The sequence below is a fragment of the Calidifontimicrobium sp. SYSU G02091 genome, assembly GCF_022631395.1.
Classification (GTDB): Bacteria; Pseudomonadota; Gammaproteobacteria; order Burkholderiales; family Burkholderiaceae_C; genus Calidifontimicrobium; species Calidifontimicrobium sediminis.
Map to the genome: position 1 here is coordinate 1 of NZ_JALBGB010000005.1, position 54811 is coordinate 54811.

Below are 54811 nucleotides of genomic sequence, written 5' to 3' on the forward strand. Positions count from 1 at the left end.
ATCGACCGCAAACCCTACGACCCCAGCGCACACGGCGGACTTCAAATGTTGCTCAAAACAGCGGGGGGTTGACACAGGGTGTCTCATGCCGGTTGCTCCTGCGGACGGATCTCCGCGGCCAGGGTCTGCGCGGCGCGGTCGGCCGCGTCTTCGAACGGGTTGAGCACGCGGTCGATGCCGGCGCGCGCCAGCGCCAGCGCGTGCGCGTTGTCGCGCACCGCGCCGGCGATGTGGCCGCGGTAGCCGGCCGACTTCAGCGCGTGCAGCAGCGCGCGGTTGCTCTCCCACTGCGGGAACGTCGTGACGACCCAGCGCGCCTCGGCCAGCGGCAGCGACTCGAGGAAGTCGGGGTCCTCGCCGTCGCCGAAGCGCACCGGCAGGCGGTGCCGCCGCAGCTCGCGCACCGCCTCGGGGTCGAAGTCGACGCCGATCGCCTCGACGCCGGCGTCGCGCAGCTGCGCGAGCAGTCGGCTGCCGTAGCGCCCGAGGCCGAACACGATGGCCTCGACGGGCCGCTCGGGCCGCGGCTGGCGCTCCACCGCGAGTTCGCGGAACGGCCGCCGGCGCTCGAAGGGGCCCAGCCACGGCGCGAGCTTCTCGTACAGCGGCTGCGAGTACAGGATCATGTAGGTCGACACCGTGATCGTCACCAGCCCGACGAGCGTCGTCAGCCCGAGCGCCTCGACGCCGACGTGGCCGAGCGTGATGCCCATCGCGACGAAGACGATCGAGAACTCGCTGATCTGCGCCACCGTCAGCCCGGCGAGGAAGCCGGTGCGCTTGCGGTAGCCCATGTAGCCCATGATGGCCATCACGATCAGCGGGTTGCCGATCAGCACGAACAGCGACAGCACGACGGCCGGCCCGACCTCGGCGCCGAGCGTCGAGAGCTCGAGCTTGGCGCCGAGGTCGATGAAGAAGAACAGCAGCAGGAAGTCGCGCACGCCCGTCAGGCGCGCATTCATCGCCTCGCGGTACGGCGTCGAGGCGAGCGAGAACCCGGCGAGGAAGGCGCCGGCCTCCTTGCTGAAGCCGGCCCACTCGCCGAGCGCGGCCAGCGCGATGCCCCACGCGACGGCGAACACGAGCAGCAGCTCCTGCGAGCGCGCCATCGCCGAGACGACGACGGGCAGCACGTGGCGCATCAGCACGAACATCAGCGCCGCGGCCGCGGCCAAGCGCCAGCCGAGCGAGAGCAGCACGTCGAGCCACGCGGCCGGGTCGCCCTCGGTGCCGCCGGCACCGCGCAGGGCGCTCATCGTCATCATCGCGATCACGACGGCCAGGTCCTGCACGATCAGGAAGCCCACCGCGATGCGCCCGTGCAGGCTGTCGAGCTCGCGCTTGTCGCTCAGCAGCTTGACGATGATGATCGTGCTCGAGAACGTCAGCGCCACCGCGACGTACAACGCCTCCATCACGCCCTTGCCGAGCGCGAGGATCAGCACGAAGCCGAACGCGATCGTGAAGCCGAGCTGCCCGAGCCCGGTGGCCAGCGCGACCGGCCCGATGTGGCGGATGTGGTGCAGGTCGAGCTTGAGGCCGACGACGAACAGCAGCACCGCCACACCAACCTGCGCCAGCAGGTCGATCTGGTCGTGCGCGCCGACCAGCCCGAACACCGACGGCCCGACGAGGATGCCGACGACGATGTAGGCGATCAGCACCGGCTGCTTCAGGCGCACGAACACCGCGCCGGCGAGCGCGCAGATCATCAGCAGCAGGGCGAACTCGCCGAACGGTCCCTCCATGAACCGCATGGTATCGGCGGCCCGCCAGGCCGCGGCCAAGCCCCGTCACTTCGCTGCGGGATCGCCGGGGTGGTGCAGCATCTCCATCAGCGTCAGCCCGGTGAGCTGCTTGACGCCGTGCGCGAGGTAGTAGACGACGCCCAGCGTCATCGCCATCGACGGCAGCGCGATCATCGGGTAGCTCATCAGCGTCAGGCGCCCGAGTTCCTCGTTGAACGCCTCGGTGCCCGCGGGGCTGGTGACGATCCAGCGCGCGAGCAGGTAGTTCATCGCCGCCGAGAAGAAGAACGTGCCGGCCAGCAGCAGCGTGCCGTTGCGCAGCCGCGCCTCGAACGCATCGACGTTGCCACGCGCGGCCAGCTGCGCGTCGACCTTGTCGACGTCGAGCACCTGGGGGTTGTAGACCAGCATCCGGATCAGCGGCCAGCGCGTGCGCGCCGACAGCAGCACCGCCAGCCCGATCAGCCCCGGCACCGCGGCCTCCTTGACGGCGAGCCACTGCGGGTCGAGCTTGAGCAGCCCGATGCCGCCGGTCAGCAGCGTGCTGATCACGCCGAGCACCGCGATGAAGCTCAGCTTGTGCTGGCGCACGAGCCCGTACAGCCCCCAGCCGAGCGGGAACGCCAGCGCGACGAGCAGCGCCGTCGTCGTGCCGAGGTGCTGGTCGCCGCTGAACTTCATCAGGATCACGGCGGGCACGACGATCGCGACGACGACCTCGAGCAGCGGGTTGCCGTTGTCGCGCCGGCGCGGCGTGCCGGGCGACGACGGCGTGGAAGCGGGGGTGGGCGGCGAGGTCATGCCCGCGAGCTTAGCGCGCCGGGTGCGACGCCCGGCCGGCCCTGATGGCCACAATGCCGCGGTTTGGCCACCCCGATGCGCGACTTCGCCGACCTCTACGCCGAACTCGACGCGAGCACGTCGACCGCCGGCAAGCTCGCGGCGCTGCAGCGCCACTTCGAGTGCGCCGCGCCCGCCGACGCGGCGTGGGCGGCGTACTTCCTCGCCGGCGGCAAGCCGCGGCAGACGGTGCCCACCGCGCTGCTGCGCGCCACCGCGGTGCGCGAGGCCGGCATCGCCGACTGGCTGTTCGAGGAGTGCTACCAGGCAGTCGGCGACCTCGCCGAGACGATCGCGCTCGTGCTGCCGCCGCCGGTGGCCGAGAGCTCGCTCGGGCTCGCGCAATGGGTCGAGCAGCGGCTGCTGCCGCTGCGCGGCCAGCCTGCCGAGGCGCAGGCCGAGGCGCTCGCGCGGTGGTGGCGCGAGCTCGACACGCGCCAGCGCTTCCTGCTCGTCAAGCTGATCGGCGGCGGATTCCGCGTCGGCGTCAGCCGGCTGCTGGTGCAGCGCGCGCTGGCGGCGGTGGCCGGCATCGACGTCAAGCTCGTCGCGCAACGCATGATGGGCTACACCGATGCGCGCGCCACGCCGACCGCCGAACGCTACCTCGCGCTGATCGCGCGCGGCGACACGGCGCCCGCCGAGCCCGGCCAGCCGTACCCGTTCTTCCTCGCGCATGCGCTCGACCCCGGCGTGGCCGGCGACGCCGCCGCGCTGGCCGACGCGCTCGGGCCGCGCGGCGACTGGCTCGCCGAGTGGAAGTACGACGGCATCCGCGCGCAGCTCGTGCGCCGCGCCGGCGGCGTGTGGATCTGGTCGCGCGGCGAGGAGCTGGTGACCGAGCGCTTCCCCGAGGTCGTCGCGCTGGCGCAGGCGCTGCCCGACGGCACCGTGCTCGACGGCGAGATCCTCGCGTGGCGCGACGGCGCGCCGGCGCCGTTCGCGCTGCTGCAGCAGCGCATCGGGCGCAAGACGCTGACGAAGACGGTGCTCGCGCAGGCGCCGGTGCACTTCGTCGCCTACGACCTGCTCGAGGCCGACGGCATCGATTGCCGCGGCGAGCCGCAGCACGTGCGCCGCGCGCGGCTCGAGGCGACCTGCGCCGCGGCCGGCGTGAGCGTCTCGCCGCTGCTCGACGCCGACGGCTGGCCGACGCTGGCCGCGCTGCGGGCGCGCTCGCGCGAGCACGGCGTCGAGGGGCTGATGCTCAAGCGCCGCGACAGCGGCTACGGCAGCGGGCGCACGAAGGCCGAGGGGCTGTGGTGGAAGTGGAAGGTCGAGCCGATGACGGCCGACGCGGTGCTCGTCTACGCGCAGCGCGGCCACGGGCGGCGCGCCGGCGTCTACACCGACTACACGTTCGCGGTGTGGAGCCGCGCACCGGCCGACGCCGCCGAGGCGCAGGCGGTGGTCGACGCGATCGCGCAGCGCCGGGCGCCGGCCGACGGTGCGCTGCAGCTGGTGCCGTGCGCGAAGGCGTATTCGGGCTTGAGCGACGCCGAGTTCGCCGAGGTCGACCGCGTCATCCGCGCGACGACGATCGACAAGTTCGGCCCGGTGCGCAGCGTCGTGCCGAGCCTCGTGTTCGAGCTCGGCTTCGAGGGCATCCAGCGCAGCCCCCGCCACAGGAGCGGCATCGCGCTGAGGTTCCCGCGCATGCTGCGCATCCGTCGCGACAAGCCGCTGCACGAGGCCGACACGCTGCAGGCGCTTGAGGCGCTGCTGGCGGGCAGCCTCGGGTCGCGTTGACGGTCGTCAAAGCCGCACGCCCCGTGGCGATCGCCAGCGGCGCAGCCCGCGACGGGCGCCGACGCGGCGCCTTCGCGTACGATGGCCGCGCACGTTGACGAGGAGTTCCCCATGCTGGCCATCATCGGCGGCACCGGCCTGTACGACCTGCCGGGCATGACGATCGACGAGAACCTCGACGCGCCGACGCCGTTCGGCGAGCCGTCGGGGGTCGTGCAGCGCGGGCGGCTGCACGGCGTGCCGCTGCTGTTCCTCGCGCGCCACGGCAAGGGCCACAGGCTGCTGCCGCACGAGGTCAACTACCGCGCCAACGTGTTCGCGCTCAAGCGCGCCGGTGCGACGCAGATCCTCGGCTTCTCGGCGGTGGGCAGCCTCGCACAGCACATCGAGCCGGGGCACTTCGCGATGCCCGAGCAGTACTTCGACTGGACGCGCGGCACGCGCGAGCGCAGCTTCTTCGGCGGCGGCGTCGCCGCGCACGTGTCGACAGCGCACCCGGTCAGCGCGCGGCTCGTCGACGCGGTGGCGGCGGCCGCGCAGCGGCTGGGCTTGCCGCTGCACCGCGGCGTGACCTACGCCTGCGTCGAGGGCCCGCGCCTGGGCACGAAGGCCGAGAGCCTGTTCCTGCGCCAGGCCGGCTGCCACCTCGTCGGCATGACCAACGTGCCCGAGGTGTTCCTCGCGCGCGAGGCGCAGTTGGGCTACGCGACGGTGGGCATCGTGACCGACTACGACTGCTGGCTCGACGACCCGAACCAGCACGCGTCGGTGGCGGCGATCATGGAGCGCTACGGTCGCGCGCTCGACGCCGCCAAGCGCCTGCTCGACGCGTTCGTCACCGCCGGCATCCCCGAGCCCGAGCCCGAGATCCGCAGCGCGCTCGCGTCGTCGCTGCTGACCCCCGACCACGCGCTCACTGACGCGCAGCGCGCGTGGCTCGACGTGCTGCGTCGCTGACGTCTGCCGCGTTCAGTCGGCGCGCTGCGGTGCCGCGGCCGCGCCGGCCAGCAGCACGACCAGCGCGCCGTGGCCGCCGTCGGCGGCGCGCGCCTGCACGAAGGCCAGCACGGCGTCCTTCTGCACCAGCCACGCGCGCACCTTGCCCTTGAGCACCGGCGCCTTGCCGGGTGAGCCGTGACCCTTGCCGTGCACGACGCGCACGCAGCGCAGCCCGCGCTGTGTCGCGTCGCGCAGGAAGGCGGCGAGCGCCTCGCGTGCCTCGTCGCGGCGCAGGCCGTGCAGGTCGATCTGCGCCTGGATCGCCCAGCGCCCGCGGCGCAGCTTGGCCAGCACGTCGGGCGCGATGTGCGGCCGGCGAAAGCTCAGCTCGCCGTCGGTGTCGAGCAGGCGCTCGACGTCGACCTCGTCGGACCACGCCTCGCGCAGCGCGGCCCGCTCGTCGCGCTCGCGCTGTCGCGGCAGCGGCGCCGGCCGCGGGCGGTCGATCTTCGCCAGACCGCGGTCACGCAGCGGTTGCACCGGGCCGACGCTGCGCGCGAACAGCGAGCGCTCGCGCTCGACCTGCGCCGCCGCCTCGCGCTCGCGCGCCGCACGGGCCTGCGCTTCGCGCTGCTGCTCGGCGAGCGCGGTCTTCAGCGCGGCGAGGTCCTGCAGGCGGCGAACGGTCATGGCGCCGGGATTGTCCCCGGCCGCGGCGCGCCGTGCCGGCGCGGCTAGATCAGGCCGCGCTCGGCGAACGAGACGACGTCGGCCGCGCCGACGACGAAGTGGTCGAGCACGCGCACGTCGACCAGCGCGAGCGCGCCCTTGAGCGACTGCGTCAGGAACTCGTCGGCGCGCGACGGTTCGGCCACACCCGACGGGTGGTTGTGCGCGAGCACGACGGCACCGGCATTGAGCGCGAGCGCGCGCTTGACGACTTCGCGCGGGTAGACGCTGGTCTGCGACAGCGTGCCGCGAAACAGCTCCTCCATCGCGAGCAGCCGGTGCTGGTGGTCGAGGAACAGCACCGCGAACACCTCGTGCGGCAGGTGCGCGAGCTGCAGCCGCAGGTAGTCCTTGACGCGCTGCGGCGCGTCGAACACCGGGCGCTGCGCGAGCTCGGCCACCAGCGCGCGGCGCGCCAGCTCGAGCACGGCCGACAGCTCGGCGCGCTTGGCCGGTCCCAGCCCCTTGACGCGCGCCAGCTCGCGGCCGTCCGCGCGCAGCAGCCCGCCGACGCCGCCGAAGGTGGCGAGCAGCTGCTGCGCCATCTGCAGCACACCGGTGCCGGCGGTGCCGGTGCGCAGCAGCAGCGCGAGCAGCTCGGCGTCGGCCAGCGCCGGTGCGCCGCGCGCGAGCAGCTTCTCGCGCGGGCGTGCGTCGGCGGGCAAGTCCTTGATCGACAAGGGGTGCGCTCCGGGCGGGCGGTGAGGTGGCTCCTAGAATCCACTCTATGCAGCCCGCCGCCGCGACCGCCCACACCATTCGGAGGGACTCGTTCCTGACGCTGCACTACCGGCTGCGCGGGCCCGACGGCGCCGACGTCGTCAGCACCTTCGGCGGCGCGCCGGCCACGCTGTCGCTGGGCAGCGGGCAGCTCGCGCCGGCGATGGAGCAGCGCCTGCTCGGCCTGCCCGAAGGCGCGCGCGCCGCGTTCGACCTCGCGCCCGGCGAGGCCTTCGGCGAGCGTAACCCGGCGCTGCTGCAGCGCGTCAAGCTCGCGCTGCTGCACGAGCTCGGCGACCCGGACGCGACCTACGCGGTCGGCGACGTCGTGCAGTTCCCGACGCCCGACGGCAGCGGCCACTACGCCGGTGTCGTGCGCGAGGTCGGCCCCGCCGACGAAGGCTGGCTGCTGTTCGACTTCAACCACCCGCTCGCCGGCCAGCCGGTGCGGTTCGAGGTGCACGTGATCGGGGTGCTGTGATGGGCCCGTCCCGCGTCGAGGAAGTGCTGCTCGCCGAGCCGCGCGGCTTCTGCGCCGGCGTCGACCGCGCGATCGAGATCGTCGAGCGCGCGCTCGCGAAGTACGGCGCGCCGATCTACGTGCGCCACGAGATCGTGCACAACACCTACGTCGTCAACGACCTCAAGGCCAAGGGAGCGATCTTCGTCGAGGACCTGGGTGACGTGCCGCCGGGCGCGACGCTGGTGTTCTCGGCGCACGGCGTCAGCAAGGCCGTGCGCACCGAGGCCGCCGCGCGCGGCTTCAACGTGTTCGACGCGACCTGCCCGCTCGTGACCAAGGTGCACGTCGAGCTCGCGAAGCTGGCCAAGGAGGGCTACGAATTCGTGATGATCGGCCACAAGGGGCACCCCGAGGTGGAGGGCACGATGGGCCAGCTCGCCGAGGGCATCTACCTCGTCGAGGACGTCGACGACGTCGCGCGCGTGCAGCCGCGCGGCGACAAGCTCGCCGTGGTGACGCAGACGACGCTGTCGGTCGACGACGCGGCCGACATCCTCGCCGCCGTCAAGCGGCGCTTCCCGCACGTGCGCGAGCCCAAGCAGCAGGACATCTGCTACGCGACACAGAACCGGCAGGACGCGGTCAAGCTGCTCGCGCCGCAGGTCGACGTCGTGGTCGTCGTCGGCAGCCGCACGAGCAGCAACAGCAACCGGTTGCGCGAGGTCGCCGAGCGCCGTGGCACGCCGGCGTACATGGTCGACTCCGCCGACGACTTGCAGGCCGCGTGGTTCGCTGGGCGTCCCCGCGTCGGCTTGACCGCTGGCGCGTCGGCGCCCGAGGTCCTGGTGCAGCAGGTCATCGCGCGGCTGCGCGAGTTCGGTGCGGTCAGCGTGCGCACGATGGACGGCGTGCGCGAGACGGTGCGCTTCCCGCTGCCGATGGGGCTGGGCGACAAGAGCATGGCGCAGGTGCCCTCGACGCCGTCGTCCTCGCGCTGAGCGGCGCTGCACGCCCGGCGGCGACGGCGCCTGCGGGCGCCGTCGCCGTTCATGGAAAATCCCTCGCCCACGAAGGACCGCCATGCTCGACATCAACCTGCTGCGCCGCGACCTGCCGTCCGTCGTCGCGCGCCTCGAGACGCGCAAGCGCCCGCAACCGTTCCTCGACGTCGAGCGCTTTACCGCGCTCGAGGCCGAGCGCAAGCGCCTGCAGACGCACACCGAGGAACTGCAGGCCAGGCGCAATGCGCTGTCCAAGCAGATCGGCCAGCGCAAGGCCAAGGGCGAGGACACCGCGGCGCTGATGGCCGAGGTCGGCGGGCTCGGTGACGAGCTGAAGGCCTGCGCCGAGCGGCTCGACGCGCTGCAGGGCGAACTGCACGCGCTGCTGATGCAGCTGCCGAACCTGCCGCAGCCGGGCGTGCCGGTGGGCGCCGACGAGACCGGCAACGTCGAGGTGCGGCGCTGGGGCACGCCGCGCACGTTCGACTTCCCGGTGCGCGACCACGTCGACGTCGGGGCGCCGCTGGGGCTGGACTTCGACACCGCGGCCAGGCTCAGCGGGGCGCGCTTTTCGCTGCTGCGCGGGCCGGTGGCGCGGCTGCACCGCGCGCTCGCGCAGTTCATGCTCGACGTGCAGACCGGCGAGCACGGCTACACCGAGTGCTACACGCCGTACATCGTCAACCGCGAGGTGCTCGAGGGCACGGGGCAGCTGCCGAAATTCCGCGACGACATGTTCTGGGTGCTCAGGGGCGGCAGCGACGACCAGCCCGAGCAGTACCTGATCAGCACCAGCGAGATCAGCCTGACCAACACGGTGCGCGAGCAGATCCTCGACGCCGCGCAGCTGCCGATCAGGCTCACCGCGCACAGCCCGTGCTTCCGCAGCGAGGCCGGCAGCGCCGGGCGCGACACGCGCGGGATGATCCGCCAGCACCAGTTCGACAAGGTCGAGATGGTGCAGATCACGAAGCCCGAGGACAGCGACGCCGCGCTCGAGCAGATGGTCGGCCACGCCGAGGCGATCCTGCAAAAGCTCGGGCTGCCGTACCGCGTCGTGCTGCTGTGCACCGGCGACATGGGCTTCGCGAGCGCGAAGACCTACGACCTCGAGGTGTGGCTGCCGGCGCAGCACACGTACCGCGAGATCAGCTCGTGCAGCAACTGCGAGGCGTTCCAGGCGCGGCGCATGCAGGCGCGCTTCCGCAACGCGCAGGGCAAGCCCGAGCTCGTGCACACGCTCAACGGCTCCGGGCTGGCGGTCGGGCGTGCGCTGGTCGCTGTGCTCGAGAACTACCAGCAGGCCGACGGCAGCGTCGTCGTGCCCGAGGCGCTGCGCCCCTACATGGGCGGGCTCGACGTGCTGCGTCCGCGAGCGGCGTGACGGCCGACGTCGCGGCACTGGCCGACGCCGTGCTGGCCGCGCACGACGGCGCGCGCCCGATGCCGCTGCCGAGCGTGCAGTGCCCTGATCTGACGCTGCACGATGCCTATGCCGTGGCCGATGCCCTGCGCCGGCGCCGCAGCGCGCGCGGCGAGCGCGTGGTCGGCTGGAAGATCGGCTTCACGAACCGCACGATCTGGGACCGCTACGGCGTGCACGCGCCGATCTGGGGCCCGGTGTGGGACACGACGCTGACACTGCTCGACGGCACCGCCGCAACGCTGTCGCTCGCCGGTCTCGTGCAGCCGAGGCTCGAGCCCGAGATCGTGTTCGGCTTCGCGCGCAGCCCCGAGCCGGGGATGGACGAGGCGGCGCTCGTCGGCTGCCTCGAGTGGGTCGCGCATGGTGTCGAGGTCGTGCACACGCACTGCGAGGGCTGGCGCTTCACCGCCGCCGACACGGTGGCCGACGGCGCACTGCACGGGCGGCTGCTCGTCGGCCCGCGCGTGCCGGTCGTGGCGTGGCCGCGGCTGGGCGAGGACCTCGCAGCGACGACGATGACGCTGGCCTGCGACGGCCGCGTCGTCGACCGCGGCGTCGGCGCGAACGTGCTGGGCGGCCCGCTGGCGGCACTGCGGCTGTGGCTGGCCGCGATGGCGCGCGACACGCCGGGCTGGCGCGTCGAGCCCGGCCACGTCGTGACCACCGGCACGCTGACCGACGCGTGGCCGCCCGCGCCCGGCCAGCGCTGGACGACGCAGCCCGGCGACGCGCGCCTGGCCGGCCTCGACCTCGCGATCGCGCCGTAGCGCTCGGCTAGAATGCGCGGCCTTCCCGCCGACCCCGGGATGCCGAATGCAGGAAAGGTGGCAGAGTGGTCGAATGCGCCGGACTCGAAATCCGGTATACGGGTTTCCCGTATCGAGGGTTCGAATCCCTCCCTTTCCGCCAGATCGCCGCGGTGTTCGCGGCAAACGAAAAGGCCCGCGTCGTGCGGGCCTTGGCGTGCGTGACTTGAGCGCGGCTCAGCGCAGGCCGGCGCAGTTCGCGTAGAAGGTCGTCGTCGCCGGCCAGTCCGAGAAGATGCCGAGGATGCCGACCTCGCGCGCCAGCACGTCGAGCACCTGCATCATGTCGCCTTCGCGCTGGATCGCGCTGTCGAAGGTCTGGTAGTAGAAGCCGTTGTTGCCATCGGCGAGGATGCCCGAGCGCTCGATCGTCCACGTGATGATGTCCAGCCCGGCCATCTTCGCGTTGCGCGCATAGGTCGACGGCACGATGCGCCCCGTTGCGTCGGTCGTCAGCAGCGCGAAGATCGGCGGCGCGACGATGCGGATGCCCTGGGCGCGGTAGCGCTGCAGGTCCTGCAGCGTCGGCAGGTCGGCGGGTGTGCTTGCGTCGTCGAGGTAGACGGCCTGGCGGCCATACGCCGGCTCGTGATTCACCCAGTACAGCACGTCGGGCTGGTGGAACGACTGCGGCCACACGTGGCGCGGCGGCACGCCGGCGGCCTTGTACTCGTCGATCAGCTTCTGCGCGTAGGCCTCCTGCGTGAAGCCGTCGAAGGGCATCGGCACGACCGGGTACTTCAGCTCGGGCGTCATCTTGACGCCCACGCGCTTGAACAGCTCGATGCTCTCCTTGTGCGACAGCAGCGTGCCGCTGGTCGGCCCCGCGTAGAGGTCGGTGCGCCAGTTCGCAGTGCCGCCGAGGTACTCCTGCGGCGTGCGCGCGCGCGGGTTGAAGGCGTCCATCTTGCCGCGCAGCGTCTTGAACTCGGCCAGCGTGATGTCGCTCGTGCGGCACTCGGCGCTGGCCGGCGTCACGAGGTTGCCGGCGGCGTCGAACGTCGCCGGCGTGAACGGCTTGGTGCACTTGGCCGCCAGCGGCGTCACGAGGATGTTGGTCGTCGTGTGCAGGTCGTTCTGCGCATGACGGCACACCAGCTCCTTGTCCTTCGTGAACGTGACGTCGCACTCGACGATGCCGGCGCCCATGCGTGCGGCGGCGACGTAGGACTCGAGCGTGTGCTCGGGGAACTGCATCGCCGCGCCGCGGTGGCCGATCGAGAAGTCGCGCGGCGTGAACGCGCCGCGCTTGGCGCAGCGCTTCAGCTCGCGCTTGAGCGGGCCGTCGCGCATGTCGTCGACGAGGAAGAACGGCCGCGGGCCGAGCTGCACCGGCGGCGACGACCTGTCGTCGCCGCCGCGCGCGTGCGCGCTCGGGGCAGTCAGCAGCGCGGCGGCGGTCGCCGCCGCGGCGAGGCAGGCAATGAACGGATGCATCGGAAGGTCCTCCTGGGTGGCGCGGCGCGGGTGCACCGCTCGCGCAAAGGTAGGCACGCGGCGTGTCGGTGGCTTGACGCGCGTGTGACCGATGGACGATGCGAGCGCCGGCGCTCAGGCCTCGACGAGGTGGCGCTGGCCGGCGCCGGGCAGCGTGCGCAGCACGCGGCCCGTGTATGCGTCGTAGACCTTGCTCTTGACCGTGCTGACGAACCGCCACTCGGCGCGGCACTCCTCGGCCGTGGCGGTCACGAGCATGAAGCCGCCGTCCTTCGTGTTCGCGTAGACGAGCGGGCCGATGATCTGCTGCAGCCCGGCGGCCACCGCGAGCGGGTTCTCGGCCGGGAAATACGCCTCGAGCCCGGGCGAGCTGACCGCGGGGGTCGCGAACTCGACGCCGATCGGATGGCCGGCCGCGTCGAGCAGGTTGCTGGCCCACGCGTTGTGCGTGTCGCCGGCCAGCACGACGAGGTTCTTGTCGTTCGCGCGCGCCAGACCGAGCACCGCCTCGCGCGCGGCTGCGTAACCGTCCCACGCGTCGAGGTTGTAGGGGATCGCCGGCTGCGCCAGGATCGCGAGCTCCTGCGGGGTGAGCGTCTGCGGCGCGGTCTGTGCCTTGGCGAGCAGCGCCGCGTATGCGCCGAAGCCGATCTGCCCGAGCACGAGCGGCGCCGGCACGTCCATGCGGCCCATCAGCACCTGCTGACCGAGCACCGTCCAGCGTGCGCGCGTCGCCGCCAGCCGCCGCGCCAGCCACTCGGTCTGCTGCGCGCCGAGCAGCTGCCGGGCCGGGTCGCTCAGATCGGCGGCGAAGCGCGCGGCATCGAACCCCGTGGCGCCGAGGTAGCTCGCGTACGACAGCGGGCGGTCGCGGCCGACCAGGCGCGTGTCGAGCATGTGCAGGTCGACGAGCCGGCCGAACGTGAACGAGCGGTACAGGCGGTCGGGGCGTGTCGGGTCGGGCAGGCGCGTCGGCATCCACTCGTGGTACGCGCGCAGTGCGGCGGCCTTGCGCGCCGCGAACGGCCCCTCGCGGGTCGGGTCGTGGTTCTCGGCGCCTTCGCGCCACGTGTCGTTGGCGATCTCGTGGTCGTCCCACACCGCGATGAAGGGCACCCGGGCGTGCAGCGCCTGCAGGTCGGGGTCGCTGCGATACTGCGCGTAGCGGCGCCGGTAGTCGGACAGCGTCAGCAGCTCGACCGCGGGCTGCGACAGGCGGCCCAGCGCCGCCGCGTCCTGCGAGGCGTAGCCGTCGCGCCCGTACTCGTAGATGTAGTCGCCCAGATGGACGGCGGTGTCGAGGTCGTCGATCTTCGCGGCCTCGGCGTAGGCGTGGAAGTAGCCCGCAGGGTAGTTCGAGCACGAGAACACGGCCAGCCGCACCTGCGTCGCGTGCCACGCCGGCAGCGTGCGCGTGCGGCCGACGGCCTGGCGGCCCAGCGCGCTGAAGCGGTAGTGCAGCGTGCGCCCGGCCGGCAGGCGGTCGACGTCGACCTTGACCGTCCAATCGGCGTCGGCGTGGGCGAACGCGACGCCCTGGCGCACGACCTGGCGGAAACCGGGGTCGAGCGCGACGTCCCAGCGCACCGGATGCAGCGGCGCGCGGCGTGGGGCGATGCGCGTCCACAGCACGACACGGTCGGCGAGCGGGTCGCCGCTGGCCACGCCGTGCGTGAACACCGGGTCGGCGGGACCGTGCGCGAAGGCACGCACGGCCGCAGGCGCCATCAGCGCGCTGGCCGACAGGCCCCACAAGACATGGCGACGGTTCGGGTGGCGGGGTGCAGTCATCGTGGCGGGGCGTCGTCGAACACGGTGCGCACGCTAGTGGCGTGCGATGACAGCGCCGCGACAGTGCGGCGGGCCACGGCCACCGTGGCGCGGGCACAATCGTTCGCATGGGCTTCTTGCGGGCATCGGCTCTTGTCGCCGCGATGGCGCTGACGGGCGGCTGTGCGTCGAGCCCGCCCGTCACGCTCGGCGGCGACGACCCGGCGCACTACGGCCACTGGCGCTGCGATGCGATGCACGACGAGGTCGACCGCGTGCAGCAGCGCGCCGTCGATCTCGCGCTGGCCGCCGACCTGCGCGCCGGCTACGGCGCCGTCGCGCTCGGCCAGGGCATCGAGGTGTTCTGGCCCGCGCTGCGCGCGATGCGTCCCGACGGCCCCGACGCCGTGGAGCTCGTGCGGCTCGAGCGCCGGCACCTGGCACTGCGCGAGGCACTCGCGCAGCGCGGCTGCGGCCCGCTGCGGCACGCGACCGCGGCCCAGCTCGCGCCGATGCTGCCGCTCGCGCCTGGCGAGCGCCTGGTCTACGAGGAGCGCACCGCGGCGCGCCGCACGGCCGGCGAGCTGGCGCTGACGCTGGAGGTCGTGCGCCGCGGCCAGCTCGAGTTCAGCGCCTCCCTCGACGGTCGTGCGCTGCCGGGCGCGTGGGTGCAGGACATGGCCGGCAACCTGCGCGGCGCGCCGGCGACTGCGCGCGGCGACGCCGCGCCGTGGGCGTACTGGACGCAGCTGCTCGAACGCTCGCCGCGGCTCGGCGACGTCGTCACGGGCGAACTGCGCCACAGTGGCGGCGGCCGCGCGCGCGTGCGCGGCCAGGTCATCGCGCAGGGTGTGCACACCGGGTTCGGGCGGCCGTTCGACTTCGCGGCGATCGAGCTGTTCGGCGACGTGCTCGGCGCGCCGGCGGGCACGCGCGTCGACGGCGTCCTCGTCGTCGATCGCGGCAGCGGCGTGCTGCTGCGGCTCGAACTGCGCAGCCCCGACCCCGGTTTCGACCTGCGGCGCACGCTGCTGCGCATCGAGGGCGGCGGCTGAGCCGCGCGCCGCGTTTACGCATCTTTACCGGCGCCACATCGCGCCGACACGGGCGCGGCGCAACCTAACAGCCTGTCACCATCCCTTGCAGGAGCGTCACCGATGACCCCGATCCCCCGCATCTCCTCGTTCGACCGCGCGAGCGTCTCGCGTCGCGCCCGCTGGGCGCTGGCCGCCGTGCCGCTCGTGGCTGCGCTGCTCGGCGCCGCCGTGCTGCCGGCGCACGCGCACGGCAGCATGGGTCCGCACGGCCGCCACGACGGTGCCGTCGCCGGCCCGATGGGGCTGCCGCTGGCTGGCCGCGGGCTCGAGCGCATGCTCGACCGCGTCGACGCGAGCGCCGAGCAGCGCGCGCAGATCCGCGCCATCGTCGACGCCGCGCGCAAGGACCTCGCGCCGCTGCGCGAGCAGCAGCGCGCGCTGCGCGAGCAGGCGCTGGCGCTGTTCGCGCAGCCCAACGTCGACGCCAACGCCATCGAGGCGCAGCGTCAGCAGCTGCTGCGCCAGCACGACGAGGTCACGCGCCGCACGACGCAGGCGATGGTCGACGTCGCGCGCGTGCTGACGCCGCAGCAGCGCGCGACGCTGGCCGAGCACGCGCGGCAGCGCCGCGAGATGATGCAGCGCCACTGGCAGGAGCGTCAGCGCCTCGACGCGCCGCGCGGCTCGTGACGCTGCACCCGCAGCGGCGCGGGTATGCTGCGCCGCTGCCCTGCCTGCTGCTGCGATGAGCGCCGCGCGACTGCTGCTGATCGACGACGACGCCCGGCTGGCGGCGATGGTCGGCGACTACCTGCGCGCGGCCGGCTATGCCGTCGACACCGCCGGCACGCTGGCCGCCGGGCGCGAGCGCCTGCGCCACGGCGGCTACGACGCGCTCGTCCTCGACCTGATGCTGCCCGACGGCGACGGGCTCGATCTCACGCGCGAGCTGCGCGCCGATCCGGCGACGCGCCGGCTGCCGCTGCTGATGCTCACCGCGCGCGGCGAGCCGATGGACCGCATCGTCGGCCTCGAGATCGGCGCCGACGACTACCTGCCCAAGCCGTTCGAGCCGCGCGAGCTGCTCGCGCGCGTCAAGGCGCTGCTGCGGCGCGCGAGCCCCGAACCCGCAGCCGAGGTGCTGCGCTTCGGCCGGCTCGAGATCGACCTCGACCAGCGCCGCGCGCGCCTGGACGGACGCGACTGCGAGCTGACCGCGCACCAGTTCGACCTGCTCGTCGTGCTCGCGCGCAGCGCCGGGCGCGTGCTCACGCGCGACCAGATCATGGACGCGCTCAAGGGCCACCCGGCCGACGCGTTCGACCGCTCGATCGACGTGCACGTCTCGCGCATCCGCGCCGCGATCGAGGACGACCCCAAGCGTCCGCGGCGCGTGCTGACGGTGCGCGGCAGCGGGTATCTCTTCGCGCGCCGGCAGGACGAGTGAGAGCGCGCGCGTGAAGTCGCTGTACCTGCGCGTGTGGCTCACCGTCGTCGCGGTGCTGGCGCTGTTCGCGCTCGGCTCGGGCTGGATGTTCCAGCGCCAGATCGAGCGCGAGCGCGTGCGCTTCGAGTCGATCGCCTCGGAGCGCGCCGCGGCCTGGGGTGACCTGATCCAGCGCTCGCTGCCCGGCGCCGACGCGCCGGCGGCCGAGCAGGCGCGCGCGCTGCTCGAGTGGGCCGAGCGGCTGCGCCTGCCGCTCGCGCTCGACGACGCACAGGGGCGGCGCATCGCCACCTCGCCGCTGTTCGCCGAGCGTGAGGCCGACCATGAGGCCGATCGCCCGCCGCCGCGTCGCATTGCGGTGCGCCTCGACGACGGACGCACGCTGTGGCTGCTGCGCCGCGCGCGGGCGCCGCGTCCCGAGTGGGCCGAGCGCGGCGGCCCGGCCGACGGCGCGCCGCCGCCGCGCAGCGCGCGCGCGCCGTGGTTCGCGCCGCCGCCGTGGGCGCAGGGCACCGGCGTGCTGCTCGTGCTCGCGCTGCTGTTCGTCGCCGTTGCCGCGGGTGCCTATCCGGTCGTGCGCCGTCTCACGCGCCGGCTCGAGGCGCTCAAGCACGGCGTCGAGCAGTTCGGCGCCGGCGCGCTCGGCCAGCGCGTCGACGACTCGGGGCGCGACGAAGTCGCCGCGGTGGCGGCCAGCTTCAACCGCGCAGCCGAGCGCATCGAGGCGCTGGTGCGCGCGAACCAGTCGCTGCTGGCCAACGCGAGCCACGAGCTGCGCTCGCCGCTGGCGCGGCTGAAGATGGCGCTGGCGATGCTCGACGGCGCCGACGGCGAGCGCCGCGAGCACCTCAAGCGCGAGATCGACACCGACATCGCCGAGCTCGACGCGCTCGTCGAGGAGGTGCTGCTGGCCAGCCGCCTCGACGCGCGCTCGCTCGACGTCGCGCGCGAGCCGGTGGAGCTGCGTGCGCTCGTGCTCGAGGAGGCCGCACGCACCGGCGCCGACGTCGGCGACGGCGTGCCGGCGTGCACCGTGCGCGGGGACGAGCGGCTGCTGCGCCGCGCGCTGCGCAACCTGCTCGAGAACGCGCGCCGCTACGGCGGCGGCGATGCGACCGTGACCTGGCACGTGCGCGGCGACACCGTCGAGGTCGCCGTCAGCGACCGCGGCCCCGGCGTGCCCGAGGCCTACCGCGAGCGCATCTTCGAGCCGTTCTTCCGCCTGCCCGGCCACGCCGAGCGCGAAGGCGGCGTCGGCCTGGGGCTGAGCCTGGTGCGGCAGATCGCGCAGGCACACGGCGGCAGCGTGCGCTGCGAGCCACGCGCGGGAGGCGGCAGCACCTTCGTGCTGAGCCTGCCCACCGGCACCTGAACGGTTGCGGCAGCGTTCAGCGCGCCGCGCGCTGGCGGCGCAGCACCGCCGCCAGCAGCGCGCCGAGCGCCAGCGCCGCCAGCGCGAGCCCGAGCGTCGCCGACGCCCAGTAGCCGCTCGCGCCGCGCAGCGCGGCCGGCGCGAGCTGCGGCCACGCGAACACCAGCGCCCAGCCGCCGCCGAGGCCGACGCCCCAGATCGCCGTCACGTAGAACGCCAGCGGCAGCGCGGCGATGCGCCACGCGCGCAGCACGAACGCCGCGACGACCTGCGCCGCGTCGGCGACGTGGAACAGCGCGGCCCACGCGAGCAGCGGCAGCGCCGCCGCGGCGACGGCCACGTCGCTGGTGTAGATGCCGACGATGCCCTCGCGCGCGGCGAACACCGCGCTGCCGAGCAGCGCCGCGAGCGCGACGCCGATCTGCAGCCCGTGCCAGCCGAGGCGGCGCGCGTCGGCGAGGTCGCCGGCGCCGATGCGCTGCGCGACCAGCGTGCTGCTCGCGTTGGCGATCGCCAGCGGCATCATGAACAGCAGCGCCATCAGGTTGGCCGCGATCTGGTGCCCGGCCACCGGCGTCGTGCCCAGCCGCGAGATGAACAGCGCCATGAACGCGAATCCGGTGACTTCGACCAGCGTCGCGAGCCCGATCGGCACGCCCAGGCGCAGCAGCGCACCGATCGCCGCGCGGCTGGGCGGGTGCAGCCCGCGGCCCCACAGCGCGAACGGGGCGTACGTGCGGTCGCGCCGCAGCACGACGAACGCGACGGCCACCTGCGCCCACATCGCGATCGCGGTCGCGAGGCCGCAGCCGACGACGCCGAGCGCCGGCAGCGGCCCGGCGCCGAAGACGAGCGCCGCCGACAGCGGCACCTTCAGCGCCAGGCCGCCGAGCTGCAGCGCCATCACCGCCTTCGGACGCGAGATCGCGATGTGGAAGGCGCGGTACGCGGCGAACAGCAGCGCCGCCGGCAGCGCGGCGGCCAGCGCGAGCGTGTAGCCGTGCACGCGCGCGGCGACCTCGGGCGGCGCCTGCGCGAGCGCGAGGAACGGCTGCGGGAACGCGAGTACCGCGCCGCCGAGCACCGACGCGGCGAGCGCGACCCACACCGCCTGGTGCAGCTGCTCGCCGGCTTCGGCCAGCCGCCGTGCACCGTACAGCTGCCCGGTGATCGGCCCGATGCCGAGCACGATGCCCATCAGCCCGATGAACACCGTGATGTATGCCGCCGCGCCGACCGCGAGCGCCGCGAGCTCGACCGGTGCGCCCTGCGCGGCCGCGAAGCGCGCGACGAGCACGGTGTCGACGGTCGAGAACGCGAGCACCGCGAGCTGGCCGACGAACACCGGCCACGCGAGCGGCAGCAGGCGCCGCGCGCTCGCGGCCAGCCCGCGGCCGCCGGCGGCGACGGCCGTCAACGCCGGCTCCGGCGCGCCTGCTCGGCCACGGCCGCGTCGAGTGCGGCGGCGTCGGGATGGTCGGCGCCGTCGGCCACGCGCGCTCGCTCGGCATAGCGGTTGAAGCGCCACGCGCTGGCCTCGAGCGTGATGCGCCGCCACACGGCGCGCTTCTCGGCCGGCGTGTAGACGGTCCAGTGCTGCACCTCGTCGAACGTGCGCCCGCAGCCCTTGCAGACGTCGTCGCCCTGGCTGGTCGAGCAGATCGCGATGCACGGCGCGTCGGGCGTCGTCGCGTACCACGCGAGCCAGGCGGCCTTGGCCGCCGCGGGCATCGTGTCCTCGTCGCACTCGCTCTCGCGGTAGTACACCATCAGCGCGTAGACCTCGGCCAGCGCGCGCACCTCGGCGCACGCGGTGATGCCGTCGACGCTTGGCGAGCGCTCGCGCCACCAGTTGATGGCGCGCTCGATGTCGGTGATGTGGATGCCGGCCATGGGGCGCTGCTCGCGAGGGGGCGCAAGGATAGCGCCGGTGCCTCCGGCGTGCCGGCCAGGCCCGGCTCAGGCGAGCGCGGGTGCTTCCAGCGCGCGCGCGAGCGCCGGCGCCTGCGCGCCGAACGCGTACACGTCCATGCCCAGCGCGCCGTAGGTCACGCTGGCGTGCAGCCGCTGCGGCGCGTGCTCGCGCCCGCCGGCGCCCGCGGCGCCGAACCACGGCAGCAGGTGCTCGTCGCTCGGGTGCATCAGCGCGGCGTGCGGCGCCTGGCGGCGGTAGTCGAACAGCGCGTCCCAGTCGCGCGCGGCGCTGCGCTGCGCGAACCAGTCGCGAAACGCCGCGCTCTCGGCGCGCTCGGGCTGGTCGACCGGCCCGCGGCCGGTGAAGCTCGCCAGCAGGCGCAGATTGTGCGTGATGCTGCCGGTGCCGAGCACGAGCACGCCCTCGGCGGCCAGCGGCGCCAGCGCCTGCCCGAGCGCGAACTGCGCGGCAGGCGGGTCGCTCGGCACCCACGCCAGCGGCAGCACCGCGACGTCGGCGTCGGGATACATGAAGCGCAGCGGCACCCAGATGCCGTGGTCCAGGCCACCGTCGTCGACCGCGTGGGCCCGGATTCCCGCGCCGTCCAGCAGCGCCTGCACGCGCGGCGCGAGCGCCGGCGCGCCGGGGGCGTCGTAGCGCAGTCGGTACAGCGCGTCGGGGAAGCCGCCGAAGTCGTGCACCGTGGGGTGGCGCGCGGCGGCCAGCAGCACCGGCTCGCGCGTCAGCGAGTGCGCCGACAGCGCGACGACCGCGCGCGGGCGGCCGAACGTGGCGTCGATGGCCTGACCGAGCCGCTGCCAGAACGCGCCGGCCGCGCCGGGGTCGAGCGCCGTCATCGGCGAGCCGTGCGAGACGAACAGCGGGGGCAGGGGCTGGTCCATGACGCCATTGAAGCACCGGCGGCGCCGGCGCGGGTTGGACGGCTTCGCACGCCGCGTTCAGCGCCGGTGCACGCGCGCGACGACAATGCGCGCCCCGACCGCCGCAGCGAAGCCCGCGCCCGATGATCACCGACCCTTGGTTCTACGCCGTCGCCGTGCCGGCGGTGCTGCTGATGGGGCTGGGCAAGAGCGGATTCCTCGGCGGTTTCGGCGCGCTGGCCACGCCGCTGATGGCGCTCGCGGTGCCGGTGCCGCAGGCCGCGGCGATCATGCTGCCGCTGCTGCTCGCGATGGACGCTACCGGCCTGCAGCAGCTGTGGCGCGAGCGCGACCGCGCGCTGATCGCGCACCTGCTGCCCGCGGGGCTGCTGGGCACCGTCGTCGGCACCGTCGTCTTCGGGCTGCTGCCGGCCAAGACGGTGGCGGCCATCGTCGGTGCGCTGACGCTGCTGTTCCTCGTGCAGCGGCTCGTCTTCCCGCCGCGCGCCGACCGCCCGCGGCCGCCGCGCTGGGTCGGCTGGCTGGCGGCGACGGCGTCGGGGTTCACGAGCTTCGTCGCGCACGCTGGCAGCCCGCCGATCTCGGCCTACGTGCTGCCGCTGCGGCTGAACCCGGTCGTGTTCAGCGCGACGATGGCGGTGTTCTTCGCCGCGATCAACCTGTCGAAGTGGATCCCGTACGCGTGGCTGGGCCTGATCGACCTGCGCAACATGACGACGTCGCTCGTGCTGCTGCCGCTGGCGCCGGTGGGCGTGTGGCTGGGCGTGTGGGCGCTGCGGCGCATCGACTCGACCTGGTTCTACCGCATCGCCTACGGCGGCATGGCGCTGACGGGTGTCAAGCTGCTGTGGGACGGGTTGAAATGAGCCTCCCCCGAAGCGCCTTCGGCGCTCCCCCTCGAGGGGGCGCCGCCAGCGGACCGGCGAAGCCGGATCCGCAGCGGTCGCTAGAAGCGGCGTGATTCGCCGGTCGGTGGTGCCGGTCCGAAGCGTGGGCCACCGAGACGCCGGCGCATGGGTTTGCCCGCTGCGGGGGTGGCCCTGGTGGCCGTTACGATCGCGTGCATGACGGGCGGGGAGGACAGCGCATGCCGGTGATCGTCGTCGCCAACCCCAAGGGCGGGGTCGGCAAGAGCACGCTGGCGACCCACATCGCCGGCGCGCTGGCGCGCCAGGGCCACGCCGTGATGCTCGGCGACGTCGACCGCCAGCAGTCGGCGCGCGGCTGGCTCGCATTGCGCCCGCCGCAGCTGCCGCCGATCCGCGGCTGGGACACCAGCGGCGGCGACGCGCTGCGCCCGCCCAAGGGCACGACGCACGCGGTGCTCGACACGCCGGCTGGCCTGCACGGCAAGCGCCTGGACGAGGTCATGAAGGTCGCCGACAAGGTCGTGATCCCGCTGCAGCCGAGCCTGTTCGACATCAACGCCACCCACGCCTTCGTCGCCGCACTGCGCGCGCACAAGCGCGCCGAGCGCATCGCGTTCGGCGTCGTCGGCATGCGCGTGCGCGAAGGCACGCTGAGCAACGAGCAGCTGCACCGCTACCTCGAGACGCTCGGGCTGCCGGTCCTGGGATTCCTGCGCGACACGCAGAACTACGTGCAGCTGGCCGCGCGCGGTCTGACGCTGTGGGACGTCGCGCCCAGCCGCGTCGAGCGCGACCTGGCGCAGTGGCAACCCCTGCTGGAGTGGATCGGGCGATGAGGCACTACCCGCACCTGGCCGACCTGCGCACGCGCGTCGGCGACGAGATCGGCCTGAGCGACTGGGTGACCGTCGACCAGGCGCGCATCGACCTGTTCGCAGACGCCACCGGCGACCACCACTGGATCCACACCGACCCGCAGCGCGCCGCCGCCGGTCCGTTCGGCACGACGGTGGCGCACGGTTTTCTGACGCTGTCGCTGATCGCCGAGCTGGCGGCGACGGCGTTCGCGGTCGGCGACGAGCGCATCGTCGTCAACTACGGCCTCAACCGCGTGCGCTTCCCGGCGCCGGTGCCGGCGGGCAGCCGGCTGCGCGGGCGCTTCCGGCTGCTCGCGTTCGAGCCGATCGACGGCGGCGCGCAAGTGACGACCGAGGTCACCGTCGAGCGCGACGGTCACGACAAGCCGGTGTGCGTGGCCGAGTCGGTCACGCGCCGGTACACCTGATCGTCGCTGGCGGCGTCCCCGCGGCGCGGCCACCCGTCCCTCCGTCGGGGGTGTGGCACGAACAGGGGCTGGGCTACGATCCGCCACCGTCCTGCGCGGGACACCGGGGAGCGCCGCCGATGAAAGTGCTGCTGGTCGACGACCATCCGCTGATCCTGACGGCGCTGCAGACCGTCATGCGCGGCCTCGGCGACGACGTCACCGTCGTCAGCGCCGCCAGCGCGGCCGACGCGCGCCGCGAGCTCGCCGACGCGAAGGACTTCGACCTCGTGCTGCTCGACCTCGCGCTCGGCGACGCCGACGGCTTCGACGTGCTCGCCGAGATGCGGCAGAAGCATCCGGCGCTGCCGGTGGTCGTGATCTCGGCGTCGGACCGCGCGAGCGACGTGATCCGCGCGATCGACCTCGGCGCGATGGGCTTCGTGCCCAAGCGCGCGTCGAACGAGACGCTGTTCGACGCGCTGCGGCTCGTGATGTCGGGCGGCATCTATGTGCCGCCGATCCACCTCGGCAGCGAGCCGCCGCCACCGAAGGGCGGCGACACGGTGCCCGACGTGATGCGCGTGGCCACGCCGCTGGACGTGCCGATCGGCGGCCACGCCGCTGCCGCCGGCTACCAGACGATGCGCTCGCTCGACCAGATCGGCCTGACGCCGCGCCAGACCGAGGTGCTGGCCAAGCTGCTGCAGGGCAAGCCGAACAAGATCATCGCGCGCGAGCTGAATCTGTCGGTCGAGACGGTCAAGGACCACGTCGCCGCGGTGCTGCGCGCGCTCGGCGTGAGCTCGCGCACGCAGGCCGTCATCGCGGTCGGCCAGATGACGCGCGACGGCGGCCTCGGCGGCTGGCGGGGGCGCTGACACCTGCCGCCGCGCGCCGCGATGAGCGCCGTCGTCTCGACCGAGGTGCCCGCGTCGCCGACCGGTGCGCCGGCGGCGTCACCGACGTCGGCGAGCGCGATCGCCGCCGAGGCCGTGCGCGCACACCTGCGCCAGTCGCCGGTGGCGCTGTTCGGCAACCTGGTGGGCATGCTGCTCGTCGGGCTGATCTTCGCGCCGGTGGCCGAGCGCTGGCGGCTCGTCGTCTGGTTCGTGCCGGTCGTCGTGCTGTGGCTGCTGCGTCTGGCGCACTGGCTGTGGTACGGCCGCCGCGCCAACATGTCCGACGAGACGATCGTCGCGCAGCGCACGCCGCTGGCCTGGCTGTCGGTCGCGCAGGGCGCGATGTGGGGCGTCGCGTCGTGGGTGTTCTGGGGCGAGGGCGGCGTGTTCCAGAAGACGGCGCTGATCCTGATGGTCGTCACCTACACGTTCGGCGCGGTGCAGGTGGTGGGCACGCAGCGGCGGCTGTTCCTCGTCTTCGTCGGCGTCGTCTTCGTCCCCGGCATCGTGCGTGTCGCGCTCGACACCGCGACGCCGAACCACCTCGAGCTCGCCGGACTGATGCTGCTGCTGTTCGCCGCGACGCTGCTGATGGCGCGCACCTACCGCGGCGCGCTGGCCGACGCGATCGAGCTGCGCCGCCACAGCGAGCAGCTCGCCGCGCAGCTGCAGGTCGAGAAGGCGCAGGCCGAGGCGGCGCGCCGCGAGGCCGAGGCCGCGAGCCGCGCGAAGACGCAGTTCTTCGCTGCCGCCAGCCACGACCTGCGCCAGCCGCTGCACGCGATGGGGCTGTTCGCCGAGGCGCTGCGCCAGCGCGCGCACGACCCGGAGGTGGCCAAGCTCGTCAACAGCATCAACGAGAGCGTCGACGCCCTCGAGGGCTTGTTCGGCGAGCTGCTCGACATCACGCGCATCGACACCGGCGGCGTCGACGTCAACCCGCAGCCGGTGCGCCTGCGCGAGCTGTTCGCGCGGCTGCGGCTGCACTTCGAGCCGGCGGCGTTCGAGAAGGGGCTGGCGCTGCACTTCCGCGGCGAGCAGCACGTCGCGCACGCCGACCCGGTGCTGCTCGAGCGCGTGCTGCGCAACCTGGTCAGCAACGCGATCCGCTACACCGAGGACGGCGGCGTGCTGGTCAGCGCGCGCCGCCGCGGTGGCAAGCTGCTGCTGCAGGTCTGGGACAGCGGCATCGGCATCGCGCCGGCCAGCCTGCCGCGCATCTTCGACGAGTTCTACCAGGTCAACAGCCACCGCCCGCTCGAGCCGCACCACCGCAAGGGCCTCGGGCTCGGGCTGGCGATCGTCAAGCGGCTCGCGGCGCTGATGGGCACGCCGCTGTCGGTGCGCTCGCGCCCGGGCCACGGCACCGTGTTCACGCTCGAAGTGCCCGAAGGGCGCGCGCCGCGTGCGCTCGACGCGCAGATGCCCAGGGCCGCGACGCCGATCGGGCTCACGCTCGACGGACGGCTGTTCGTCGTCGTCGAGGACGAGGCGGCGGTGCGCGACGGGCTCGTCGTGCTGCTGCAGGCCTGGGGCGCGCGCGTCGTCGCGTTCGACACCGTCGACGCGGTGCGCGCGTGGTGCGCGGGCCCCGCTGCCGAGCGCCCCGACGTGCTGCTCGTCGACTACCGCCTGCCGGGCGGCACCACGGGTCTGGAGGCGCTCGCGCTGCTGCGCGCACGCTTCGCCGGCGCGCCGCTGCCGGCGATCGTGATCACCGGCAGCAGCCTCGGCGGCCACGAGGACGAGGCGACGACGCACGACTTCCACCTGCTGATCAAGCCGGTGCTGCCCAACAAGCTGCGCGCGATGATCGCGTTCAAGCTTGGCGTGCGCGGCAGCGCGGGGGGCTGACCGGCGCACCGTTGGCTCTACGAAGCCGAATCGCTCCCGGTCCGGCGGCCGCTGCGCCTCCTCGGGGGCGGCCAACGGCGGTAGGGGATGGTCCTCTTGTCACGCTGGCTGGTACGCCAGCCGCACGTAGATCGGCGCGAAGGCCTCGGCCTGCGTGACGTCGATCAGCCGTTCGCGCGCGAGTTCGAGCAGCGCGATGAAGGTCACCACCACGACGGGCACGCCGCGCGTCGTGTCGAACAACTCGTCGAACTCGACGAAGCGGCGCCCCTGCAGCTTCTTCAGCACCAGGCTCATGTGCTCGCGCACCGACAGCTGCTCGCGCGTGATCTTGTGGTGCTGGTTCAGCTTCGCGCGCCGCAGCACGTCGAGCCATGCGGCGCGCAGCTCGTCGGGCGAGACGTCCGGCAGCCGCGGCTGCAGGCTCTGCTCGATGACCACCTGCGCGCGCAGGAAGTCGCGCCCGAGCACCGGCAGCTGCTCGAGCCGCGCGGCGGCGAGCTTGATCTGCTCGTACTCGAGCAGGCGGCGCACGAGTTCGGCACGCGGATCCTCGGGCTCGCTGCCGTCGTCGCGCTTCTTCGGCGGCAGCAGCATGCGGCTCTTGATCTCGATGAGCATCGCCGCCATCAGCAGGTACTCGCTGGCGAGCTCGAGGTTGCGGCTGCGGATCTGCTCGACGTAGGCGAGGTACTGGCGCGTGACGTCGGCCAGCGGGATGTCGAGGATGTTGAAGTTCTGCCGCCGGATCAGGTACAGCAGCAGGTCCAGCGGCCCCTCGAATGCCTCGAGGAAGACCTCGAGCGCGTCGGGCGGGATGTACAGGTCCTGCGGCAGCGTGAACAGCGGCTCGCCGTACAGGCGCGCGACGGCCACGCCGTCGACGACGTCGGGCACGACGTCCGCGTCCGGTGCCGCCACCGGATCGGCCACGGTGGCGGCCGCCGTCACCGTCATTTCGCCTTCGTCTGGTACACGTACGGCTGCTGCGGGACGCGGGCCTCGCGCCACTCCTGCAGCGCCTCGCGATCGAGGGCACGGTCCCACAGCAGCGCGCGCCCGGCGCGCTGCTCGGCCTCGAGGCTGGGCTTGCGGGCCTTCAGCTCCTCGATGAACTGCGTGACGTCGGACTTGTACGGCTTGCGGAAGAAGGGCATCGTGCGGGCAGAATCGGCAACGGGCCGGGATTCTACCGAGGGGGTGGCATGCGCAAGCTGACGACGGCGTGGGCCGCGCTGGGCAGCGTGGCGGTCGCGCTGTCGACGCTGGTCGGCTGCGATGCGTCGCCGCTCGCGCGGCTGCAGGTCGGCGTGTCGACCGAGGCCGAAGTGCGCCGTGCACTCGGCGAGCCCGCCGCCATCTACGACGCGCCCGAAGGTGCGCGCGAGTTCGAGTACCCGCGCCAGCCCGAAGGCCACGAGAACTGGTTCGTCACCGTCGGCGCCGACGGCCTCGTGCGCGAGATCCGCCAGGCGCTCGCACCGGCGACGTTCGCGCGCGTCGTGCCCGGGCTCGACAAGGCCGGGGTGCGCCGCCTGCTCGGCCGCCCGGCGCGCACGACGTTCTACGACCTCAAGCGCGAGGAGGTCTGGGACTGGCGCCACGGCGACGCGGCGACGCCGCTGTTCTTCAGCGTGACCTTCGACGCCGACGGGCGCGTGATCGCCAGCGGCAGCGGCCTCGACCCGCGGCGCGAGCAAGTGGGGCTGTAGCGCCGCGATGGTCGAGGTCGAACTCAAGTTGCAGGTGCCGCCCGCGCAGCGCGACGCGGTGCGCCGCGCGGTGGCCACCGCGAGCGCGCGCACCACCCGGCTGCAGGCCCGCTACTTCGACACGCCCGACCGGCGGCTCGCCGCCGCCGGCATCGCGCTGCGGCTGCGGCGTGAGGACGGCCACTGGGTGCAGACGCTGAAGGCGCGCGGCGACGGCGTGATGGCGCGCCCCGAGCACAACGCCGTGCTGCCGCGCATGCGCGGCGAGCCGGTGCTCGACGTCGCGCGCCACGACGGCACCGCTGCCGCCGACGCGCTGCGCGCCGCTGGCGTCGACCCGGCGGCGCTGCAGCCGCTGTTCGCCACCGACGTGCGGCGCACGCACCGGCGCGTGCGCCACGGCGGTGCCGTGGTCGAACTCGCGTACGACGACGGGGTCCTGGTGGCCGGCGAACGGCGTGAACCGGTTGCCGAGCTCGAACTGGAGCTGGTCAGCGGCGCGCCGGCGGCGCTGTTCGCGCTGGCTGCACGCTGGATCGAGCGCCACGGGCTGTGGCTCGACGTGCGCACGAAGGCCGAGCGCGGCGACCTGCTCGCGCGCGGCGAGCGCGCGTCGCCCGCGGTGCACGCGACGGCACCGGCGCTGCGCGCCAGCGACACGCCGGCCGAGGCGCTGCGCGCGATGGTGCGCTCCTGCCTCGACCAGATCCTGCCCAACGCGAGTGTCGTCGCTGCCGGCCGCCACGACGCCGAGCACGTGCACCAGCTGCGCGTCGGTCTGCGGCGGCTGCGCACCGCGCTGCGCGAGTTCGGCGACGCGGCGGCCGAGGTCGATCCCGCGTGGGAGCCGGCGCTCGCGGCGGTGTTCGCGCGGCTGGGTGCGGCGCGCGACCGCGACGCGCTCGCCGCGACGCTGCTGCCGGCGCTGGCCGCCGCCGGCGCCCCGCTCGTCGCGCTGCCGCCGGTGGCCGCCGCCGAAGACCCGTGCCAGGCGCTGCGCGAGCCGGCGTGGAACCTGCTGCTGCTCGCACTGATCGGCTTCGCGCACGGCGGCGAACCGGCGGCGGTGCCGGGCGCCGAACCGAGCTGGGCGCTGCCGCCGCCCGACGACGCCGACGCGCTGCGGCGCTGGGTGCGCCAGCGCCTGAAGCGCGCGCACCGGCGCGCGGTGGCCGACGCCGCGGCGTTCGCGACGCTGCCCGAGGATGCCCAGCACCGCGTGCGCAAGCGCGTCAAGCGGCTGCGCTACGCCGTCGAGTTCGTCGCCGCGCTGTACCCGGCCAAGGCGGTCGCGCGCTACCTGAAGCGGCTGCGCCCGGCGCAGGAGGCGCTGGGCGAGTACAACGACGTGCTCGTCGCCGAGGCGGCGTTTCGCGAGCTCGTCGCCAGCGACCCGCGCGCGTGGTTCGCGCTCGGCTGGCTCGCGGCGCGGCGCGCGCAGTGCCTTGCGCAGTGCACGCGCGCGCTGCAGCGGCTGGCCGACGCCGAGCCGTTCTGGCGCGGCCGCCGTTAGGCAGAGCGCCTAGGCGCGCGCGCGCTGCAGCGCCTCGGCCAGCGTCGGCGCGACCGCACCCTCGTCGAGCAGCGCGTCGAAACCCGAGCGGTGCATCAGCGAGCGCGGCTGCTCGTTGACGGCGGCCAGCCGCAGCGCGACGCCGCGCTTGCGCAGCGCGCGCAGCAACTGCGTCAGCGCGTCGAGTCCGGTGGTGTCGAGCTGCACCAGCCGCTGGCACTCGAGCACGAGCACGCGCGTGCCCGCCGGCAGCGCCTCGACGATCGCCTCGACCTTGCCCACGGCACCGAAGAACAGCGAGCCGTACAGCCCCATCACGTGCACGCCCGGCGGCGCGGCCTCGCCGGTGGTGCGGCGCAGCGCCTCGTCGTCGAGCGGCTCGGCGCGGAACAGCTGGCTCATGCGCCAGATGAAGAACACGCACGACAGGATCAGCCCGACCTCGACGGCGACGGTGAGGTCGAAGATCACGGTCAGCAGGAACGTGCCCACCAGCGTCGTGCGGTACGTCAGCGCAAAGCGCTTGAGCCGCGCGAACTCGTGCCACTCGCCCATGTTCCACGCGACGAACAGCAGGATCCCGGCCAGCGCCGCCAGCGGCACGTGCACCGCCAGCGGCGCGGCCACGAGCACGATCGCCAGCAGCGTGGCCGCGTGGACGATCCCCGCCACCGGAGTGCGCGCGCCCGAGCGCACGTTGGTCGACGTGCGCGCGATCGTGCCGGTGGCCGGCATGCCGCCGAACAGCGGCGTCACGACGTTGGCCACGCCCTGGGCCATCAGTTCCTGGTTGGGGTCGTGGCGCGGGATGTCGGCCATGTTGTCGGCCACGCGCGCGCACAGCAGCGACTCGATCGCGCCGAGCAGCGCGATCGTCACCGTCGGGATCACGAGCTGCTTCGCGCTGGTCCAGCTGAACGACGGCAGTTCGAACGACGGCAGCGCCTGCGGGATGCCGCCGAAGCGCGAGCCGATCGTCTCGACGTCGAGGCCGAACGTGGCGACGACGGCGGTCGCACCGGCCAGCGCGATCACGGTGCCAGGCACCTGCGCCGCGTGCCGGCGCAGCCTGTCCAGGCGCGTCGCCGGCGTGGCGGGCATCGCGTACGACTTCGGCCACACGACGACGAGCGCCAGGCACGCGACCCCGATCGCCAGCGCCGTCGGGTTGAGCGTGTGCACGTGCGTCGCGAGCACGGCGATCTGCGAGAAGAAGTCGGCCGGCAGCTTGTCGATGCGCAGGCCGAGCAGGTCCTTGACCTGCGACAGCGCGATCAGCACCGCGATGCCGTTGGTGAAGCCGATCACGATGCTGATCGGGATGTAGCGCACCAGCGCCCCCAGCCGCAGGAAGCCCAGTGCGAACAGCAGCACGCCGGCGAGCATCGTCGAGATCAGCAGGTTGGCCAGACCGTAGCGCTCGACGATGCCATAGACGATGACGATGAACGCGCCGGCCGGCCCGCCGATCTGCACGTTCGAGCCGCCGAGTGCCGAGATCAGGAAGCCGGCGATGATCGCCGTGAAGATGCCCTGCTCGGGCTTGAGGCCCGACGCGATGGCGAACGCCATCGCCAGTGGCAGCGCGACAATGCCGACGGTGACGCCGGCACCGGCGTCAGCGGCGAACTGCGCGCGCGTATAGCCGCGCAGTGCGTCGACGAGACGGGGACGGAACGGGTGGACGGGAAACGGCAGCATGGAACCTCCGGGAATGAACGCGGCGGGCAGGACTGGGCCCGCCCGGAGGTCCGCAGTGATGGCATTGCGCGATGAAGCGCCGGCGGCGCGACAGCGTGCGCGGCGCACGTGCGCACGCCGCGTGCCGCGCACGCGCCGGCGCCATCAGCGCACCCGCATGCCCGGCTGCGCGCCGGGGTGGGGTTCGAGGATGAACAGGCCGGGGTGCGCCTTGCCGTCGGCGTGGCTCGCGGCCAGCACCATCCCCTCGCTGACGCCGAACTTCATCTTGCGCGGCGCGAGGTTGGCCACCAGCACCGTGAGCTTGCCGGCCAGCTCCTCGGGCCGGTAGGCGCTCGCGATGCCGCTGAAGACGTTGCGCGTGCGCCCCTCGCCGGCGTCCAGCGTCAGGCGCAGCAGCTTGTCGCTGCCCTCGACGCGCTCGGCGGCGACGATCCTGGCGATGCGCAGGTCGACCTTGGCGAAGTCGTCGATGCCGATCTCGGGTGCCACCGCCTCGCCGCCGGGCAACACCGCCGGCGGCGCCGGGGGCTCGAACAGCGCGTCGAGCCGCTTCGGGTCGACGCGCTGCATCAGGTGCTGGTAGGCGCCGATGCGGTGCGCGCCGAGGGCGCGCTGCGCGTCGGCGAATGCGAGCGGCGGCACGTTCAGGAAGGCCTCGACCTTGGCGGCGAGCGCCGGCAGCACCGGCTTGAGGTAGATCGTGAGAATGCGGAAGGCCTCGATGCACACCGTGCACACGTCGTGCAGCACGGCGTCGGCGCCGGGCTGCTTCGCGAGCTCCCACGGCTTGTGCTGGTCGACGTACTCGTTGACGCGGTCGGCCAGCGCCATCACCTCGCGCAGCGCCTTGCCGTACTCGCGCTCCTCGTACAGCTGCTCGATCGCGTCGCGGTGCGCGCGCAGCCCGTCGAGCAGCACGCGGCCCTCGACACCGGTGTCGGCCGACAGCGCGCCGCCGAAGCGCTTGGCGATGAAGCCCGCCGCGCGGCTGGCGATGTTGACGTACTTGCCGACGAGGTCGGCGTTGACGCGCGCGACGAAGTCGTCGGGATTGAAGTCGACGTCCTCGACGCGGCCGTTGAGCTTGGCCGCGATGTAGTAGCGCAGCCACTCCGGGTCCATGCCGAGCTCGAGGTACTTCAGCGGGCTGATGCCGGTGCCGCGGCTCTTGCTCATCTTCTCGCCGCTGACGGTGATGAAGCCGTGCACGAAGACGTGGGTCGGCGTCTTGCGGCCGCTGAAATGCAGCATCGCCGGCCAGAACAGCGTGTGGAAGTACGTGATGTCCTTGCCGATGAAGTGGATCTGCTCGACCTGCGGGTCGGCCATGTAGGCGTCGAAGTCCCAGCCGTTCTTGTCGAACCAGTTCTTCAGCGACGCGAGGTAGCCCACCGGCGCGTCGAGCCAGACGTAGAAGTACTTGCCCGGCGCGTCGGGGATCTCGATGCCGAAGTACGGCGCGTCGCGGCTGATGTCCCAGTCGGCGAGTGTGACACGGCCGTGCTCGTCGGGCGCGAACCATTCGCGGATCTTGTTCAGCACCTCGGGCTGAAGCCGCCCGGGCGTCTGCGTCCACTCCTGCAGGAACTCGATGCAGCGCGGCGAGCTGAGCTGGAAGAAGTGGTGCTCGCTCGTCCTGAGCACCGGCGCCGCGCCCGACAGCGCCGAGTACGGGTTCTTCAGTTCGGTGGGGCCGTAGACGGCGCCGCAGACCTCGCAGGCGTCGCCGTACTGGTCCTTCGCGCCGCACTTCGGGCACTCGCCCTTGATGTAGCGGTCGGGCAGGAACATGCCCTTGACGGGGTCGAAGAACTGCTCGACCGGCCGGATCGCGATCAGTCCCTCGCGGCGCAGCGCGCGGTAGATGTCCTGCGCGAGCGCGTGGTTCTCGGGGCCGTCGGTCGAGTGCCAGTTGTCGAACGCGATGTGGAAGCCGTCGAGGTAGGCCTTGCGCCCGGCGGCGATCTCGGCGACGAACTGCTGCGGCGTCTTGCCCGCCTTCTCGGCGGCGATCATGATCGGCGCGCCGTGCGCGTCGTCGGCGCAGACGAAGTGCACCTCGTGCCCGCGCATGCGCTGGAAACGCACCCAGATGTCGGCCTGGATGTACTCCATGATGTGGCCGATGTGGAAGGCGCCGTTGGCGTACGGCAGCGCGGTGGTGACGAACAGTCGGCGGGGCATGGGCGCTCGCGGCGGCAGCGGAACGTGACATTCTAGGAGCCACCGCCCCGCTACCCGGGTAAGTACCGAGCCGGGGCGTGCCGCCGGGCCTGCCCCTGCGGACAAAGTGACGTCCGTGCGCCGGTAGACTGCACGGCCTTCCGGATCGCCTGCCACCGCCATGACCGCACCGACCGAACCGTCCCTGCTCGAGGCCCTGAAGAGCGTCGTCGACCCGAACACCGGGCGCGACTTCGTCTCGACGCGGCAGCTGAAGAACCTGCGGGTCGAGGGTGGCGACGTGTCGTTCGACGTCGAGCTCGGCTACCCGGCCAAGAGCCAGATCCCGGCGCTGCGCCGCGCGCTGATCGCCGCCGCGCGCGAGGTGCCCGGCGTGGCCAACGTCAGCGTCAACCTGACGACGAAGATCGTCGCGCACGCGGTGCAGCGCGGCGTGCAGCTGCTGCCCAAGGTCAAGAACGTCGTCGCCGTCGCGTCGGGCAAGGGCGGTGTCGGCAAGAGCACGACGGCGGTCAACCTCGCGCTCGCGCTCGCCGCCGAGGGCGCGAGCGTGGGCATCCTCGACGCCGACATCTACGGCCCGAGCCAGCCGATGATGATGGGCATCGAGGGCCGCCCCGAGTCGGTCGACGGCCAGACGATGGAGCCGCTCGAGAACTACGGCGTGCAGGTGATGTCGATCGGCTTCCTGGTGGATGCCGACAACCCGATGATCTGGCGCGGGCCGATGGCCACGCAGGCGCTCGAGCAGCTGCTGCGGCAGACCAACTGGCGCGAGCTCGACTACCTGATCGTCGACATGCCGCCGGGCACCGGCGACATCCAGCTCACGCTGTCGCAGCGCGTGCCGCTGACCGGCGCCGTCATCGTCACGACGCCGCAGGACATCGCGCTGCTCGACGCGAAGAAGGGGCTCAAGATGTTCGAGAAGGTCGGCGTGCCGATCCTGGGCATCGTCGAGAACATGGCGGTGTACTGCTGCCCGAACTGCGGCCACGTCGAGCACATCTTCGGCGCCGAGGGCGGCAAGAAGATGGCCGCGCAGTACGGCGTCGACTACCTCGGCGCGCTGCCGCTGAACATGAGCATCCGCGAGCAGGCCGACAGCGGCCGCCCGACGGTGGTCAGCGACCCCGACGGCGAGATCGCCGCGATCTACAAGGCGGTCGCGCGCCAGGTGGCGGTCAAGATCGCGCAGAAGGCCAAGGACTTCAGCGCGAAGTTCCCGACGATCACGATCTCGAAGACCACCTGAAGCGCGCCATGTCCAAGCGTCCGCGCATCGAGGTCGCCGTCGTCGTCGAGCGCGAAGCGCAGCCCAACCGCTGGGAGGACTGGCGCTTCCGCATCGCCGAGGTGCTGCCCCACGAGCCGGCGTTCGGCACCGCGCCGCGCGTGCTGCGCGACGATGGCCGGTTGCAGCGCGTGCTGCACCCGGGCTTCGCCGTCGAGCTGTTCGCCGACGAGGGCGAGGGCTACTACCTGAACCTGACGTCGGGCGCGCCGGTGTGGTTCGTGATGTGGCGCGTCGACGACGCCGACGCGTCGCGGGCGAGGCCGGAGATCGTCAGCGTCTCGTACAACGAGGCCGGGCGCTGGCTCGACGCGCAGGAGCGCGTCGACTCGGTGCCGCTGTCGCCCGAGGTGCGCGACTGGCTGCAGGCCTTCACCGACGCGCACTACCGTCCGGAGCCGAAACAGCGCCGGCGCCCGGCGTCGTTCCAGCGACCGCACGAGCGCGGCTGAGCCGCGCGCGACCGACATGGCCGACGACCGCGACGACGGCTTCTTCTCGCGCTGGGCGCGGCGCAAGGCGCAGGCGCGGCGCGGCACCGTCGACGACGCCCCGCCCGGCAGGCCGCCGGCCACCGCACCTGCCGCGGCCGCTGCGCCCGTCACGCCCGTCACAGCGGCCGCGGCGGCGGTCGCGGGCACGGCCACGCCGCCGGCACCGGCGGCACCGCCAGCGCCGTCGGCCCCCCGCGCGAGCGAGGCCGCGCCGGCGCCCGCCGCGCCGCCGCTGCCGACGATGGACGACGTCGCGCGGCTGACGCGCAGTTCCGACTTCTCCCCGTTCGTGCGTGCCGGCGTCGACGAGGGCGTCAAGCGCGCGGCGCTGAAGAAGCTGTTCAGCGACCCGCACTTCAACGTGATGGACGGGCTCGACGTCTACATCGACGACTACGGCCAGCCCGATCCGCTGCCCGCGTCGATGCTGCGCAAGATGGTGCAGTCCAAGGCGCTGGGCCTGTTCACCGACGAGCCGCCGGCGGCCGCGGCCGCGCGCGCGACGGCGCCTGACGCCGTCGACGAGCCCCCAGCGGCCGACGTGCCCGCCGTCACCGATCCCGCACCGGCCCCCGAGGCCGCCGCCGAGGCCCCCACCGATGAAGACGCTGATCTGCGACTGCAACCGCTCGATGCCGCTGGACGCGAAGGCGATCCGCGAGACGCTGGCGACGACGCCGGGCGCGAGCGCTGACGGGCTCGACACCATCCACACGCTGCTGTGCCGGCGCGAGGCCGGCGCGTTCCAGCGCGCCGCGAAGGGCGGCGACGAGCTGCTCGTGGCCTGCACGCAGGAAAGCCGGCTGTTCCTCGAACTCAACGAGCAGACCGAGGGCGCACCGTCGGTGGCCGAACGGCCGATCCGCTTCGTCAACATCCGCGAGGCCGGCGGCTGGAGCCGCGACGCGAAGCAGGCCACGCCGAAGCTCGCGGCGCTGATCGCCGCGGCGCAGCTGCCCGACCCCGACCCGGTGGCCACCGTGAGCTACCGCTCGGGCGGTCGCGTGCTCGTGATCGGCGACGCCGACACGGCCGAGCGCGCCGCCGCGATGCTGGCCGACAAGCTCGATGTCAGCGTGCTGCTCGAGCGCGCCGGCGGCGCGCTGCCGCAGGCGCGCGAGCACCCGGTCTACAGCGGGCGGCTGACGCGCCTGGCGGGCTGGCTCGGTGCCTTCACCGCCGAGTGGGACGCGACCAACCCGATCGACCTCGACCTGTGCACGCGCTGCAACGCGTGCATCGCCGCGTGCCCCGAAGACGCGATCGACTTCAGCTACCAGGTCGACCTCGCGCGCTGCAAGAGCCACCGCGACTGCGTCAAGGTCTGCGACGCCGCCGGCGCGATCGACTTCACGCGCGAGCCGCAACCGGTCAGCGAGACGTTCGATCTGGTCCTCGACCTGCGCCGCGACCCCGCGTTCACGCAGCACCAGCCGCCGCAGGGCTACGTGCACGTGCGCCCCGGCGACGAGCGCGCGCTGTTCGACGCGGTGCTGACGCTGCGCGAGCTCACCGGCACCTTCGACAAGCCCAAGTTCTTCCACTACAAGCCCAAGCTGTGCGCGCACAGCCGCAACGAGAAGCTCGGCTGTAACGCCTGCGTCGAGGTCTGCTCGGCCAGCGCGATCGCCAGCGAGCGCGAGACGAGCGGCGGCATCCGCGTCGAGCCGCACCTGTGCGTGGGCTGCGGCGCATGCACGACGGTGTGCCCGAGCGGCGCGCTCGCCTACGGCTATCCCGACGCGCCCACGCTCGGCAAGCGCGTGCGCACGCTGATCGGCACCTACCGCCGCGCCGGCGGGCGCGACGCGATGCTGCTCGTGCACAGCCAGGACGCCGGCGCGAAGCGCCTGGCCGCGCTCGGCCGCGCGGCGCGCGTCGACCCCGCGATCCACGGTCTGCCGGCGCGCGTGCTGCCGCTCGAGGTGTGGCACACGGCCAGCGTCGGGATCGACCTGTGGCTTGCGGCGATCGCGTGCGGCGCGAGCCAGATCGGCGTGCTGCTGACCGACGAGGAGGCGCCGCAGTACCGCGAGGCGCTCGTGGCGCAGATGGCGCAGGCGCAGGCGATCCTCAGCGGCCTCGGCTACGCGGGCACGCACCTGCACCTGTTCGAGGCGCGTGACGACCGGGAGCTGGCCGCGCTCGACGCCGCGCTGCGCCTGCCGCCGGCGCAGGGCGTGCGCACCCCGGCGGCCTTCGCGGTGCAGGCCGACAAGCGCGCGACGCTCGACCTCGCGCTCGACCACCTGCTCGCGCAGGCGCCCAAGCCGGTCGACGAGATCGCGCTGCCGAAGGCCGGCGCGCCGTTCGGCACCGTCGTCGTCGACACCGGCAAGTGCACGATGTGCCTGAGCTGCGTCGGCGCCTGCCCCGAGGCGGCGCTGGCCGACAACCCCGAGGCGCCGCAGCTGCGCTTCGTCGAGAAGAACTGCGTGCAGTGCGGGCTGTGCGAGCGCACCTGCCCCGAGCGCGCGATCACGCTGCAGCCGCGCCTGTGGCTGGCCGACGGGGGCAAGGCGCGCAAGCAGATGCGCGTGCTCCACGAGGCGCAGCCGTGGCGCTGCATCCGCTGCGGCAAGCCGTTCGGCACCGTGCAGGCGATCGAGGCGATGGTGGCCAAGCTCGCCGGCCACGCGATGTTCCAGGGCGCGGCGGCCGAGCGGCTGAAGATGTGCGCCGACTGCCGCGTCGTCGACATCTTCAGCGACCCGAACGAAGTCCGGATCACCGACCTGTGAACGAGGGTGACACGCCGATGGCCCAGGATCTGAAGGCGCTGAGTTTCGCCACCGCCGACGACAGCGAGGAACTCGCGCGCGCCGAGCTGTACGGCCTGCTCGCGCGGCTGTGGTTCGCACCGCCCGACGAAGCGCTGCTGCAGCAGTTCCGCGTCGCGGTCACCGAGGCGCCGACGCCGGGCGCGTTCCTCGAGGCGCCGTGGCAGGACCTGGTGGCGGCGATGCGCGCGACGACGGTGCAGGCGGCGGCCGACGAGTACGACGCGCTGTTCCAGGGGGTCGGCAAGCCCGAGGTCTTCCTCTACGGCTCGTACTACCTCGCGGGCTTCCTCAACGAGAAGCCGCTCGTGCAGCTGCGCGACGACCTCGCGCGGCTCGGCCTCGCGCGCGACGAGACGCGCGGCGAGACCGAGGACCACGTCGCCGGCGTGTTCGAGGTGATGCGCTACCTGATCGCCGGCGACGACGTCGCGGTGTGCAACCTCGAGCAGCAGCGCCGCTTCTTTCGCGCCCACGTGCAGCCGTGGGTCGAGAAGATGGGCGACGCGGTGATCGCACACCCGCGCGCCGACCTCTACGCGAAGCTGGCGGCATTCACGCAGGCCTTCGTGCAGGTCGAGACGCAGGGCTTCGACCTGCTCGAGTGAGGCTTCAGCCCGCCGGCGGCGGCGCCGGCGTGTCGGCGGGCGGGGCCGCGGCGGCCTGCAGCTTCTTCCACGCCTGGAAGCCGCCGGCCACCGACAGCGCCTTCGGGTAGCCGAGCTCGCGCAGCAGTGCCGCGGCCGACAGGCTGCGCCGCCCGCTGTTGCACACGCACAGCAGCAGGTGGTCGCGCCCGTGGTGCAGGCCGTTGATCGTCTTGATGAAGGTGCGCGCGTCGATCTCCTTCGGCTTGCCGGCGTCGAGTATGTCCTGCTCGTTCTCGGTCAGCGTGTCGCCGAGCATCTGCTTGACCTCGAACAGCGGGATGTGCACCGTGTCGGGGATCGCACCCTTCATCTCGATCTCGAACGACTGGCGGATGTCGATCATCGTCGCCAGCCCCAGACGGCACAGCTCGAGCGCAGTGGGCAGCGAGATCTCGAGGCGCTCGCGCTCTTCGGGGGTGAATTCGTGGTCCAGGTCCATGGCGAGGGGGCGCACGCGGCGGGGGCGCGATTGTCCCACCGTGGCGTGGCGCCGGGCTAGGCGGCCTCGGTTTCCGGCTCGAGGCGCAGCACGACGGTGAACACGGCGCCGCGGCGGCCGTCGCCGCGGTCGGCGGCGCGCAGGTCGCCGCCGTAGCGCTCGACGATGCTTCGGCTGATCCACAGTCCCAGCCCGGTGCCGTCCTTCTTGCGCGTGACGAAGGGCTTGAACAGCTCGCCGATCAGCTCGGGGCCGAGCCCCGGGCCGGTGTCGGCGACCTCGATCTCGACGGCGTCGTCGCCCGCGTCGCGCGTGGCCAGCGTCAGCTCGCCGCCGTCGGGCATCGCGTGCACCGCGTTGACGAGCAGGTTGACCAGCACCTGCTGCAGCTCGTGGCGGTTGATCGACGGCCGCCGCGTCGCGGCGAACCCACGCCGCACCTCGATGCCGCTCTTGGCCAGCTGCGGCCCCACGAGCACGAGGCAGTCCTCGATCAGGCGCGCGACGTCGACGGCGTCGACGTAGCCGGCGAACTCGGCCGGGCGTGCGAACTGCAGCAGCTGCGTGACGATCAGCCGCATGCGCTCGACCTGCTCGTCGAGCAGCTTCAGCTCGGCGCGCACATGCTCGACGCCGGCGGGGCCGAGCAGCTCGCGCAGCAGGTCCAGGTTGCCCTGCATCACGGCGATCGGGTTGTTGATCTCGTGCGCGACGCTGGCCGTGAGCTGGCCCACCGCGGCGAGCTTCTCGGAGCGCACGAGCTGCTGCTGTGCCGCCTGCAGCTCGCGCGTGCGCTCGGCGACCTTGGCGTCGAGCTCGGCGTTGAAACGCTGCAGCTCGCGCGTGTTGGCGTCGACCGTGTCGAGCAGGTGGTCGAGGTGGCCCGCGAGCTGCGCGATCTCGTCGCTGCCAGCCACCGGACCGACGCGCGCGTCGGCATGGCCGGCCTCGACGGCCTGCATCGTGCGCGCCATGCGCTCGACCGGCGCGAAGATGCCGCGCGCCCAGCGCAGCGACACCGCGGCTGCGGCGATCATCACCGCGAAGAACACGACCCCGATCGCCGCCAGCGCGCCGAACTTGACCCACGTGAACGGCGCCTCGAGGAAGCCGACGTAGAGCATGCCCACGCGCCGGCCGTCGCCGTCGACGATCGGTTTGTAGCCCGAGACGTACCAGTCGCTGACGACGAACGCGCGGTCGAGCCACGTGCTGCCGCGGTCGAGCACGGCCTCGCGCACCTCGCGCGAGACGCGCGTGCCGATCGCGCGGCTGTCGCCGCCCTCGCCGGCGGCGTCGGGGTCGAACAGGCGCACGTTGGTGCTGATGCGCACGTCGTCGAGGAACAGCGTCGCGGTGCCCTGGCTGCCGAACGGCAGCGAGCCGGCCGGGTAGACGATCTCGTTGATGTGGTCGATGAACGCCAGGTTGCGGTTGAGCAGCACGCCGCCTTGTACCCAGCCGCGCAGGCGCCCGTCGGCGCTGCGCACCGGCGCGCTGGCGAGCACGACCATCGCGCGGTCCTCGACGCGGCGGTCGGTGGGCACCGCGTTGCGCGTGGGCAGCAGCGGCACCGGCACGCGCGACTGCAGCGCCGGCGCGAGCCGGGCGACGACCTCGGGCGCCAGGATCTCGATCGTGGCCTGCGCGCCGGCGGTCGCCGGTGTCGCGTGCAGCGGTGCGTCGGCATCGCCGGCCGGCGGGGTGCCGTGGTCGGTCACGCGCAGTTGGCCGTCGGCGTCGCGCCAGTTGACGAAGTCGAGCGCGCCGCGCTGCTTGACCGTGCGCAGCAGCGTGACGAGCGCGTGCTCGTCGTACGACGCGATCGCGCGCTGCAGCGCGTGCGAGTCGGCTGCCGACGCGGTGCTCGCGGCCACCTCGCCGAGCACGCGCTCGAAGTAGCCGTGCGCGACCGCGAGGTCCGAGCGCACCTTAGTGATCAGCAGGCGGTCGAGCGCGACGCTGGCCCACCACAGCAGTGCCACGCCGAGCAGCGGCAGCACGACGAACAGCGGGAGCAGCACCATCGCGAGCAGCTTGCCGCGGATCGACTGCGGCGCCAGGCGTGCGATGCGCATCGGTCGCCCGTCTCAGCGGGCCGTCACACCGCCCACTCGGCGCAGCGGCGCTCGAGCGTGCGCCGCGAGATGCCCAGCAGCTTCGCGGCGCGGGTCTTGTCGCCGGCCACCGATTCGAGCACCGACAGGATGTGCTGCTTCTCGAGCGTGTGCAAGTCGGTGGGTGTGCCCGCCGCGGGGCCGCGCGCCGCCGGCCGTGCCGGCGCCATGCGCGGGTACAGCGCCGAGACGTTGAGCGCGCCGAGGATCAGCGAGCGCTCGATCAGGTTGCGCAGCTCGCGCACGTTGCCCGGCCAGTCGTACTGGCGCAGGAAGTCGAGTTCGTCGGGCGGCACCTCGATCGGCGGCACGCCCAGCTGTGGCGCCAGCGTGGCGACGAAGTGCGTCACCAGCGCCGGGATGTCTTCCTTGTGCGCGCGCAGCGGCGGCAGGTTGATCTCGACCACCTGCAGCCGGTAGTACAGGTCGCGCCGGAAGCGCCCGGCGTCGCACTCGTCGGTCAGCTTGCGGTTGGTCGCCGCGACGATGCGCACGTCGACCGGGATCTCCTGCTCGCCGCCGACGGGGCGGATGCGCCGGTCTTCGAGCACGCGCAGCAGCGTGGCCTGCAGCGGCGGCGGCAGCTCGGCGATCTCGTCGAGAAACAGCGTGCCGCCCTGCGCGTAGACGAACAGGCCGTCGCGGCGGCGCGCGCCGGCGCCGGCGTGGCCGAACAGCTCGGTCTCGATCGTCTCGGGCGAGATCGTCGCGCAGTTGACCGGCACGAACGGCGCGTGCGCGCGCGGGCTGCCATGGTGCAGCGCGAGTGCGACGAGCTCCTTGCCGGTGCCCGATTCGCCGGTCAGCAGCACCGTGCTGCCGAATCCGGCCACGCGCTGGATCGCCGCGCGCAGCCCCTTGATCGCGATCGAGTCGCCGACCAGCCCGTCGGCCGGCGGCGTGCGCTGCGACAGCGTGCGCCGCAGCACCCAGTTCTCGCGCTTGAGCAGCCCGCGCTCGAGGCCGTGCTTGAGCGCATTGAGGATCTGCGTGAGGCGGAACGGCTTGAGGATGAAGTCGCTCGCGCCGGCGCGCAGTGCCTCGATCGCGGTGTCGAGGTCGGCGAAGGCGGTGATCAGCACGACCTCGCAGTCGTTGCCTTCGTCGCGCAGCTCGCGCAGCCACTCGATGCCGCTCTTGCCGGGCAGCGCGATGTCGAGGATCACGAGGTCGAAACGGTGGCGGCGCACCAGTGCGGCGGCCTCCTCGGCGCTGCCGGCCTCGTGCAGCTCGCCGACCCGTGGCGCGAGCGCCTTGCGCAGGAAGTTGCGCATGCCTGGCTCGTCGTCGACGACGAGCACGGCGGCCATCGGCCAGCGGTCGGTGGCGGCGGGCGGGGCGGCGGGGGCGGGCGACGGGGCCATGGCGGCTGCAGGCGCGCGATTGTAGGAAGGCCGCCGCCGTGGCGCCGGCGACGACAGCCTGTCGGTGTGGCGCGACAAGTTGTCGTGGCAAGCCCGGGCTGCCACCGATTGGCACGCCGGCGTCGCTGGCGGCTAATCCCGATCGTTGGCAGGGCCATGGCCCGCCGGTGTTGCGTTGCAACATGTTTGAGCCCATCGCGAGGAGATCCCGATGAAGGAAAGCCCCGAGAAGATCTCGCGCCGCCGCGTGTTCGCCGGCGCCGGTGCCGTCGGCGCGGTGGCGGCGGTGGCCGCCGTGGTGCCCGCCGTCAAGCCCGATGCGGTCGCCGACGCGCAGCCGGCGCCCGAGAAGAAGGACGGCTACCAGGTCACGCAGCACGTGCTGCGCTACTACCAGACCGCGCGCGTCTGACGCCCGCGCCGGTGCCGCTGCCCCCGAACCGCACGAGCAAGGAGACGTGATGTTGCTCACCCGCAGAACCCCGTCCAGCACCGGCGCCGCGCCGTCGGGGCTGGTGTCCAGCCTCGCGCGTGGCGTGTCGCGCGCGATCCCGACGATGGACCGCCGTGCCTTCCTGCGCCGCTCGGGCCTCGGCGTCGGCGCCGGCCTGGCCGCCACGCAGCTGACCCTCGTCAAGAAGGCGCAGGCCGCCAGCGAGACCAAGGGCGGTGACGCCGGCGCGAAGGTCGAGGTCAAGCGCACCGTGTGCGGGCACTGCTCGGTGGGTTGCGCGATCGACGCCGTCGTGCAGAACGGCGTGTGGGTGCGTCAGGAGCCGGTGTTCGACAGCCCGATCAACCTCGGCGCGCACTGTGCCAAGGGCGCCTCGGTGCGCGAGCACGGCCACGGCGAGTACCGTCTGAAGTACCCGATGAAGCTCGTCAACGGCAAGTACGAGCGCATCAGCTGGGACCAGGCGCTCGACGAGATCGCGAAGAAGATGCTCGCGCTGCGCGAACAGAGCGGGCCCGACTCGATCTTCGTGATCGGTTCGTCGAAGTACAACAACGAACAGGCCTACCTGCTGCGCAAGTGGGTCACGCTCTGGGGCACCAACAACACCGACCACCAGGCGCGCATCTGCCACAGCACCACCGTCGCGGGCGTCGCGAACACGTGGGGCTACGGCGCGATGACGAACTCCTACAACGACATGCAGAACGCCAAGGCGGCGCTGTACATCGGCAGCAACGCCGCCGAGGCGCACCCGGTGTCGATGCTGCACATGCTGCACGCCAAGGAGAACGGCTGCAAGATGATCGTCGTCGACCCGCGGTTCACGCGCACCGCGGCGAAGGCCGACGAGTACGTGCGCATCCGCTCGGGCACCGACATCCCGTTCCTGTTCGGCGTGCTGTACCACGTCTTCAAGAACGGCTGGGAGGACAAGAAATACCTCCACGACCGCGTCTGGGGCATGGACAAGGTGCGCGAGGAAGTGCTCGCGAAGTGGACCCCGGACAAGGTGCAGGAGGTCTCGGGCGTCGACGAGGCCACCTGCTACAAGGTCGCCAAGATCATGGCCGAGAACCGTCCCGGCACCATCGTCTGGTGCATGGGGCAGACGCAGCACACGATCGGCAACGCGATGGTGCGCGCGTCGTGCATCCTGCAGCTGGCATTGGGCAACATCGGCGTGTCGGGCGGCGGCGCCAACATCTTCCGCGGCCACGACAACGTGCAGGGCGCGACCGACGTCGGCCCGAACCCCGACTCGCTGCCGGGCTACTACGGCCTCGCCGAGGGCTCGTTCAAGCACTACGCCGCCGTGTGGGGCCTCGACTTCGACTGGATCAAGTCGCGCTACGCGCCGGGCATGATGACCAAGCCCGGCATGACGGTGTCGCGCTGGATCGACGGCGTGCTCGAGAAGAACGAGCTGATCGACCAGGACAGCAACCTGCGCGGGCTGTTCTTCTGGGGTCACGCGCCGAACTCGCAGACGCGCGGCCTCGAGATGAAGCGCGCGATGGACAAGCTCGACCTGCTCGTCGTCGTCGACCCGTTCCCGAGCGCGACCGCGGCGATGGCCGCGATGCCCGGCCGTCCCGAGGACCAGAACCCGAACCGCGCGGTGTACCTGCTGCCGGCGGCGACGCAGTTCGAGACCAGCGGCTCGATCACCGCGTCGAACCGCTCGATCCAGTGGCGCGAGAAGGTCATCGAACCGCTGTGGGAGAGCCGCACCGACCACATGATCATGTACCAGCTCGCCGAGAAGCTCGGTTTCGGCAAGGAGCTGGTGAAGAACTACAAGATGGTCAAGGGCAAGGGTGGCCTTGAGGAGCCCGAGACCGAGTCGATCCTGCGCGAGATCAACCGCGGCGTGTGGACCATCGGCTACACGGGCCACAGCCCCGAGCGGCTGAAGGCGCACATGCGCAACATGCACGTGTTCGACGTCAAGACGCTGCGCGCGCGCGGCGGCGTCGACAAGGAGACCGGCTACAAGCTCGACGGCGACTATTTCGGGCTGCCGTGGCCGTGTTACGGCACGCCCGCGATGAAGCACCCGGGCAGCCCGAACCTGTACGACACGTCGAAGCACGTGATGGAAGGCGGTGGCAACTTCCGCGCCAACTTCGGCGTCGAGCGCGACGGCCAGTCGCTGCTCGCCGAGGACGGCTCGCACAGCAAGGGCGCCGACCTGACGACCGGCTACCCCGAGTTCGACCACCTGCTGCTGAAGAAGCTCGGCTGGTGGGACGAGCTGACCGACGAGGAGAAGAAAGCCGCCGAGGGCAAGAACTGGAAGACCGACCTGTCGGGCGGGATCATCCGCGTCGCGATGGTCAACCACGGCTGCCACCCGTTCGGCAACGCGAAGGCGCGCGCCGTCGTGTGGAACTTCCCCGACCCGATCCCGCAGCACCGCGAGCCGCTGTACAGCAACCGGCCCGACCTCGTCGCGAAGTACCCGACGCACGACGACCGCAAGGCGTTCTGGCGCCTGCCGACGCTGTTCAAGTCGGTGCAGGAGGCGAACAAGGACATCGGCAAGGAGTACCCGCTGATCATGACGAGCGGGCGCCTCGTCGAGTACGAGGGCGGCGGCGAGGAGACGCGCAGCAACCCGTACCTCGCCGAACTGCAGCAGGAGATGTTCGTCGAGATCAACCCGCGGGCGGCCAACGACCGGGGCATCCGCAACGGCGAGTACGTCTGGGTTCGCACGCCGCCGATGGCGCAGGTGCCCGGCTTCAAGGGCATCAAGGTCAAGGCGCTGGTCACCGAGCGCGTCGACGCCGAGACGGTGTTCCTGCCGTTCCACTTCTCGGGCCGCTGGGGGGGCGTCGACCTCGCGCCGTATTACCCGCAGGGGGCGATGCCGCTGGTGCGCGGCGAGGCCGTCAACACCGCGACGACCTACGGCTACGACAGCGTCACGATGATGCAGGAAACCAAGACCACGCTCTGCCAGATCGAGCGTGCCTAAGGAGATCGCGACATGGCCCGAATGAAGTTCATCTGCGACGCGGAGCGTTGCATCGAGTGCAACGGCTGCGTCACCGCCTGCAAGGCCGAGCACGAGATCCCCTGGGGTGTCAACCGCCGGCGCGTCGTCACGCTCAACGACGGCGTGCCCGGCGAGAAGAGCATCTCGGTGGCGTGCATGCACTGCGCCGACGCGCCGTGCATGGCGGTGTGCCCGGTCGACTGCTTCTACCGCACCGACGAAGGCGTCGTGCTGCACGACAAGGACGTGTGCATCGGCTGCGGCTACTGCAGCTATGCGTGCCCGTTCGGCGCGCCGCAGTTCCCGACCAACGGCCAGTTCGGGCTGCGCGGCAAGATGGACAAGTGCACGTTCTGCGCCGGCGGCCCCGAGGCCAGCGGCTCGCAGGCCGAGTTCCAGAAGTACGGCCGCAACCGCCTCGCCGAGGGCAAGCTGCCGGCGTGCGCCGAGATGTGCTCGACAAAGGCGCTGCTCGGCGGCGACGGCGACATCGTCGCCGACATCTTCCGCACCCGCGTGCTCACGCGCGGCAAGGGCAGCGAGGTGTGGGGCTGGGGCACGGCCTACGGCCGGCCCAGTGGTGGCGCGCCGGCGCCGCAGAAGGCGGAGACGACCAAGTCATGACCACGACGATCTTCCGCGCGGCGGCGCTGGTTGCGTTCGCCGTCGCCCTCACCGCCTGCGGCGAGACCGCCACCTCCGACCAGACGGTGCGCAAGACCGACAGCCCGGCCTATCAGGGCGCTGCCAACCCGTTCGTGGCCGACGGCTGGAAACCGGGTGACGCGTCGAGCTGGGAACAGCAGATGCGCACGCGCGCCCAGGGCCAGAACGAGTACTCGCGCACGACGGGCGGTTGACGCCCGCGAAGGAGACGGCATGCAAGCCTCGATCCGAACGCTGATCCTCGCCGTCGGCCTGGGCCTGTCCGCGCTCGCCGGCGCGCAGCAGACACCGGCAGCCGGCGCCCCGCCCGCCGGATTCGTCGCCCCGGCCGACCCCCGGCCCGACGAGAGCAACGCCGAGCGCGCGAAGAGCCAGCCGGGCAACAACGCGCCGTTCTGGCGCGCGGTGCGCGAGTCGGGCCAGCAAGCCGGCTACACGTCGCTGCCCGGCGCCGAGAAGGGTGTGCTGATCCAGCCGTTCGTGCAGTACCCCGGATCGCGTTACACGACCGCCGGCGAGGCGTGGCGGCAGGTGCGCAACAACGTCATCCTGCCGTATGGCGGTGCGCTGCTGGTCATCGTGGCACTGGCGATCGCGCTGTTCTACTGGCGCAAGGGGCCGCTCGGTGGCCACGAGCGCGACACGGGCAGGCTGATCGAGCGCTTCACGCCGTTCGAGCGCGCGGCACACTGGACCAACGCGATCGCTTTCGTCGTGCTCGCGGTTTCGGGCATCGTGATGGCTTGGGGCAAGTACTTTCTGCTGCCGGTCCTTGGTGGTACGTTGTTCGGCTGGCTGACCTATGCGCTGAAAAATGCGCACAACTTCGCCGGGCCGCTGTTCGCGGTGTCGCTCGTGATCATCATCGTCACGTTCGTCCGCGACAACCTGCCGCGCAAGGGCGACCTGACCTGGCTGTTGAAGGGTGGGGGCCTGCTGAGTGCGAAGGAGGTGCCGTCGCACCGCTTCAACGCAGCCGAGAAGTTGCTGTTTTGGGGCGGCGTGTTTGCGCTCGGCCTCATCGTCGCCGTGTCGGGGCTGGTGCTCGACAAGGTGTTCCCGACGCTGCTGGAATACACGCGTGGTCAGATGCAGGTTGCGCATATGGTCCACGCCGTCGCGGCGACGCTGATGATGGTCGCGTTCATGGGCCACATCTACATCGGTACGATCGGCATGAAAGGCGCCTACGGTGCGATGCGCACCGGCTACGTCGACGAAGGGTGGGCCAAGGAGCACCATGAACTCTGGTACGACGACATCAAGGCCGGCAAGATCCCGGCCAAGCGCTCGGCCGAGGCGGCTCCGGCGCCCGTGGTGTCGGCCGGGGCGCAAGGCTAACGAGGAGGAGTCCACGTGATGACCCACAAGCACTGCTGGAGTGCGGTCGCGATCATGCTGGCTGCCGCACCGGCGCTCGCCAAGCTGCCGCCGCCGTCGGAGGAAGCCAAGGCCAAGGCGGCCGAAGCCGCCGCGCGCGCGGCGTGGGCCGGCAAGGTCGACAACTACAAACTGTGCCTGTCGATGGAGCGTGTCGCGGCCAAGTACCGCGCCGACATGCAAAAGGCCGGCAAGCAGCCGCCTGCGGCCACGCCGACGCCAGCCTGCGCTGACCCCGGCCCATTCGTGCCCCCGCCACAGAGCTGAGGTGCCGATGTCGCTCGCCGAGCCGCGCGCCGCCGTGCCGTCTACCGTGCCATCCGGCCCCCGGATGACGCAGGCCGGCCAGCCGCTCACGCGTGAGGTCGAGGTGCTCGACGAGTACGGCCAGCGGCGCAGCATCCACATCCCCGACGAACGGCCGCTGACGGTGTTCGTCGACAAGCGCGAGCTCGTCACGCTGATGACGCTGGGCGCCGCGCCCGAGCTGCTCGTGCTGGGCTACCTGCGCAACCAGCGCCTGGTCGACGACCTGTCGCAGGTCGAGTCGATCACCGTCGACTGGGACGTGCACGCCGCCGCGGTGCGCACCGTCGGCGGCATCGAGGCGTTCGAGGCGAAGACGGCCAGGCGCGTCGTCACCACCGGCTGCGGGCAGGGCACCGTGTTTGGCGACCTGCAGGCGCAGGTCGACGCGATCCGCCTGCCGCCGCCCGAGAAGGCGCGCATCCGGCAGTCGACGCTGCACGGCATGCTCGAGGTGATGCGCCAGCAGGACAGTATCCACCGCAAGGCCGGCTCGGTGCACGGCTGCGCGCTGTTCCGCGGCACCGAGCTGCTCGTCTTCGTCGAGGACGTCGGCCGCCACAACGCGCTCGACACCATCGCCGGCTGGATGTGGATGCACGGCGTCGACGGCGCCGACAAGACCTTCTACACGACCGGCCGGCTGACGAGCGAGATGGTGATGAAGGCGGCACAGATGGGCGTGCCGATCGTCGTCTCGCGCAACGGCGTCACACAGATGGGCCACGCGTTCGCGAGCCGGCTCGGCATGACGCTGTTCGGCCGCGCCGCGAATCGCCACTTCCTCTGCTACACCGGCTTCGAGCGCTTCGACTCCGAGCCCGAGCCGCAGCGCTCGCCGGTGCGCGTCGTCGCGGGTTGACCGGGCGGCGCCCGCCGGCGCGCGTCAGCGGTCGCGTTCGGCCACGAGCGACGCCGCGTGTCCCGACGCCAGGTCGGGGTGATCGATCTGCGAGTCGATCACGCGCACCTGCGCCAGACGACGGCGCGTCGCCGGATGGGTCGCGGTGTCGACGGTCGCGCCGCGGCGCATCAGCAGCGCCATCGCGTGTTCGATGCCGAAGCCGAGCTGGCGCAGCAGCCTGTAGCCCCAGGCATCGGCCTCGAACTCGTGGCGGTGCGCCATCCGGTGGGCCTGAAGGCCGAGCACACCGGCCACCGGATCGGTCGTCTCGGGCCGGACCTCGCCCGGGATGTGGGTGCGGTACAGCGCCGCGAGCGCCTGCCAGTGGCCGAGCGCGACGTGGCCGAACTCGTGCGCGAGCAGCAACAGCCGCTCGCCTTCGGGCAGGTCGCCGGCCGCCTCCGAGACGACGAGGACGCGGCCGAGCAGCACCTCGGCGTTGAGCGGACCGGTGACGGCGCGCAGTTCGACATCCGGCGGCGACCCGGTCGAGGCGATCAGCCGCTCGAACGTGGCGCGTATGCGTGCCGTGCGCGCGCTGTCGGCGCTCGCCGCTTCGAACTGGTGCAACCGCATCTGGTGCGAGCGCTCGAGCACGGCGACGATATCGTCGGCGTGCGCGCACGCGGCCCAGATCCATCCCAGGCACAGGGCAACAAGACGCCTCGAACCCTCCCCTGCGGTGCTGACGCTGTCAGAACGCGTCGGTCCGCAGCGATCAGCCCGCGAGGACGCCTTGCACGTCGCGTGCCAGCTTCGGGGATAACCCGGATGGAACAGTGCGCCGGCTGTGATCCGGGGAAGGGTGGAGTGCCGCTGCGGCGCTTCAGCGAGCCGCCGGCTGGTGGTGCAGGTCGCGCAGCATCGTCGGGCCGACCTGGCGTTCGATCTCGGCGGCGAGCTGGCGCAGCCGACCGGACGCGAACAGCGCCTCGGCGACGACGAACATCGGCCCCACCAGCAGGCCGACCAGGTCGTCGAAGAAGGCCGGCCGGCGCCCTTCGTACAGGTGGCCGACGAACTGGACGAGCCACCCGGCGACGAAGCACCCGGCGCCCCAGGCCAGCCACGCCGTCGTCGTGCCCGCGCCAAGCGGCTGCGCCAGTGCGACGAGCACGGCCGTCACCGCCGCGACGGCGACGCCCAGCAGCCCCGGCCCGCGCGAGACGTACCACACGGCAGCCAGGGCCCACAGCACCCAGGCCGGCGTCAGCGCCAGCCCGGCGACCGACACCGACGGTCGCGCCAGCAGCACGCCGACCGCGAACACGATCAGCGGGATGCCGACGAAGTGCGTCGCGATGTTGCGACGATCCCGGTGGTAACCGGCGTACTGCACCATCAGCTCGGTGCCAGGGCGGAACAGCGAGGACATCGGCAACACTCCAGTGGAGGGACACCTGGGTTATCGGCCGCGACGCGCGTAGTGTGCACCCACCGGCGCCCGCGTGGGGGTCCATAGAATCGGAAAGCCTTCACGGGATGTGTCCATGAGCATCAAGAGCGACCGCTGGATCCGCCGCATGGCGCAGCAGCACGGGATGATCGAGCCGTTCGAGCCCGGGCAGGTGCGCCACGCCGCCGACGGCCACCGTATCGTCAGCTACGGCACGTCGAGCTACGGGTACGACATCCGCTGCGCGCGCGAGTTCAAGGTCTTCACCAACGTCCACAGCACCGTCGTCGACCCGAAGAACTTCGACGAGAAGAGCTTCGTCGACATCGAGGCCGACGTGTGCATCATCCCGCCCAACAGCTTCGCGCTGGCGCGCACCGTCGAGTACTTCCGCATCCCGCGCAACGTGCTGACGATCTGCCTGGGCAAGAGCACCTATGCGCGCTGCGGCATCATCGTCAACGTCACGCCGTTCGAGCCCGAGTGGGAGGGCTACGTGACGCTCGAGTTCAGCAACACGACGCCGCTGCCGGCCAAGATCTACGCCGGCGAGGGCTGCGCGCAGGTGCTGTTCTTCGAGAGCGACGAGGTCTGCGAGACGAGCTACAAGGACCGCGGCGGCAAGTACCAGGGGCAGCGCGGCGTCACGCTGCCCAAGACCTGACGCCGGCCGGCGCGGCGGCCGGCCCACGGCCTGACGGGGGAGGGCGCGATGAAGTGGGAAGGCCAGCGGCAAAGCGACAACGTCGAGGACCGCCGCGCCGGCGGCGGTGCGCCCCGCCTGGGCGGCGGGCGCGGCATCGGGCTGGGCACGATCGTCGTCGCGCTGGTCGCGGGCTGGCTGTTCGGCATCAACCCGCTGACGTTGCTCGGGCTGCTCGGCGGCGGCGAGCTCGCGCCGCCTGCGGCCGAAGCGCCCGCCACCGCGCCACCGCCGGGCGACGCCCAGGCCGCCTTCGTCGCGACGGTGCTCGCCGACACCGAGGACGTCTGGGGCGCGCTGCTGCGCGCCGGCGGCGCCGCCTACCGCGAGCCCCGGCTCGTGCTGTACCGCGACGCCACGCGCAGTGCCTGCGGCGTCGGGCAGGCCGCGATGGGCCCGTTCTACTGCCCGGCCGACGAGAAGGTCTACCTCGACCTCGGCTTCTTCGACACGCTGCACCGCCGGCTCGGCGCGCCGGGCGACTTCGCGCAGGCCTACGTGATCGCACACGAAGTCGGCCACCACGTGCAGAACCTGCTCGGCGTCACCGCCAAGGTCGACGCGATGCGCGGGCGCGTCGGCGAAGCGCAGATGAACGCGATCTCGGTGCGCGTCGAGCTGCAGGCCGACTGCTTCGCCGGCGTGTGGGCGCACCACTCGCAGCGCGGCAAGAACTGGCTCGAGCAGGGCGACGTCGAGGAGGCGATGAACGCCGCCGCGCAGATCGGCGACGACACGCTGCAGCGCCGCAGCCAGGGCCGTGTGGTGCCCGACAGCTTCACCCACGGCACGAGCGCGCAGCGCCAGCGCTGGTTCCAGCGCGGCTACGCGAGCGGGCGCCTCGCGCAGTGCGACACCTTCGCCGCGCAGTCGCTCTAGCCGCGCCGGCCTGAGCCGCCGGTGCGGCACGCGCTGCGGGCCAGCCCGCATGGCGCGCGGCCGCGGCCCGCGGCAGCATGGCTGCGGGCGTCGATCCTTGCTGGCGCCGGGAGACCCGCATGCACCCCGCCCCCGCCCACGCCGCCGAACGCCTCGCCGGCCTGCGCGGTGCCGCCACCGGCAAGGTCGTCAGTGCGCACGACGCCGTGCAGCTCGTGCGCGACGGCGACACCGTCGCCACCGGCGGCTTCGTCGGCATCGGCTTCGCCGAGGGGCTGGCCGTCGCGCTGGAAAAGCGCTTCCTCGCCACCGGCGCGCCGCGCGACCTGACGCTGGTCTACGCCGCGGGGCAGGGCGACGGCAAGACGCGCGGCCTGAACCACTTCGGCCACGACGGCATGGTCGCGCGCGTGATCGGTGGCCACTGGGGGCTCGTGCCGGCGCTGGGCCGTCTCGCGGTGGCCAACAAGATCGAGGCCTGGAACCTGCCGCAGGGCGTCATCAGCCACCTGTTTTGCGACATCGCCGCCGGCCGCCCGGGCCACCTGACCAAGGTCGGGCTGGGCACCTTCGTCGACCCGCGCCACGGTGGCGCCCGCATGAACGAGCGCACGCCCGACACGCGCGTGCGGCTGCTCGAGATCGACGGCCAGGAGTGTCTGTACTACCCGGCGTTTCCGATCGACGTTGCGCTGATCCGCGGCACCACCGCCGACACCGACGGCAACGTCACGATGGAGCGCGAGGCGCTGACGCTCGAAGCGCTGGCCATCGCGATGGCGGTGCGCAACAGCGGCGGCATCGTCATCGTGCAGGTCGAGCGGCTGGCCGACGCGCACACGCTGAGCCCGCGGCAGGTCAAGGTGCCGGGCGTGCTGGTCGACTGCGTCGTCGTCGCCGACGACCCCGCGCACCACTGGCAAACCTTCGCGACGCCGTACAGCGCGGCCTTCGCCGGCGAGATCCGTGTGCCGGCCACGCAGGTCGCCCCGATGGAGCCCGGCCTGCGCAAGACGGTCGCGCGGCGCGCGGCGATGGAGCTGCGCCCGAACCAGGTCGTCAACCTGGGCATCGGCATGCCCGAGGGCGTGGCGGCGGTCGCCGCCGAGGAGAAGGTGATCGACCTCATCACGCTGACCGCCGAGCCGGGTGTGATCGGCGGCGTGCCCGCCGGCGGGCTGAACTTCGGCGCCGCGGTCAACACGCAGGCCATCGTCGACCAGCCGTACCAGTTCGACTTCTACGACGGCGGCGGGCTCGACATCGCGTTCCTCGGCCTCGCGCAGGCCGACGCCGAGGGCAACGTCAACGTCAGCAAGTTCGGGCCCCGGCTGGCCGGTGCCGGCGGCTTCATCAACATCAGCCAGAACGCCAAGCGGCTGGTGTTCGTCGGCAGCTTCCTCGCCGGGCAGGGCAGCCACACGCACCCGAAGTTCGTGCCGCAGGTCGAGCACCGCACCTTCAGCGGCCGCGAAGCCTTCCGGCGCGGCCAGCCGGTGCTGTACGTGACCGAGCGCGCCGTGTTCGGGCTGCACGCCGCGGGCCTCGAGCTGCTCGAAGTGGCTCCCGGCCTCGACGTCGAGCGCGACGTGCTCGCGCTGATGCAGTTCCGGCCCGTGATCGAGCGCGAGCCGGCGGTGATGGATGCGGCGATCTTCGCCGACGCGCCGATGGGTCTGCGCGCGCGGCTGCTGCTGCGCCCGCTGGCCGACCGCTTCGCCTACGACGCGGCCACCAAGACCCTGTTCATCAACTTCGAGCACCTCGCGATCCGCACGCGCGACGACGTCGAGGCGGTGCGCGCCGAGGTCGAGCGCCACGTCGCGCCGCTCGGCGAGCGGGTGTGGGCGGTCGTCAACTACGACCACTTCGTCCTCGACCCGGCGGTCGAGGACGACTGGGCCGAGATGGTGCGCGAGCTGGTGGCGCGCCACTACCGCAACGTCACGCGCTACAGCACGTCGGGCTTCCTGCGCGCCAAGCTCGGTCCGGCGCTGGCCGCGCGCGGCGTCGCGCCGCACATCTACGAGACGGCGCACGAGGCGCGCGCGCACCTGCGCGACTGACCCCCGCCCGGCGCGAAGACGCCACCTGCCCCGATGGAGCCGATCCAGTCGCTGCTGCACCGCATCCAGTGGGACGAGGCCTTCGCCCGCGCCGAGTTCACGGTCGGCTACCACGACCGCACGCGTGACGAATTGGTCACCCTGCCGTGGGAGCGCATCCGCCTCGAGCCGGGCAACGCCTTCTCGTTCACGGCGATCGAGCCCGACGGCACGGTGCACGAGGTGCCGCTGCACCGGGTGCGCGAAGTGCGGCGCGACGGCCGGCTGATCGGCAGCGGCACGTCGACGCCGACCACCGGTGAGCGCGACGCCAGCGTCAACCCCCGAAGCACCCCGCTTTTTCGCCTCAATTCCGCCCGCAGCCGGCGCGCGCTTGGCCGGATCATCGCCGCCACACCCTCGGGAGCGTGCGCATGATCCGTTCGTTGTGGATTTCGAAGACCGGCATGGAGGCCCAGCAGACGCAGCTGGACACGATCTCGCACAACCTCGCCAACGTGGCCACCAACGGCTTCAAGAAGGGCCACGTGGTGTTCGAGGACCTGATCTACCAGAACCTGCGCCAGGCCGGCGCCGCCACCGGCGAGCAGGGCATGCTGCCCACCGGGCTGCAGGTCGGCCTCGGCGTGCGCCCGGTGGCGACGTCGCGCACGTTCACGCAGGGCAACCTGCAGCAGACCGGCAACAACCTCGACGTCGCGATCAAGGGCAACGGCTTCTTCCAGATCCAGCGCGCCGACGGCAGCACGGCGTACACGCGCGACGGCGCGTTCCAGGTCAACGCCGACGGCCAGCTCGTCACGCACGCCGGCGACCTCGTGCAGCCCGGCATCACGGTGCCGGCCAACGCGCTGTCGCTGACGATCGCTGCCGACGGCACCGTCAGCGCCACCGTCCCCAACCAGCCCGCGCCGCAGGTGCTCGGCCAGCTGCAGCTGGCCAGCTTCGTCAACCCGGCCGGGCTCGACCCGCTGGGCGGCAACCTGTTCGGCGAGACCGCCGCGTCGGGCGCGCCGAACGCCGGCGCGCCCGGCACCGACGGGCTGGGCGCGCTGCAGCAGGGCTTCGTCGAGACGAGCAACGTCAACGTCGTCGAGGAACTGGTCGCGATGATCCAGACGCAGCGCGCCTACGAGCTCAACTCGAAGGCGATCCAGACCTCCGACCAGATGCTGCAGCGTCTGTCGCAGATCTGAGCCGCAGGCCGTGGCATGAAGACGCTGTTCGCCGCCTTCGCGTGCGCTGCCGCGGCCGCCGTGCTCGGCGGCTGCGCGATGATGCAGCCGCCGCTGGTCGACGTCGCGCCGGTGCCCGCGGCGCTGGCCACGCCGGTGGCCACGCCCGTGGCGCCGCCGCCACCCGTCGCCGGCGCGATCTACCAGGCCGCGGCGTACCGCCCGCTGTTCGAGGACCACCGCGCGCGCCTGCCGGGCGACACGCTGAAGGTCGTCATCACCGAGCGCATCAGCGCCAGCGCGCGCTCGACGAGCTCGGTCGACAAGTCGGGCAGCGTCGAGGCCGGCATCACGTCGCTGCCGTGGTTCGGCGCCGCGTCCAAGCTCAGCCGGCTCAACGCCGAGGGCAGCAGCAGCAACACCTTCGCCGGCAA

Annotated in this window: 53 protein-coding genes and 1 tRNA gene (1 of these 54 cut by a window edge); 36 read left to right on the forward strand and 18 right to left on the reverse strand. The window is 72.6% G+C overall.

Features of this window, described 5'->3' with window-relative positions; genetic code table 11:
- Positions 1–83: 83 nt before the first annotated feature.
- Positions 84–1751 (reverse strand): cation:proton antiporter, encoded by a 1668-nt coding sequence (locus MOJ79_RS04740; protein ID WP_241923086.1) that lies wholly within the window; start codon positions 1749–1751, stop codon positions 84–86.
- Between the two features lie 45 nt (positions 1752–1796).
- Complete coding sequence (locus tag MOJ79_RS04745; RefSeq protein WP_241923087.1) at positions 1797–2552, reverse strand: VC0807 family protein; 756 nt, start codon at positions 2550–2552, stop codon at positions 1797–1799.
- Positions 2553–2627: 75 nt separating this feature from the next.
- Between MOJ79_RS04745 and MOJ79_RS04750 the strand changes: the two genes are divergently transcribed.
- Both MOJ79_RS04750 and MOJ79_RS04755 read left to right on the forward strand, forming a co-directional pair.
- Positions 2628–4340 (forward strand): ATP-dependent DNA ligase, encoded by a 1713-nt coding sequence (locus MOJ79_RS04750; RefSeq protein WP_241923088.1) that lies wholly within the window; start codon positions 2628–2630, stop codon positions 4338–4340.
- A 111-nt stretch (positions 4341–4451) separates the two neighbouring features.
- Positions 4452–5297 carry an MTAP family purine nucleoside phosphorylase gene (locus MOJ79_RS04755; RefSeq protein ID WP_241923089.1) on the forward strand — a complete coding sequence of 282 codons (846 nt, stop codon included), beginning with the start codon at positions 4452–4454 and terminating at the stop codon, positions 5295–5297.
- 12 nt (positions 5298–5309) lie between these two features.
- Here the strand turns inward: MOJ79_RS04755 and MOJ79_RS04760 are convergent, their stop codons facing one another.
- Positions 5310–5969, reverse strand: a complete 660-nt coding sequence (locus tag MOJ79_RS04760) for a Smr/MutS family protein (protein ID WP_241923090.1) — start codon at positions 5967–5969, stop codon at positions 5310–5312.
- Between the two features lie 44 nt (positions 5970–6013).
- Complete coding sequence (radC, locus tag MOJ79_RS04765) at positions 6014–6688, reverse strand: RadC family protein (RefSeq protein WP_241923091.1); 675 nt, start codon at positions 6686–6688, stop codon at positions 6014–6016.
- Positions 6689–6735: 47 nt separating this feature from the next.
- Between radC and MOJ79_RS04770 the strand changes: the two genes are divergently transcribed.
- From MOJ79_RS04770 to MOJ79_RS04790, 5 genes are all read left to right on the forward strand, one after another.
- On the forward strand, positions 6736–7209 hold the full coding sequence (locus tag MOJ79_RS04770) for an FKBP-type peptidyl-prolyl cis-trans isomerase (RefSeq protein WP_241923092.1): 474 nt from the start codon (positions 6736–6738) through the stop codon (positions 7207–7209).
- Positions 7209–8189 carry a 4-hydroxy-3-methylbut-2-enyl diphosphate reductase gene (gene ispH, locus MOJ79_RS04775; RefSeq protein WP_241923093.1) on the forward strand — a complete coding sequence of 327 codons (981 nt, stop codon included), beginning with the start codon at positions 7209–7211 and terminating at the stop codon, positions 8187–8189. Before MOJ79_RS04770 ends, ispH begins: the two co-directional genes overlap by 1 nt.
- Before the next feature lie 82 nt (positions 8190–8271).
- Positions 8272–9576, forward strand: a complete 1305-nt coding sequence (gene serS, locus MOJ79_RS04780) for a serine--tRNA ligase (protein WP_241923094.1) — start codon at positions 8272–8274, stop codon at positions 9574–9576.
- Entirely contained in the window at positions 9573–10385 is an 813-nt protein-coding gene (locus tag MOJ79_RS04785) for a 2-keto-4-pentenoate hydratase (protein WP_241923095.1), read from the forward strand. The genes serS and MOJ79_RS04785 overlap by 4 nt, the downstream gene beginning before the upstream one ends.
- A gap of 51 nt (positions 10386–10436) precedes the next feature.
- Positions 10437–10527, forward strand: a tRNA-Ser gene (locus MOJ79_RS04790).
- Between the two features lie 74 nt (positions 10528–10601).
- On the opposite strand, the gene MOJ79_RS04795 is transcribed toward MOJ79_RS04790, so the two are convergent.
- Positions 10602–11861 (reverse strand): glycerophosphodiester phosphodiesterase family protein, encoded by a 1260-nt coding sequence (locus MOJ79_RS04795; RefSeq protein WP_241923096.1) that lies wholly within the window; start codon positions 11859–11861, stop codon positions 10602–10604.
- Between the two features lie 114 nt (positions 11862–11975).
- A complete protein-coding gene (locus MOJ79_RS04800; protein ID WP_241923097.1) occupies positions 11976–13652 on the reverse strand; it encodes an alkaline phosphatase D family protein in 1677 nt (558 codons plus the stop codon).
- A gap of 107 nt (positions 13653–13759) precedes the next feature.
- Between MOJ79_RS04800 and MOJ79_RS04805 the strand changes: the two genes are divergently transcribed.
- From MOJ79_RS04805 to MOJ79_RS04820, 4 genes are all read left to right on the forward strand, one after another.
- On the forward strand, positions 13760–14686 hold the full coding sequence (locus MOJ79_RS04805; RefSeq protein WP_241923098.1) for a hypothetical protein: 927 nt from the start codon (positions 13760–13762) through the stop codon (positions 14684–14686).
- Positions 14687–14788: 102 nt separating this feature from the next.
- Positions 14789–15358 (forward strand): Spy/CpxP family protein refolding chaperone, encoded by a 570-nt coding sequence (locus MOJ79_RS04810; RefSeq protein WP_241923099.1) that lies wholly within the window; start codon positions 14789–14791, stop codon positions 15356–15358.
- 55 nt (positions 15359–15413) lie between these two features.
- The gene (locus tag MOJ79_RS04815) at positions 15414–16115 is read left to right on the forward strand and encodes a response regulator transcription factor (protein ID WP_241923100.1); all 702 of its coding nucleotides are present in this window, start codon (positions 15414–15416) and stop codon (positions 16113–16115) included.
- 10 nt (positions 16116–16125) lie between these two features.
- Complete coding sequence (locus MOJ79_RS04820; protein ID WP_241923101.1) at positions 16126–17487, forward strand: sensor histidine kinase; 1362 nt, start codon at positions 16126–16128, stop codon at positions 17485–17487.
- Positions 17488–17503: 16 nt separating this feature from the next.
- Here the strand turns inward: MOJ79_RS04820 and MOJ79_RS04825 are convergent, their stop codons facing one another.
- The 3 genes from MOJ79_RS04825 to MOJ79_RS04835 all read right to left on the reverse strand — a co-directional run bounded on the left by MOJ79_RS04825 (position 17504) and on the right by MOJ79_RS04835 (position 20304).
- Positions 17504–18904: an MATE family efflux transporter gene (locus MOJ79_RS04825; RefSeq protein ID WP_241923102.1), complete on the reverse strand. Its 1401-nt coding sequence runs from the start codon at positions 18902–18904 to the stop codon at positions 17504–17506.
- A complete protein-coding gene (locus MOJ79_RS04830; RefSeq protein WP_119287940.1) occupies positions 18901–19380 on the reverse strand; it encodes a DUF3717 domain-containing protein in 480 nt (159 codons plus the stop codon). Before MOJ79_RS04830 ends, MOJ79_RS04825 begins: the two co-directional genes overlap by 4 nt.
- Before the next feature lie 66 nt (positions 19381–19446).
- Positions 19447–20304: a dioxygenase family protein gene (locus MOJ79_RS04835; protein ID WP_241923103.1), complete on the reverse strand. Its 858-nt coding sequence runs from the start codon at positions 20302–20304 to the stop codon at positions 19447–19449.
- 122 nt (positions 20305–20426) lie between these two features.
- Here MOJ79_RS04835 and MOJ79_RS04840 point away from each other — a divergent pair, with 122 nt between their 5' ends.
- The 5 genes from MOJ79_RS04840 to MOJ79_RS04860 all read left to right on the forward strand — a co-directional run bounded on the left by MOJ79_RS04840 (position 20427) and on the right by MOJ79_RS04860 (position 25193).
- Positions 20427–21170 carry a sulfite exporter TauE/SafE family protein gene (locus MOJ79_RS04840; RefSeq protein ID WP_241923104.1) on the forward strand — a complete coding sequence of 248 codons (744 nt, stop codon included), beginning with the start codon at positions 20427–20429 and terminating at the stop codon, positions 21168–21170.
- A gap of 221 nt (positions 21171–21391) precedes the next feature.
- Positions 21392–22009 (forward strand): ParA family protein, encoded by a 618-nt coding sequence (locus MOJ79_RS04845; RefSeq protein ID WP_119287946.1) that lies wholly within the window; start codon positions 21392–21394, stop codon positions 22007–22009.
- Positions 22006–22458 carry a MaoC family dehydratase gene (locus tag MOJ79_RS04850; RefSeq protein WP_241923105.1) on the forward strand — a complete coding sequence of 151 codons (453 nt, stop codon included), beginning with the start codon at positions 22006–22008 and terminating at the stop codon, positions 22456–22458. The genes MOJ79_RS04845 and MOJ79_RS04850 overlap by 4 nt, the downstream gene beginning before the upstream one ends.
- A gap of 119 nt (positions 22459–22577) precedes the next feature.
- Positions 22578–23318: a response regulator gene (locus tag MOJ79_RS04855; RefSeq protein ID WP_241923106.1), complete on the forward strand. Its 741-nt coding sequence runs from the start codon at positions 22578–22580 to the stop codon at positions 23316–23318.
- Between the two features lie 21 nt (positions 23319–23339).
- Entirely contained in the window at positions 23340–25193 is a 1854-nt protein-coding gene (locus tag MOJ79_RS04860) for an ATP-binding response regulator (RefSeq protein ID WP_241923107.1), read from the forward strand.
- A gap of 99 nt (positions 25194–25292) precedes the next feature.
- Here MOJ79_RS04860 and MOJ79_RS04865 read toward each other — a convergent pair whose 3' ends face one another.
- On the reverse strand, positions 25293–26150 hold the full coding sequence (locus MOJ79_RS04865; RefSeq protein ID WP_241923108.1) for a segregation and condensation protein A: 858 nt from the start codon (positions 26148–26150) through the stop codon (positions 25293–25295).
- A complete protein-coding gene (locus MOJ79_RS04870) occupies positions 26147–26350 on the reverse strand; it encodes a DUF3460 family protein (RefSeq protein ID WP_119287954.1) in 204 nt (67 codons plus the stop codon). Before MOJ79_RS04870 ends, MOJ79_RS04865 begins: the two co-directional genes overlap by 4 nt.
- A 48-nt stretch (positions 26351–26398) precedes the next feature.
- Between MOJ79_RS04870 and MOJ79_RS04875 the strand changes: the two genes are divergently transcribed.
- Positions 26399–26905 (forward strand): outer membrane protein assembly factor BamE, encoded by a 507-nt coding sequence (locus MOJ79_RS04875; RefSeq protein ID WP_241923109.1) that lies wholly within the window; start codon positions 26399–26401, stop codon positions 26903–26905.
- 7 nt (positions 26906–26912) lie between these two features.
- Positions 26913–28418, forward strand: coding sequence for a CYTH and CHAD domain-containing protein (locus MOJ79_RS04880; RefSeq protein WP_241923110.1), 1506 nt, complete (start codon positions 26913–26915; stop codon positions 28416–28418).
- A 9-nt stretch (positions 28419–28427) separates the two neighbouring features.
- Here the strand turns inward: MOJ79_RS04880 and MOJ79_RS04885 are convergent, their stop codons facing one another.
- Together MOJ79_RS04885 and metG are read right to left on the reverse strand one after the other, a co-directional pair.
- A complete protein-coding gene (locus MOJ79_RS04885; RefSeq protein ID WP_241923111.1) occupies positions 28428–30119 on the reverse strand; it encodes a SulP family inorganic anion transporter in 1692 nt (563 codons plus the stop codon).
- 144 nt (positions 30120–30263) lie between these two features.
- Positions 30264–32306: a methionine--tRNA ligase gene (gene metG / locus MOJ79_RS04890; protein ID WP_241923112.1), complete on the reverse strand. Its 2043-nt coding sequence runs from the start codon at positions 32304–32306 to the stop codon at positions 30264–30266.
- A 160-nt stretch (positions 32307–32466) separates the two neighbouring features.
- Between metG and apbC the strand changes: the two genes are divergently transcribed.
- From apbC to MOJ79_RS04915, 5 genes are read left to right on the forward strand one after another with little or no spacing between them, the layout of a single operon-like run.
- Positions 32467–33561, forward strand: a complete 1095-nt coding sequence (gene apbC, locus MOJ79_RS04895; RefSeq protein ID WP_119287965.1) for an iron-sulfur cluster carrier protein ApbC — start codon at positions 32467–32469, stop codon at positions 33559–33561.
- A gap of 8 nt (positions 33562–33569) precedes the next feature.
- The gene (locus MOJ79_RS04900) at positions 33570–34052 is read left to right on the forward strand and encodes a DUF3305 domain-containing protein (RefSeq protein ID WP_119287967.1); all 483 of its coding nucleotides are present in this window, start codon (positions 33570–33572) and stop codon (positions 34050–34052) included.
- 16 nt (positions 34053–34068) lie between these two features.
- Entirely contained in the window at positions 34069–34788 is a 720-nt protein-coding gene (locus MOJ79_RS04905; RefSeq protein WP_241923113.1) for a DUF3306 domain-containing protein, read from the forward strand.
- Positions 34694–36835 carry a 4Fe-4S dicluster domain-containing protein gene (locus MOJ79_RS04910; protein WP_241923114.1) on the forward strand — a complete coding sequence of 714 codons (2142 nt, stop codon included), beginning with the start codon at positions 34694–34696 and terminating at the stop codon, positions 36833–36835. The genes MOJ79_RS04905 and MOJ79_RS04910 overlap by 95 nt, the downstream gene beginning before the upstream one ends.
- 17 nt (positions 36836–36852) lie before the next feature.
- Positions 36853–37482, forward strand: coding sequence for a TorD/DmsD family molecular chaperone (locus MOJ79_RS04915; RefSeq protein WP_241923115.1), 630 nt, complete (start codon positions 36853–36855; stop codon positions 37480–37482).
- 4 nt (positions 37483–37486) lie between these two features.
- Here MOJ79_RS04915 and MOJ79_RS04920 read toward each other — a convergent pair whose 3' ends face one another.
- From MOJ79_RS04920 to MOJ79_RS04930, 3 genes are read right to left on the reverse strand one after another with little or no spacing between them, the layout of a single operon-like run.
- Complete coding sequence (locus MOJ79_RS04920) at positions 37487–37963, reverse strand: rhodanese-like domain-containing protein (protein WP_241923116.1); 477 nt, start codon at positions 37961–37963, stop codon at positions 37487–37489.
- 56 nt (positions 37964–38019) lie between these two features.
- On the reverse strand, positions 38020–40041 hold the full coding sequence (locus MOJ79_RS04925; protein ID WP_241923117.1) for a sensor histidine kinase: 2022 nt from the start codon (positions 40039–40041) through the stop codon (positions 38020–38022).
- Between the two features lie 23 nt (positions 40042–40064).
- A complete protein-coding gene (locus tag MOJ79_RS04930) occupies positions 40065–41444 on the reverse strand; it encodes a sigma-54-dependent transcriptional regulator (RefSeq protein ID WP_241923118.1) in 1380 nt (459 codons plus the stop codon).
- Positions 41445–41655: 211 nt separating this feature from the next.
- On the opposite strand from MOJ79_RS04930, the gene MOJ79_RS04935 reads away from it, so the two are divergent.
- Genes MOJ79_RS04935 through MOJ79_RS04965 form a run of 7 tightly spaced genes read left to right on the forward strand, consistent with a single transcriptional unit; the run spans position 41656 to position 48116 of the window.
- A complete protein-coding gene (locus MOJ79_RS04935) occupies positions 41656–41856 on the forward strand; it encodes a formate dehydrogenase (RefSeq protein ID WP_241923119.1) in 201 nt (66 codons plus the stop codon).
- A gap of 49 nt (positions 41857–41905) precedes the next feature.
- Positions 41906–44881 carry a formate dehydrogenase subunit alpha gene (locus tag MOJ79_RS04940; protein ID WP_241923120.1) on the forward strand — a complete coding sequence of 992 codons (2976 nt, stop codon included), beginning with the start codon at positions 41906–41908 and terminating at the stop codon, positions 44879–44881.
- Between the two features lie 12 nt (positions 44882–44893).
- Complete coding sequence (gene fdh3B, locus MOJ79_RS04945) at positions 44894–45526, forward strand: formate dehydrogenase FDH3 subunit beta (RefSeq protein ID WP_241923121.1); 633 nt, start codon at positions 44894–44896, stop codon at positions 45524–45526.
- Positions 45523–45762 carry a hypothetical protein gene (locus tag MOJ79_RS04950; protein ID WP_241923122.1) on the forward strand — a complete coding sequence of 80 codons (240 nt, stop codon included), beginning with the start codon at positions 45523–45525 and terminating at the stop codon, positions 45760–45762. Before fdh3B ends, MOJ79_RS04950 begins: the two co-directional genes overlap by 4 nt.
- 19 nt (positions 45763–45781) lie before the next feature.
- On the forward strand, positions 45782–46909 hold the full coding sequence (locus MOJ79_RS04955) for a formate dehydrogenase subunit gamma (protein WP_241923123.1): 1128 nt from the start codon (positions 45782–45784) through the stop codon (positions 46907–46909).
- Positions 46910–46927: 18 nt separating this feature from the next.
- The gene (locus MOJ79_RS04960; RefSeq protein ID WP_241923124.1) at positions 46928–47215 is read left to right on the forward strand and encodes a hypothetical protein; all 288 of its coding nucleotides are present in this window, start codon (positions 46928–46930) and stop codon (positions 47213–47215) included.
- A gap of 7 nt (positions 47216–47222) precedes the next feature.
- Entirely contained in the window at positions 47223–48116 is an 894-nt protein-coding gene (locus MOJ79_RS04965) for a formate dehydrogenase accessory sulfurtransferase FdhD (protein WP_241923125.1), read from the forward strand.
- A gap of 24 nt (positions 48117–48140) precedes the next feature.
- Here MOJ79_RS04965 and MOJ79_RS04970 read toward each other — a convergent pair whose 3' ends face one another.
- On the reverse strand, positions 48141–48755 hold the full coding sequence (locus MOJ79_RS04970; protein ID WP_241923126.1) for a M48 family metalloprotease: 615 nt from the start codon (positions 48753–48755) through the stop codon (positions 48141–48143).
- 229 nt (positions 48756–48984) lie between these two features.
- A complete protein-coding gene (locus MOJ79_RS04975; RefSeq protein WP_241923127.1) occupies positions 48985–49533 on the reverse strand; it encodes an Mpo1 family 2-hydroxy fatty acid dioxygenase in 549 nt (182 codons plus the stop codon).
- Positions 49534–49648: 115 nt separating this feature from the next.
- Between MOJ79_RS04975 and dcd the strand changes: the two genes are divergently transcribed.
- The 6 genes from dcd to MOJ79_RS05005 all read left to right on the forward strand — a co-directional run.
- Positions 49649–50218, forward strand: coding sequence for a dCTP deaminase (dcd, locus tag MOJ79_RS04980; protein WP_119288000.1), 570 nt, complete (start codon positions 49649–49651; stop codon positions 50216–50218).
- A gap of 48 nt (positions 50219–50266) precedes the next feature.
- Positions 50267–51136 (forward strand): KPN_02809 family neutral zinc metallopeptidase, encoded by an 870-nt coding sequence (gene ypfJ / locus MOJ79_RS04985; protein ID WP_241923128.1) that lies wholly within the window; start codon positions 50267–50269, stop codon positions 51134–51136.
- Between the two features lie 119 nt (positions 51137–51255).
- A complete protein-coding gene (locus MOJ79_RS04990; RefSeq protein ID WP_241923129.1) occupies positions 51256–53202 on the forward strand; it encodes an acyl CoA:acetate/3-ketoacid CoA transferase in 1947 nt (648 codons plus the stop codon).
- 33 nt (positions 53203–53235) lie between these two features.
- Complete coding sequence (locus tag MOJ79_RS04995; RefSeq protein WP_241923130.1) at positions 53236–53619, forward strand: DUF504 domain-containing protein; 384 nt, start codon at positions 53236–53238, stop codon at positions 53617–53619.
- Positions 53616–54398, forward strand: a complete 783-nt coding sequence (gene flgG, locus MOJ79_RS05000; protein WP_241923131.1) for a flagellar basal-body rod protein FlgG — start codon at positions 53616–53618, stop codon at positions 54396–54398. The genes MOJ79_RS04995 and flgG overlap by 4 nt, the downstream gene beginning before the upstream one ends.
- 15 nt (positions 54399–54413) lie before the next feature.
- Positions 54414–54811, forward strand: the 5' portion of a protein-coding gene (locus MOJ79_RS05005) for a flagellar basal body L-ring protein FlgH (protein ID WP_241923132.1). It continues 295 nt past the right edge of the window; only the first 398 of its 693 coding nucleotides appear in the window; it begins with the start codon at positions 54414–54416; its stop codon lies beyond the right edge, outside the window.

Bases quoted from the DNA above. Each gene is read 5' to 3' on its own strand.
- MOJ79_RS04740 (WP_241923086.1), bottom strand. From the start codon at position 1,751: ATGGAGGGACCGTTCGGCGAGTTCGCCCTGCTGCTGATGATCTGCGCG.
- MOJ79_RS04745 (WP_241923087.1), bottom strand. From the start codon at position 2,552: ATGACCTCGCCGCCCACCCCCGCTTCCACGCCGTCGTCGCCCGGCACG.
- MOJ79_RS04750 (WP_241923088.1), top strand. From the start codon at position 2,628: ATGCGCGACTTCGCCGACCTCTACGCCGAACTCGACGCGAGCACGTCG.
- MOJ79_RS04755 (WP_241923089.1), top strand. From the start codon at position 4,452: ATGCTGGCCATCATCGGCGGCACCGGCCTGTACGACCTGCCGGGCATG.
- MOJ79_RS04760 (WP_241923090.1), bottom strand. From the start codon at position 5,969: ATGACCGTTCGCCGCCTGCAGGACCTCGCCGCGCTGAAGACCGCGCTC.
- MOJ79_RS04770 (WP_241923092.1), top strand. From the start codon at position 6,736: ATGCAGCCCGCCGCCGCGACCGCCCACACCATTCGGAGGGACTCGTTC.
- ispH (WP_241923093.1), top strand. From the start codon at position 7,209: ATGGGCCCGTCCCGCGTCGAGGAAGTGCTGCTCGCCGAGCCGCGCGGC.
- serS (WP_241923094.1), top strand. From the start codon at position 8,272: ATGCTCGACATCAACCTGCTGCGCCGCGACCTGCCGTCCGTCGTCGCG.
- MOJ79_RS04795 (WP_241923096.1), bottom strand. From the start codon at position 11,861: ATGCATCCGTTCATTGCCTGCCTCGCCGCGGCGGCGACCGCCGCCGCG.
- MOJ79_RS04800 (WP_241923097.1), bottom strand. From the start codon at position 13,652: ATGACTGCACCCCGCCACCCGAACCGTCGCCATGTCTTGTGGGGCCTG.
- MOJ79_RS04805 (WP_241923098.1), top strand. From the start codon at position 13,760: ATGGGCTTCTTGCGGGCATCGGCTCTTGTCGCCGCGATGGCGCTGACG.
- MOJ79_RS04810 (WP_241923099.1), top strand. From the start codon at position 14,789: ATGACCCCGATCCCCCGCATCTCCTCGTTCGACCGCGCGAGCGTCTCG.
- MOJ79_RS04815 (WP_241923100.1), top strand. From the start codon at position 15,414: ATGAGCGCCGCGCGACTGCTGCTGATCGACGACGACGCCCGGCTGGCG.
- MOJ79_RS04830 (WP_119287940.1), bottom strand. From the start codon at position 19,380: ATGGCCGGCATCCACATCACCGACATCGAGCGCGCCATCAACTGGTGG.
- MOJ79_RS04835 (WP_241923103.1), bottom strand. From the start codon at position 20,304: ATGGACCAGCCCCTGCCCCCGCTGTTCGTCTCGCACGGCTCGCCGATG.
- MOJ79_RS04840 (WP_241923104.1), top strand. From the start codon at position 20,427: ATGATCACCGACCCTTGGTTCTACGCCGTCGCCGTGCCGGCGGTGCTG.
- MOJ79_RS04845 (WP_119287946.1), top strand. From the start codon at position 21,392: ATGCCGGTGATCGTCGTCGCCAACCCCAAGGGCGGGGTCGGCAAGAGC.
- MOJ79_RS04850 (WP_241923105.1), top strand. From the start codon at position 22,006: ATGAGGCACTACCCGCACCTGGCCGACCTGCGCACGCGCGTCGGCGAC.
- MOJ79_RS04855 (WP_241923106.1), top strand. From the start codon at position 22,578: ATGAAAGTGCTGCTGGTCGACGACCATCCGCTGATCCTGACGGCGCTG.
- MOJ79_RS04860 (WP_241923107.1), top strand. From the start codon at position 23,340: ATGAGCGCCGTCGTCTCGACCGAGGTGCCCGCGTCGCCGACCGGTGCG.
- MOJ79_RS04865 (WP_241923108.1), bottom strand. From the start codon at position 26,150: ATGACGGTGACGGCGGCCGCCACCGTGGCCGATCCGGTGGCGGCACCG.
- MOJ79_RS04870 (WP_119287954.1), bottom strand. From the start codon at position 26,350: ATGCCCTTCTTCCGCAAGCCGTACAAGTCCGACGTCACGCAGTTCATC.
- MOJ79_RS04875 (WP_241923109.1), top strand. From the start codon at position 26,399: ATGCGCAAGCTGACGACGGCGTGGGCCGCGCTGGGCAGCGTGGCGGTC.
- MOJ79_RS04880 (WP_241923110.1), top strand. From the start codon at position 26,913: ATGGTCGAGGTCGAACTCAAGTTGCAGGTGCCGCCCGCGCAGCGCGAC.
- MOJ79_RS04885 (WP_241923111.1), bottom strand. From the start codon at position 30,119: ATGCTGCCGTTTCCCGTCCACCCGTTCCGTCCCCGTCTCGTCGACGCA.
- metG (WP_241923112.1), bottom strand. From the start codon at position 32,306: ATGCCCCGCCGACTGTTCGTCACCACCGCGCTGCCGTACGCCAACGGC.
- apbC (WP_119287965.1), top strand. From the start codon at position 32,467: ATGACCGCACCGACCGAACCGTCCCTGCTCGAGGCCCTGAAGAGCGTC.
- MOJ79_RS04900 (WP_119287967.1), top strand. From the start codon at position 33,570: ATGTCCAAGCGTCCGCGCATCGAGGTCGCCGTCGTCGTCGAGCGCGAA.
- MOJ79_RS04905 (WP_241923113.1), top strand. From the start codon at position 34,069: ATGGCCGACGACCGCGACGACGGCTTCTTCTCGCGCTGGGCGCGGCGC.
- MOJ79_RS04910 (WP_241923114.1), top strand. From the start codon at position 34,694: ATGAAGACGCTGATCTGCGACTGCAACCGCTCGATGCCGCTGGACGCG.
- MOJ79_RS04915 (WP_241923115.1), top strand. From the start codon at position 36,853: ATGGCCCAGGATCTGAAGGCGCTGAGTTTCGCCACCGCCGACGACAGC.
- MOJ79_RS04920 (WP_241923116.1), bottom strand. From the start codon at position 37,963: ATGGACCTGGACCACGAATTCACCCCCGAAGAGCGCGAGCGCCTCGAG.
- MOJ79_RS04925 (WP_241923117.1), bottom strand. From the start codon at position 40,041: ATGCGCATCGCACGCCTGGCGCCGCAGTCGATCCGCGGCAAGCTGCTC.
- MOJ79_RS04930 (WP_241923118.1), bottom strand. From the start codon at position 41,444: ATGGCCCCGTCGCCCGCCCCCGCCGCCCCGCCCGCCGCCACCGACCGC.
- MOJ79_RS04935 (WP_241923119.1), top strand. From the start codon at position 41,656: ATGAAGGAAAGCCCCGAGAAGATCTCGCGCCGCCGCGTGTTCGCCGGC.
- MOJ79_RS04940 (WP_241923120.1), top strand. From the start codon at position 41,906: ATGTTGCTCACCCGCAGAACCCCGTCCAGCACCGGCGCCGCGCCGTCG.
- fdh3B (WP_241923121.1), top strand. From the start codon at position 44,894: ATGGCCCGAATGAAGTTCATCTGCGACGCGGAGCGTTGCATCGAGTGC.
- MOJ79_RS04950 (WP_241923122.1), top strand. From the start codon at position 45,523: ATGACCACGACGATCTTCCGCGCGGCGGCGCTGGTTGCGTTCGCCGTC.
- MOJ79_RS04955 (WP_241923123.1), top strand. From the start codon at position 45,782: ATGCAAGCCTCGATCCGAACGCTGATCCTCGCCGTCGGCCTGGGCCTG.
- MOJ79_RS04960 (WP_241923124.1), top strand. From the start codon at position 46,928: ATGACCCACAAGCACTGCTGGAGTGCGGTCGCGATCATGCTGGCTGCC.
- MOJ79_RS04965 (WP_241923125.1), top strand. From the start codon at position 47,223: ATGTCGCTCGCCGAGCCGCGCGCCGCCGTGCCGTCTACCGTGCCATCC.
- MOJ79_RS04975 (WP_241923127.1), bottom strand. From the start codon at position 49,533: ATGTCCTCGCTGTTCCGCCCTGGCACCGAGCTGATGGTGCAGTACGCC.
- dcd (WP_119288000.1), top strand. From the start codon at position 49,649: ATGAGCATCAAGAGCGACCGCTGGATCCGCCGCATGGCGCAGCAGCAC.
- ypfJ (WP_241923128.1), top strand. From the start codon at position 50,267: ATGAAGTGGGAAGGCCAGCGGCAAAGCGACAACGTCGAGGACCGCCGC.
- MOJ79_RS04990 (WP_241923129.1), top strand. From the start codon at position 51,256: ATGCACCCCGCCCCCGCCCACGCCGCCGAACGCCTCGCCGGCCTGCGC.
- MOJ79_RS04995 (WP_241923130.1), top strand. From the start codon at position 53,236: ATGGAGCCGATCCAGTCGCTGCTGCACCGCATCCAGTGGGACGAGGCC.
- flgG (WP_241923131.1), top strand. From the start codon at position 53,616: ATGATCCGTTCGTTGTGGATTTCGAAGACCGGCATGGAGGCCCAGCAG.